The sequence below is a fragment of the Rossellomorea sp. SC111 genome (genome assembly GCF_024733565.1).
In the GTDB taxonomy this organism is placed as follows: domain Bacteria; phylum Bacillota; class Bacilli; order Bacillales; family Bacillaceae_B; genus Rossellomorea.
Genome location: NZ_JANIOC010000021.1, coordinates 1 through 56029, shown reverse-complemented (window position 1 = coordinate 56029; position 56029 = coordinate 1). Strand labels below are relative to the sequence as shown.

The 56029-nt window shown below is 42.9% G+C and carries 72 protein-coding genes and 2 other annotated features (1 of these 74 cut by a window edge); of the genes, 70 read left to right on the top strand and 2 right to left on the bottom strand.

All coding sequences use genetic code 11. From position 1 onward, the window contains the following. From clpC to NQ095_RS20400, 68 genes are all read left to right on the top strand, one after another. Window positions 1-72, top strand: partial view of an ATP-dependent protease ATP-binding subunit ClpC gene (clpC, locus tag NQ095_RS20735; RefSeq protein WP_258265273.1) — the final stretch only. Its footprint begins 2376 nt before the window's first position; the window shows 72 of its 2448 coding nt (coding positions 2377-2448); its start codon lies beyond the left edge, outside the window; the stop codon is at window positions 70-72. 572 nt (window positions 73-644) lie between these two features. Beyond that, window positions 645-2021 (top strand): DNA repair protein RadA, encoded by a 1377-nt coding sequence (gene radA / locus NQ095_RS20730; protein ID WP_258265272.1) that lies wholly within the window; start codon window positions 645-647, stop codon window positions 2019-2021. A gap of 3 nt (window positions 2022-2024) precedes the next feature. Then, entirely contained in the window at window positions 2025-3098 is a 1074-nt protein-coding gene (disA, locus tag NQ095_RS20725) for a DNA integrity scanning diadenylate cyclase DisA (RefSeq protein ID WP_258265271.1), read from the top strand. Window positions 3099-3311: 213 nt separating this feature from the next. Continuing rightward, entirely contained in the window at window positions 3312-4403 is a 1092-nt protein-coding gene (locus tag NQ095_RS20720) for a PIN/TRAM domain-containing protein (protein ID WP_258265270.1), read from the top strand. A gap of 80 nt (window positions 4404-4483) precedes the next feature. Further along, window positions 4484-5188: a 2-C-methyl-D-erythritol 4-phosphate cytidylyltransferase gene (gene ispD / locus NQ095_RS20715; RefSeq protein ID WP_258265269.1), complete on the top strand. Its 705-nt coding sequence runs from the start codon at window positions 4484-4486 to the stop codon at window positions 5186-5188. After that, a complete protein-coding gene (gene ispF / locus NQ095_RS20710; protein WP_258265268.1) occupies window positions 5181-5657 on the top strand; it encodes a 2-C-methyl-D-erythritol 2,4-cyclodiphosphate synthase in 477 nt (158 codons plus the stop codon). The genes ispD and ispF overlap by 8 nt, the downstream gene beginning before the upstream one ends. Window positions 5658-5739: 82 nt before the next feature. Then, a complete protein-coding gene (gene gltX, locus NQ095_RS20705) occupies window positions 5740-7197 on the top strand; it encodes a glutamate--tRNA ligase (protein WP_258265267.1) in 1458 nt (485 codons plus the stop codon). Window positions 7198-7240: 43 nt separating this feature from the next. Next, window positions 7241-7457: a binding site (T-box leader), on the top strand. A gap of 78 nt (window positions 7458-7535) precedes the next feature. Continuing rightward, window positions 7536-8186, top strand: coding sequence for a serine O-acetyltransferase (cysE, locus tag NQ095_RS20700; RefSeq protein WP_258265266.1), 651 nt, complete (start codon window positions 7536-7538; stop codon window positions 8184-8186). Beyond that, the gene (gene cysS / locus NQ095_RS20695; protein WP_258265265.1) at window positions 8183-9583 is read left to right on the top strand and encodes a cysteine--tRNA ligase; all 1401 of its coding nucleotides are present in this window, start codon (window positions 8183-8185) and stop codon (window positions 9581-9583) included. The genes cysE and cysS overlap by 4 nt, the downstream gene beginning before the upstream one ends. Continuing rightward, window positions 9583-10008, top strand: a complete 426-nt coding sequence (locus tag NQ095_RS20690; RefSeq protein ID WP_258265264.1) for a Mini-ribonuclease 3 — start codon at window positions 9583-9585, stop codon at window positions 10006-10008. The genes cysS and NQ095_RS20690 overlap by 1 nt, the downstream gene beginning before the upstream one ends. Then, on the top strand, window positions 10005-10748 hold the full coding sequence (rlmB, locus tag NQ095_RS20685; RefSeq protein WP_258265263.1) for a 23S rRNA (guanosine(2251)-2'-O)-methyltransferase RlmB: 744 nt from the start codon (window positions 10005-10007) through the stop codon (window positions 10746-10748). Before NQ095_RS20690 ends, rlmB begins: the two co-directional genes overlap by 4 nt. Window positions 10749-10752: 4 nt before the next feature. Beyond that, window positions 10753-11262: an NYN domain-containing protein gene (locus NQ095_RS20680; RefSeq protein ID WP_060674147.1), complete on the top strand. Its 510-nt coding sequence runs from the start codon at window positions 10753-10755 to the stop codon at window positions 11260-11262. Between the two features lie 116 nt (window positions 11263-11378). Then, complete coding sequence (sigH, locus tag NQ095_RS20675; protein ID WP_229597131.1) at window positions 11379-11984, top strand: RNA polymerase sporulation sigma factor SigH; 606 nt, start codon at window positions 11379-11381, stop codon at window positions 11982-11984. Window positions 11985-12056: 72 nt separating this feature from the next. Then, window positions 12057-12203, top strand: a complete 147-nt coding sequence (rpmG, locus tag NQ095_RS20670) for a 50S ribosomal protein L33 (protein WP_079534455.1) — start codon at window positions 12057-12059, stop codon at window positions 12201-12203. 44 nt (window positions 12204-12247) lie between these two features. Beyond that, entirely contained in the window at window positions 12248-12427 is a 180-nt protein-coding gene (gene secE, locus NQ095_RS20665; protein ID WP_044340513.1) for a preprotein translocase subunit SecE, read from the top strand. A gap of 170 nt (window positions 12428-12597) precedes the next feature. Next, on the top strand, window positions 12598-13131 hold the full coding sequence (gene nusG / locus NQ095_RS20660; protein WP_098353402.1) for a transcription termination/antitermination protein NusG: 534 nt from the start codon (window positions 12598-12600) through the stop codon (window positions 13129-13131). A 176-nt stretch (window positions 13132-13307) separates the two neighbouring features. After that, window positions 13308-13733, top strand: coding sequence for a 50S ribosomal protein L11 (gene rplK / locus NQ095_RS20655; protein ID WP_032085258.1), 426 nt, complete (start codon window positions 13308-13310; stop codon window positions 13731-13733). Between the two features lie 125 nt (window positions 13734-13858). Further along, window positions 13859-14560 (top strand): 50S ribosomal protein L1, encoded by a 702-nt coding sequence (gene rplA, locus NQ095_RS20650; RefSeq protein ID WP_060674142.1) that lies wholly within the window; start codon window positions 13859-13861, stop codon window positions 14558-14560. Window positions 14561-14611: 51 nt separating this feature from the next. Continuing rightward, window positions 14612-14756 (top strand) — a sequence feature (ribosomal protein L10 leader region). 42 nt (window positions 14757-14798) lie between these two features. Beyond that, window positions 14799-15299: a 50S ribosomal protein L10 gene (rplJ, locus tag NQ095_RS20645; RefSeq protein ID WP_201716436.1), complete on the top strand. Its 501-nt coding sequence runs from the start codon at window positions 14799-14801 to the stop codon at window positions 15297-15299. Window positions 15300-15357: 58 nt separating this feature from the next. After that, a complete protein-coding gene (gene rplL / locus NQ095_RS20640) occupies window positions 15358-15717 on the top strand; it encodes a 50S ribosomal protein L7/L12 (protein WP_258265262.1) in 360 nt (119 codons plus the stop codon). Window positions 15718-15831: 114 nt separating this feature from the next. Beyond that, complete coding sequence (locus NQ095_RS20635; RefSeq protein WP_258265278.1) at window positions 15832-16440, top strand: class I SAM-dependent methyltransferase; 609 nt, start codon at window positions 15832-15834, stop codon at window positions 16438-16440. A gap of 232 nt (window positions 16441-16672) precedes the next feature. After that, complete coding sequence (gene rpoB, locus NQ095_RS20630; protein ID WP_034766001.1) at window positions 16673-20230, top strand: DNA-directed RNA polymerase subunit beta; 3558 nt, start codon at window positions 16673-16675, stop codon at window positions 20228-20230. 51 nt (window positions 20231-20281) lie between these two features. Beyond that, entirely contained in the window at window positions 20282-23881 is a 3600-nt protein-coding gene (gene rpoC / locus NQ095_RS20625; protein ID WP_060674131.1) for a DNA-directed RNA polymerase subunit beta', read from the top strand. A 160-nt stretch (window positions 23882-24041) separates the two neighbouring features. Further along, entirely contained in the window at window positions 24042-24290 is a 249-nt protein-coding gene (locus tag NQ095_RS20620; protein WP_258265261.1) for a 50S ribosomal protein L7ae-like protein, read from the top strand. A 99-nt stretch (window positions 24291-24389) separates the two neighbouring features. Continuing rightward, a complete protein-coding gene (rpsL, locus tag NQ095_RS20615; protein WP_034765995.1) occupies window positions 24390-24812 on the top strand; it encodes a 30S ribosomal protein S12 in 423 nt (140 codons plus the stop codon). 44 nt (window positions 24813-24856) lie between these two features. Continuing rightward, window positions 24857-25327, top strand: coding sequence for a 30S ribosomal protein S7 (gene rpsG / locus NQ095_RS20610; RefSeq protein WP_034765993.1), 471 nt, complete (start codon window positions 24857-24859; stop codon window positions 25325-25327). A 50-nt stretch (window positions 25328-25377) separates the two neighbouring features. Continuing rightward, the gene (gene fusA / locus NQ095_RS20605) at window positions 25378-27456 is read left to right on the top strand and encodes an elongation factor G (protein WP_258265260.1); all 2079 of its coding nucleotides are present in this window, start codon (window positions 25378-25380) and stop codon (window positions 27454-27456) included. Window positions 27457-27583: 127 nt separating this feature from the next. Then, window positions 27584-28774: an elongation factor Tu gene (gene tuf / locus NQ095_RS20600; RefSeq protein ID WP_034765989.1), complete on the top strand. Its 1191-nt coding sequence runs from the start codon at window positions 27584-27586 to the stop codon at window positions 28772-28774. A 1172-nt stretch (window positions 28775-29946) separates the two neighbouring features. After that, complete coding sequence (gene rpsJ, locus NQ095_RS20595; RefSeq protein WP_034676072.1) at window positions 29947-30255, top strand: 30S ribosomal protein S10; 309 nt, start codon at window positions 29947-29949, stop codon at window positions 30253-30255. Window positions 30256-30290: 35 nt separating this feature from the next. Next, window positions 30291-30920 (top strand): 50S ribosomal protein L3, encoded by a 630-nt coding sequence (gene rplC / locus NQ095_RS20590; RefSeq protein WP_060674124.1) that lies wholly within the window; start codon window positions 30291-30293, stop codon window positions 30918-30920. Between the two features lie 30 nt (window positions 30921-30950). Beyond that, on the top strand, window positions 30951-31574 hold the full coding sequence (gene rplD, locus NQ095_RS20585) for a 50S ribosomal protein L4 (RefSeq protein WP_034765984.1): 624 nt from the start codon (window positions 30951-30953) through the stop codon (window positions 31572-31574). Beyond that, complete coding sequence (gene rplW, locus NQ095_RS20580; RefSeq protein ID WP_034765982.1) at window positions 31574-31858, top strand: 50S ribosomal protein L23; 285 nt, start codon at window positions 31574-31576, stop codon at window positions 31856-31858. Before rplD ends, rplW begins: the two co-directional genes overlap by 1 nt. A 31-nt stretch (window positions 31859-31889) precedes the next feature. Beyond that, window positions 31890-32720, top strand: coding sequence for a 50S ribosomal protein L2 (gene rplB / locus NQ095_RS20575; RefSeq protein WP_258265259.1), 831 nt, complete (start codon window positions 31890-31892; stop codon window positions 32718-32720). 60 nt (window positions 32721-32780) lie between these two features. Next, on the top strand, window positions 32781-33059 hold the full coding sequence (rpsS, locus tag NQ095_RS20570; protein WP_060674120.1) for a 30S ribosomal protein S19: 279 nt from the start codon (window positions 32781-32783) through the stop codon (window positions 33057-33059). 19 nt (window positions 33060-33078) lie between these two features. Continuing rightward, window positions 33079-33420: a 50S ribosomal protein L22 gene (gene rplV, locus NQ095_RS20565; RefSeq protein ID WP_034765976.1), complete on the top strand. Its 342-nt coding sequence runs from the start codon at window positions 33079-33081 to the stop codon at window positions 33418-33420. 3 nt (window positions 33421-33423) lie between these two features. After that, window positions 33424-34080 carry a 30S ribosomal protein S3 gene (gene rpsC / locus NQ095_RS20560; protein ID WP_060674118.1) on the top strand — a complete coding sequence of 219 codons (657 nt, stop codon included), beginning with the start codon at window positions 33424-33426 and terminating at the stop codon, window positions 34078-34080. A 2-nt stretch (window positions 34081-34082) separates the two neighbouring features. Next, entirely contained in the window at window positions 34083-34517 is a 435-nt protein-coding gene (gene rplP / locus NQ095_RS20555) for a 50S ribosomal protein L16 (protein ID WP_060674116.1), read from the top strand. Further along, entirely contained in the window at window positions 34507-34710 is a 204-nt protein-coding gene (rpmC, locus tag NQ095_RS20550) for a 50S ribosomal protein L29 (protein WP_060674114.1), read from the top strand. Before rplP ends, rpmC begins: the two co-directional genes overlap by 11 nt. A gap of 20 nt (window positions 34711-34730) precedes the next feature. Next, window positions 34731-34994 carry a 30S ribosomal protein S17 gene (gene rpsQ, locus NQ095_RS20545; protein ID WP_032085279.1) on the top strand — a complete coding sequence of 88 codons (264 nt, stop codon included), beginning with the start codon at window positions 34731-34733 and terminating at the stop codon, window positions 34992-34994. 44 nt (window positions 34995-35038) lie between these two features. After that, entirely contained in the window at window positions 35039-35407 is a 369-nt protein-coding gene (rplN, locus tag NQ095_RS20540) for a 50S ribosomal protein L14 (protein WP_060674112.1), read from the top strand. Window positions 35408-35446: 39 nt separating this feature from the next. Then, a complete protein-coding gene (gene rplX, locus NQ095_RS20535; protein ID WP_258265258.1) occupies window positions 35447-35758 on the top strand; it encodes a 50S ribosomal protein L24 in 312 nt (103 codons plus the stop codon). 26 nt (window positions 35759-35784) lie between these two features. Beyond that, window positions 35785-36324: a 50S ribosomal protein L5 gene (gene rplE / locus NQ095_RS20530; RefSeq protein WP_060674110.1), complete on the top strand. Its 540-nt coding sequence runs from the start codon at window positions 35785-35787 to the stop codon at window positions 36322-36324. Window positions 36325-36348: 24 nt separating this feature from the next. After that, the gene (locus NQ095_RS20525) at window positions 36349-36534 is read left to right on the top strand and encodes a type Z 30S ribosomal protein S14 (RefSeq protein ID WP_010191505.1); all 186 of its coding nucleotides are present in this window, start codon (window positions 36349-36351) and stop codon (window positions 36532-36534) included. 30 nt (window positions 36535-36564) lie between these two features. Then, complete coding sequence (rpsH, locus tag NQ095_RS20520) at window positions 36565-36963, top strand: 30S ribosomal protein S8 (protein ID WP_060674108.1); 399 nt, start codon at window positions 36565-36567, stop codon at window positions 36961-36963. 30 nt (window positions 36964-36993) lie between these two features. Then, entirely contained in the window at window positions 36994-37533 is a 540-nt protein-coding gene (rplF, locus tag NQ095_RS20515; RefSeq protein WP_258265257.1) for a 50S ribosomal protein L6, read from the top strand. A gap of 33 nt (window positions 37534-37566) precedes the next feature. Next, a complete protein-coding gene (rplR, locus tag NQ095_RS20510; protein WP_201716422.1) occupies window positions 37567-37929 on the top strand; it encodes a 50S ribosomal protein L18 in 363 nt (120 codons plus the stop codon). Window positions 37930-37952: 23 nt separating this feature from the next. After that, complete coding sequence (gene rpsE / locus NQ095_RS20505) at window positions 37953-38453, top strand: 30S ribosomal protein S5 (RefSeq protein ID WP_060674103.1); 501 nt, start codon at window positions 37953-37955, stop codon at window positions 38451-38453. Between the two features lie 13 nt (window positions 38454-38466). After that, entirely contained in the window at window positions 38467-38649 is a 183-nt protein-coding gene (gene rpmD, locus NQ095_RS20500; RefSeq protein WP_044340532.1) for a 50S ribosomal protein L30, read from the top strand. A 32-nt stretch (window positions 38650-38681) separates the two neighbouring features. Further along, complete coding sequence (rplO, locus tag NQ095_RS20495; protein ID WP_060674101.1) at window positions 38682-39122, top strand: 50S ribosomal protein L15; 441 nt, start codon at window positions 38682-38684, stop codon at window positions 39120-39122. Continuing rightward, window positions 39122-40414, top strand: coding sequence for a preprotein translocase subunit SecY (gene secY / locus NQ095_RS20490; RefSeq protein ID WP_258265256.1), 1293 nt, complete (start codon window positions 39122-39124; stop codon window positions 40412-40414). The genes rplO and secY overlap by 1 nt, the downstream gene beginning before the upstream one ends. 61 nt (window positions 40415-40475) lie before the next feature. After that, window positions 40476-41126 carry an adenylate kinase gene (locus tag NQ095_RS20485; protein WP_258265255.1) on the top strand — a complete coding sequence of 217 codons (651 nt, stop codon included), beginning with the start codon at window positions 40476-40478 and terminating at the stop codon, window positions 41124-41126. Next, entirely contained in the window at window positions 41126-41872 is a 747-nt protein-coding gene (map, locus tag NQ095_RS20480; protein WP_060674098.1) for a type I methionyl aminopeptidase, read from the top strand. The genes NQ095_RS20485 and map overlap by 1 nt, the downstream gene beginning before the upstream one ends. 15 nt (window positions 41873-41887) lie before the next feature. Then, complete coding sequence (locus tag NQ095_RS20475; protein ID WP_034765947.1) at window positions 41888-42211, top strand: KOW domain-containing RNA-binding protein; 324 nt, start codon at window positions 41888-41890, stop codon at window positions 42209-42211. Beyond that, on the top strand, window positions 42204-42422 hold the full coding sequence (infA, locus tag NQ095_RS20470) for a translation initiation factor IF-1 (protein ID WP_034765945.1): 219 nt from the start codon (window positions 42204-42206) through the stop codon (window positions 42420-42422). The genes NQ095_RS20475 and infA overlap by 8 nt, the downstream gene beginning before the upstream one ends. A gap of 38 nt (window positions 42423-42460) precedes the next feature. Beyond that, complete coding sequence (gene rpmJ / locus NQ095_RS20465; RefSeq protein ID WP_003156543.1) at window positions 42461-42574, top strand: 50S ribosomal protein L36; 114 nt, start codon at window positions 42461-42463, stop codon at window positions 42572-42574. A gap of 24 nt (window positions 42575-42598) precedes the next feature. Further along, entirely contained in the window at window positions 42599-42964 is a 366-nt protein-coding gene (gene rpsM, locus NQ095_RS20460; RefSeq protein WP_034765943.1) for a 30S ribosomal protein S13, read from the top strand. Window positions 42965-42989: 25 nt separating this feature from the next. Next, on the top strand, window positions 42990-43379 hold the full coding sequence (gene rpsK, locus NQ095_RS20455) for a 30S ribosomal protein S11 (protein WP_032085294.1): 390 nt from the start codon (window positions 42990-42992) through the stop codon (window positions 43377-43379). A gap of 170 nt (window positions 43380-43549) precedes the next feature. Next, entirely contained in the window at window positions 43550-44494 is a 945-nt protein-coding gene (locus NQ095_RS20450; RefSeq protein ID WP_034765941.1) for a DNA-directed RNA polymerase subunit alpha, read from the top strand. A gap of 46 nt (window positions 44495-44540) precedes the next feature. Then, the gene (gene rplQ / locus NQ095_RS20445) at window positions 44541-44903 is read left to right on the top strand and encodes a 50S ribosomal protein L17 (protein WP_034765940.1); all 363 of its coding nucleotides are present in this window, start codon (window positions 44541-44543) and stop codon (window positions 44901-44903) included. 279 nt (window positions 44904-45182) lie between these two features. After that, a complete protein-coding gene (locus NQ095_RS20440) occupies window positions 45183-46019 on the top strand; it encodes an energy-coupling factor ABC transporter ATP-binding protein (protein WP_258265254.1) in 837 nt (278 codons plus the stop codon). Continuing rightward, window positions 45995-46864 (top strand): energy-coupling factor ABC transporter ATP-binding protein, encoded by an 870-nt coding sequence (locus tag NQ095_RS20435; protein WP_258265253.1) that lies wholly within the window; start codon window positions 45995-45997, stop codon window positions 46862-46864. Before NQ095_RS20440 ends, NQ095_RS20435 begins: the two co-directional genes overlap by 25 nt. Further along, window positions 46861-47658, top strand: a complete 798-nt coding sequence (locus NQ095_RS20430) for an energy-coupling factor transporter transmembrane component T family protein (RefSeq protein WP_258265252.1) — start codon at window positions 46861-46863, stop codon at window positions 47656-47658. The genes NQ095_RS20435 and NQ095_RS20430 overlap by 4 nt, the downstream gene beginning before the upstream one ends. A gap of 14 nt (window positions 47659-47672) precedes the next feature. Then, on the top strand, window positions 47673-48425 hold the full coding sequence (truA, locus tag NQ095_RS20425; RefSeq protein WP_258265251.1) for a tRNA pseudouridine(38-40) synthase TruA: 753 nt from the start codon (window positions 47673-47675) through the stop codon (window positions 48423-48425). Between the two features lie 539 nt (window positions 48426-48964). Then, on the top strand, window positions 48965-49402 hold the full coding sequence (gene rplM / locus NQ095_RS20420) for a 50S ribosomal protein L13 (protein ID WP_034765935.1): 438 nt from the start codon (window positions 48965-48967) through the stop codon (window positions 49400-49402). A 22-nt stretch (window positions 49403-49424) separates the two neighbouring features. Then, window positions 49425-49817, top strand: a complete 393-nt coding sequence (gene rpsI / locus NQ095_RS20415; RefSeq protein WP_060674087.1) for a 30S ribosomal protein S9 — start codon at window positions 49425-49427, stop codon at window positions 49815-49817. Between the two features lie 234 nt (window positions 49818-50051). Further along, the gene (locus tag NQ095_RS20410) at window positions 50052-50498 is read left to right on the top strand and encodes a YbaK family protein (protein WP_258265250.1); all 447 of its coding nucleotides are present in this window, start codon (window positions 50052-50054) and stop codon (window positions 50496-50498) included. Between the two features lie 91 nt (window positions 50499-50589). Then, complete coding sequence (cwlD, locus tag NQ095_RS20405) at window positions 50590-51312, top strand: N-acetylmuramoyl-L-alanine amidase CwlD (protein ID WP_258265249.1); 723 nt, start codon at window positions 50590-50592, stop codon at window positions 51310-51312. 587 nt (window positions 51313-51899) lie between these two features. Continuing rightward, the gene (locus tag NQ095_RS20400; RefSeq protein WP_258265248.1) at window positions 51900-52949 is read left to right on the top strand and encodes an Mrp/NBP35 family ATP-binding protein; all 1050 of its coding nucleotides are present in this window, start codon (window positions 51900-51902) and stop codon (window positions 52947-52949) included. 76 nt (window positions 52950-53025) lie between these two features. Here NQ095_RS20400 and gerD read toward each other — a convergent pair whose 3' ends face one another. After that, window positions 53026-53670 carry a spore germination lipoprotein GerD gene (gene gerD / locus NQ095_RS20395; RefSeq protein WP_258265247.1) on the bottom strand — a complete coding sequence of 215 codons (645 nt, stop codon included), beginning with the start codon at window positions 53668-53670 and terminating at the stop codon, window positions 53026-53028. Between the two features lie 150 nt (window positions 53671-53820). Between gerD and NQ095_RS20390 the strand changes: the two genes are divergently transcribed. Continuing rightward, on the top strand, window positions 53821-54456 hold the full coding sequence (locus NQ095_RS20390; RefSeq protein WP_258265246.1) for a KinB-signaling pathway activation protein: 636 nt from the start codon (window positions 53821-53823) through the stop codon (window positions 54454-54456). Window positions 54457-54501: 45 nt separating this feature from the next. Here the strand turns inward: NQ095_RS20390 and pdaB are convergent, their stop codons facing one another. Then, entirely contained in the window at window positions 54502-55251 is a 750-nt protein-coding gene (pdaB, locus tag NQ095_RS20385; RefSeq protein ID WP_375162868.1) for a polysaccharide deacetylase family sporulation protein PdaB, read from the bottom strand. Between the two features lie 138 nt (window positions 55252-55389). Between pdaB and NQ095_RS20380 the strand changes: the two genes are divergently transcribed. After that, the gene (locus NQ095_RS20380) at window positions 55390-55617 is read left to right on the top strand and encodes a hypothetical protein (RefSeq protein WP_060674075.1); all 228 of its coding nucleotides are present in this window, start codon (window positions 55390-55392) and stop codon (window positions 55615-55617) included. The last annotated feature ends 412 nt before the right edge of the window (window positions 55618-56029 follow it).

The window sequence follows — 56029 nt, the reverse complement described above, 5'->3', positions numbered from 1 at the left end:
TTGATCGACGTAGAGGATAGTGAATTTGTTGTAAAAGTTAAAAAAGAGGAAGCAGCCAATACTCCGACATAATAGCAAGGATGATAAAGAGGTACACGTATATGTTTTTCGTGTACCTCTTTTATCATAATGGATGCTTGTCGTGCCTGGTCAAGCCGGCTCTGCTTTTCTTGTTGTCCAACTCCGGTGGCTAGAGGCTCGAGGTTATAAGCCAAGTGAACCAAAAAGGCAAAGGGCGCCTTTCCGGTTCACTCGTCTTATACTTGTCGCCTCTAAGCAAGCCACCTCCGCTTTTCTTGTTGTCCAGCTCCGCCGGCTAGTCCCTCGAGGTCATAAGACAATCTCGCCAAAAAGGCAAAGGGCGCCTTTTCAGCGAGCTCGTCTTATGCTTGTCGGGCCTTAACGAGCCGGCTCCGCTTTTCTGATTGTCTAGCTCCGGCGGCTAGAGGCTCGAGGTCATAAGCCAAGTGAACCAAAAAGGCAAAGGCCGCCTTTCCGGTTCACTTGTCTTATGCTTGTCGCCTCTACCCAAGCCGGCTCCGCTTTTCAATTGAATCTGATACATAAAACCGATACAATCATTCCAAATGGTATTATCCTGAATGGGTAGGAGTACAAATAGAGTAAAAGAGGGGAAGAATAGATTGGCAAAGAAAAAGACTAAGTTTGTGTGTTCATCTTGTGGATATGAGTCTGCTAAATGGATGGGAAAATGTCCGGGATGTAACGAGTGGAATACGATGGTGGAAGAGGTTGAAATGACAGGGAAGAAACCCCGTACGTCGTTTATGCACTCAGAAAATACCGGACCTTCTAAAGCAGAGAAGCTGATCTCCATTGAAACCAAGCAGGAGCCGAGGGTATTGACCGAATCGAAAGAGTTGAACCGGGTGCTCGGGGGAGGAGTAGTACCAGGGTCGCTTGTGTTGATTGGTGGAGACCCGGGGATCGGCAAGTCCACTTTGTTGCTTCAAGTGTCGGCTCAGCTTGCTGATCAGAAGCAGAAGGTTTTATACATCTCCGGAGAGGAATCCATCAAGCAAACCAAGCTCCGTGCAGATCGACTGCAAGTGAAATCAGATGATTTATATATATTTGCGGAAACGAATCTTGAGCTGATTCATCAAACGATTGAACAAATCTCACCGGATTTCGTCATCATCGACTCGATTCAAACGGTCTTTCATCCTGACGTGACTTCTGCCCCCGGCAGTGTATCCCAGGTAAGGGAGTGTACGGCAGAACTGATGAGAATCGGGAAAACAAAGGGCATTGCGATCTTTATTGTAGGGCATGTTACCAAGGAAGGCTCGATTGCAGGGCCTCGTTTGTTGGAACATATGGTCGATACCGTACTGTATTTTGAAGGGGAACGTCACCACTCCTATCGTATTTTAAGAGCGGTGAAGAACCGTTTCGGATCTACGAATGAGATGGGGATTTTTGAAATGAAGGAACTGGGCCTTGAGGAAGTGTCCAATCCCTCGGAGATATTCCTGGAAGAGCGTTCACAAGGTGCGGCAGGGTCAACGGTCGTTGCCTCGATGGAAGGAACGAGGCCGGTTCTTGTGGAGATTCAAGCTCTTGTGACCCCAACGAGTTTTAACAATCCGCGCAGGATGGCCACGGGGATCGATCATAGCCGCGTCTCCCTGATCATGGCTGTGTTGGAGAAGCGGGCAGGGATGCTTTTACAGCAGCAGGATGCCTATCTGAAAGTGGCAGGCGGGGTGAAATTGGATGAACCGGCGATTGATCTGGCCGTCGCCGCAAGTATTGCGTCAAGCTTTCGAGATAGGGCGTCCAGTGCCCACGACTGCATTATTGGTGAAGTTGGTTTGACAGGTGAGATCAGAAGGGTATCAAGAATTGAGCAGCGAGTGCAGGAAGCTGCCAAGTTAGGGTTTAAACGGGTGATCATTCCCCAAAATAATTTAAGTGGCTGGCAGCCTCCTTCTGACATAGAGGTCACAGGGGTATCGAATATCAATGAAGCACTGTCAATTATTTTAGGAGGATAAGAGATGGAAGATAAGAAGGCAAGAGATAAGTCCATGTCGGATATACTGCAATTCGTTGCTCCCGGTGCCCCGATCAGGGACGGCATTGATAATGTGCTGAGAGCCAATACGGGGGGGCTTATTGTAGTTGGCTACAATGATAAGGTGAAGTCCGTATTGGATGGGGGATTTCATATCAATTGTGCCTTTTCTCCAAGCTATCTGTATGAACTTGCCAAGATGGATGGTGCCATCATCCTGAACGAAGCAGGCACCAAGATCATTTTGGCAAATGCGCAGCTTGCTCCTGACGTGTATGTTCCTTCCACTGAAACGGGGATGAGACATCGTACGGCTGAGCGGGTTGCCAGACAAACCAATGCCCTTGTCATTGCCATCTCCCAGCGGAGAAACGTCATCACCCTATATCAAGGGAATTTCCGATATGCGCTAAAGGACATCTCTGTCATCTTGACGAAAGCCAATCAGGCGATCCAAACCTTGGAGAAATATAAGGTGGTTCTCGATCAAAGCATTTCTAATTTGTCCGTGCTTGAGTTTGAGGAGCTTGTCACCCAAAGCGACTTACTGCAGGTTCTTCACCGTTTCGAGATGGTTCTCAGGATCAAAAACGAATTATTGACTTATCTCAGCGAGCTCGGTGTCGAAGGCCGATTGATCCGACTTCAGATGAATGAACTGTTGGCGGATATTGAAGACGAGGCGATGCTCATCATCAGGGACTATTCCCAGGAAAGAAATATCAAACCGTTCGAACTGCTCTATAAGTTCCAGGAACTTGTTCACTCTGAAGTATTAGAGGATAATGTTTTATTAAAATTACTCGGATACCACGGATATGTCCATCACGATGATGCCATCTATCCACGAGGATACCGCGTGTTGAATAAGATCCCCCGCCTTCCGATCGTGATCATTGAAAATCTTATCACGAGATTTGAAACCCTCCCTCATGTAGTGAGGGCTTCAGTCGATGATTTGGATGAAGTCGAAGGGATCGGTGAAGTGAGGGCCAGGAAAATCAAAGAGGGTCTAAAACTGATCAAGGAACAGACGTTTGCAGATCGACAGCTGTAGGTATGCTGGCCTACACCTGCCAGAAATGGTATAATTGTATCATTTTCAAAAAATTGACAGTTTGGTTTAGACGTGTTAGCCTTCATTTAAGGAAGCAAGTAAGATGGGATAAGTGTATCAAAATCGTTTCCATTGTATTAAATTTCAAATTTTCAAGGTTGAGACGTTTCAAAAATAGTAAATTGTTTATAATGAGTAGGAGGAGGTGAGGGAATGTTAAAAAGAATCGTGCAAGCGTGCTTCCTCATTGTCGGGGGAACACTGGGAATATTTCTACTTCCCGAATTATTTACCGTCATAAACTTATCGGACATTCCTTTAATTAATAACCCTTATATGACTGCTATATTTGGTGCCATCATTTTTTATATTCTTACGTTTTGGGCAGTCGAGTATGTCGTCAATTTCGTCAAGTGGTTTGAAGATAGCTTGGTAAAGGCACCGGTAACAGATTTGTTATTTGGCAGTTTAGGCCTGATTATCGGTTTATTTGTTGCGTATTTGTTTGGGATCCCCTTCAATCAAATGGAGATTCCGATCGTCAATACAGTCGTTCCCATTCTATTAACATTGCTTCTTGGATATTTAGGATTCCAGGTTGGATTTAAGAAAAGGGATGAATTGGTCAATCTATTCGGCACGGCAAATCGAGGCAAGAAAAAAGGGACGGAAGAGGATTTGGATGAAGAGGGTGTGAAGACCCTTAAGATATTGGATACGAGCGTGATCATTGACGGACGTATCGCAGATATCTGCCAAACAGGATTTTTAGAAGGAATCGTGGTGATTCCTCAGTTCGTACTGGAAGAGCTCCAGCATATAGCCGATTCTTCCGATGTATTGAAGCGAAATCGCGGACGTCGTGGTCTGGATATTTTAAATCGCATCCAAAAAGAGCTTCCTGTTGAGGTTCAGATTTATGAAGGGGACTTCGAAGAAATTCAGGAAGTGGATTCGAAACTGGTGAAATTAGCGAAGCTTACAAATGGAATCGTTGTAACGAACGATTTCAACTTGAATAAAGTATGTGACCTTCAAGGTGTACAAGTATTGAACATCAATGATCTGGCCAACGCCGTCAAGCCGGTTGTATTACCTGGAGAAGAATTGAAGGTACAGGTGATCAAAGATGGTAAGGAACATAACCAGGGAATTGCTTACCTGGATGATGGTACGATGATCGTCGTGGAAGAAGGGCGTAATTACATCGGTAAGTATATCGATGTCCTTGTCACATCCGTTCTTCAAACATCGGCAGGCAGGATGATCTTTGCCAAACCGAAGCAACTGGAAAAAGCATTGTAAGAAAACGGTTTGCAGCCTGACTCCATTGATGCAGTAAGGTATAATGAATAGTATTACTTATGTGTTAAAGGAGTTATATTATGGAATATGAAGTGGTCATTCCGGCTGCAGGGCAGGGGAAAAGGATGAAAGCGGGCAAAAACAAACTGCTCCTTGAGTTGAATAGCTGTCCTGTCATCATTCATACATTGCGTGTTTTCGAGCATGACACCCGTTGTAAGGGAATTTATTTAGCCATCCATCCGTCAGAGCGCCATGTGTTTGAGGTCCTGTTGGAACGCTACGGCATCAAGAAGGTCATGAAGCTTGTCGATGGTGGAGAAGAAAGACAGCATAGTGTATACAATGCGCTGCTTGAGGTTGATCATGAGATTGTTCTGGTACATGACGGAGCAAGACCATTTATTAAAGAATCCACGATTCACCAATTAGTCGAAAAGACATATTCGACAGGGGCTGCCATTGCGGCGGTTCCTGTTAAAGATACGATCAAGAAAGTACTGGATGGCGAAGTCGAGGAAACGATTGAACGCTCAAGCTTGTGGATGGTCCAAACCCCACAAGCTTTTCGCGTTTCCGTTTTAACAAAGGCACATAAAGAAGCCGATCAAGATGGTTTCCTTGGTACAGATGATGCTTCGCTGGTGGAAAGATCAGATATTGGGGTCGCTGTCGTTGAAAGTGATTATGACAATATTAAACTGACAACACCTGAAGATCTATATTTTGCCGAGGCGATCTTGAAGAAGCGAGAGGATATGAGTGGAGGAGAGAAACATGTTTAGGATCGGACAAGGATTTGATGTTCATCAGTTAGTGGAAGAGAGACCACTTATCATGGGAGGCATTACGATTCCATATGAAAAGGGGTTATTGGGGCATTCAGATGCAGATGTCCTGTTGCATGCTGTAGCGGATGCGTGTTTAGGTGCCATTGCGGCAGGGGATATCGGGAAGCATTTTCCTGATACAGATCCCGAGTTCAAGGATGCTGATTCAGCAAAGCTTCTAGAGCATGTATGGGCCCTAGTGAAAAAGGAAGGCTATGTATTAGGGAATATCGATTGCACGATCATTGCCCAGAAACCTAAGATGGCTCCTTATATTGACGAAATGAGACAAAGCATCGCCACGTTACTTGAAGCGGATATGGCAGAAGTGAACGTTAAGGCCACAACTTCCGAGAAGCTTGGCTTTACCGGAAGAGGCGAAGGGATTGCAGCACAAACCACGATATTGATTAAAAAGAAGTAGGGGACAAATTCGCTTTATTCCCATACTTAACGGTGTTAAAATAGGTCAGAGACTTTAAAGAGTAATTTGAGGAGGAATATACATGACACAGGAAGTACGCGTCCGTTATGCCCCGAGTCCAACGGGCCATTTACATATTGGAAATGCAAGAACCGCTTTATTTAATTACCTATACGCCCGCAGCACAGGTGGAAAGTTCATTATCCGTATTGAAGACACGGACAAGAAACGTAATATCGAAGGTGGAGAAGAAAGTCAGCTTAAGTATCTTAAGTGGCTGGGAATTGACTGGGATGAAAGCACGGATAAGCCGGGTGAATACGGACCTTATCGCCAATCCGAGCGTAATCACATCTATGAGCAGTATCTAAATGAGCTGCTTGAATCAGGTCAAGCCTATAAATGCTACTGTACGGAAGAAGAACTGGAAGCGGAACGTGAAGCTCAATCTGCATCAGGACAAATGCCCCGCTACTCCGGCAAATGCCGAAACCTGACGAAAGAGGATCAGGAGAAATTGGCAGCAGAAGGCCGCAAGCCGAGCATTCGTTTCCGTGTACCCGCAGGTAAAGTCTATTCCTTCAACGATATCGTGAAAGAGGATGTTGCATTTGAATCAGACGGTATCGGTGACTTTGTCATCGCGAAGAAGGACGGTACACCAACGTATAACTTCGCCGTTGCAGTCGATGATTATCTAATGAAAATAACACATGTTCTTCGCGGAGAAGATCATATCTCCAATACACCGAAACAGTTGATGATCTTTGAAGCGCTTGGTTGGGAAGCACCTGTTTACGGGCATATGACATTGATCGTCAATGAAAGCCGTAAAAAGTTGAGTAAGCGGGATGAGAGCATCATTCAGTTCATCGAGCAGTACGAAGCATTAGGATACTTACCAGAAGCGTTGTTCAACTTCATTGCGCTACTCGGCTGGTCCCCAAAAGGAGAAGAAGAGCTGTTTTCTAAAGATGAGTTCATTGAAATCTTCGATCCTGAACGTTTATCCACTTCTTCTGCCCTGTTCGATAATCAGAAGCTTACATGGATGAACAATCAGTACATGAAGAACTTGGAATTGGCTCAAGTGGTGGAGCTGTCCCTTCCTCATTTAATCAGTGCGGGTAAATTGGACGGGAACATGTCCGATGAACAGCGTGAGTGGGCGAGTCGCGTCATTTCTTTATATCAGGAGCAAATGAGCTTCGGTGCTGAAATCGTTGAACTGTCTGAAATGTTCTTCAAGACAGATCTTGAATATGGTGAAGAGGCGAAAGCGGTGCTTGAAGAAGAGCAAGTACCTGAAGTGCTCCAGGCTTTCTTGAACGAGATCGAGGCACTTGAAAAGTACGAAGCGGCAGAAATCAAATCCTCTATCAAAGCTGTCCAAAAATCGACTGGCCATAAAGGGAAGAAGCTATTCATGCCGATCCGTGTTGCCGTTACTGGCCAGACACATGGCCCGGAATTGCCGAATGCCATCGAGCTATTAGGGAAAGATACAGTTAAACACCGTCTTCAAAGTCTTTTAGGTTAACATTTTGGAGAATATGTAATATAGTAAGAGTATCACGTTAAATGATATCGCGTTGATGAGGAGAAGTAAGAAAAGGATGCTTAGTAGAGAGAACCATCACCGGCTGAAAGTGGTTTAAGCCCCTCCGATTCTGAAATGCACCTCTGAGCCCGTTACTGAAATAGAGTAGGTAAAGGCGGTTTCCTACCGTTAACAGGATTCGAGTTGGAGAAGATTTCTTCTCAATCAGAGTGGAACCGCGCCTATAAAGCGTCTCTGTCAGTTTATTGACAGGGGCGTTTTTTTATTGTCATCACATCAGCTTATATTTTTTAAAAAAGGAAGGGGGATGGATCCGAATGTTTAAGTCGTTTAAGGAAGATATAGATGTGGTGTTTGATCAGGATCCGGCTGCAAGGAATTATGTGGAGGTCATCCTCACGTATTCGGGTCTTCATGCCATTTGGGCCCATCGTGTTGCCCATGCGTTTTTTAAACGTAAATTCTTCTTCATTGCCCGGGTCATTTCACAGGTCAGCCGCTTCTTCACCGGAGTGGAGATCCACCCCGGAGCTCAGATCGGCCGGCGTTTTTTCATCGATCACGGGATGGGTGTAGTGATTGGCGAGACGTGTGAAATCGGTGACAATGTCACGCTCTTCCAAGGAGTCACCCTCGGTGGAACCGGGAAGGAAAAAGGGAAACGTCACCCGACGATCCAGGATAATGCGTTGATTGCGACAGGTGCGAAAGTATTAGGATCGATCGTTGTTGGGGAAAATTCTAAGGTAGGTGCGGGATCCGTTGTCCTGAAAGATGTTCCGCCCAATTCAACCGTAGTCGGCATCCCGGGTAAGGTGGTCATCCAGGACGGAGTGAAGATACAGAAGGATCTGAATCACTGTGATCTGCCTGATCCAATGAACGACCGAATGAAACAACTTGAAAAAGAAGTGAATGAATTGAAATCATTATTAAGGGAATATGAGGGAAGGAGTCGATCATCATGACGATTCGTTTATATAACACATTGACAAGGCAGAAAGAGGAATTCAAACCCCTGGAAGAGGGTAAGGTCAAAATGTATGTGTGCGGTCCGACGGTCTATAACTATATTCATATAGGGAATGCCCGTCCTGCGATTGTGTTTGACACAGTGAGACGTTATCTGGAATACAGGGGCTACGATGTTCAGTTCGTCTCTAACTTCACGGATGTGGACGATAAATTAATTAGAGCGGCGAAGGAACTGGGAGAAGATGTCCCGACGATTGCAAAGCGCTTTATCGATGCTTACTTCGAAGATACGGGAGCCCTCGGTTGCCGGAAAGCCGATGTACATCCGACTGTAACAGAAAATATTGACACCATTGTTGACTTCATCTCAGCACTTGTAGATAAAGGGTATGCCTATGAATCCCAGGGAGACGTTTACTATCGTACCAGAAAGTTTGATGGCTACGGTAAGCTGTCCCATCAGCCAATCGATGAACTGAAAGCAGGAGCCCGCATCGATGTAGGGGACAAAAAAGAAGATGCCCTTGATTTCGTTCTTTGGAAAGCGGCGAAGGAAGGGGAGATTTCCTGGGAGAGCCCGTGGGGTGAAGGACGTCCCGGCTGGCATATCGAGTGCTCCGCTATGGCAAAGCGCTACTTGGGGGATACGATCGATATTCACGCCGGAGGACAGGATCTGACATTCCCCCACCATGAGAATGAAATCGCCCAATCAGAGGCACTTACAGGAAAGGCATTCGCCAATTACTGGATGCACAATGGGTATATTAATATTGATAACGAGAAGATGTCGAAATCACTCGGTAATTTCGTGTTGGTTCACGACATTATTAAAGAACAAGATCCGCAGGTACTTCGTTTCTTCATGCTATCCGTTCATTACCGTCATCCGATCAACTACAATCTTGAACTTCTACAGAATGCAGAGACTTCGTTGGATCGAATCAAGACAGCGTATGAAAACTTGAAGCATCGCAAGGAATCAAGTACAAACTTAGCTGATAACAACCAGGAATGGTTGGATAAAATTGCGGGGCTGAAAGATCAGTTCATTGCAGACATGGATGATGATTTTAATACAGCCAACGGGATTTCCGTTCTATTTGAACTATCCAGACAGGCGAATTATTATTTGATGGAAAAAAATACATCAACAGAAGTCATTGACGAGTTCTTACACCGGTTTGAAGATTTCTTCTCTGTCCTTGGGCTGACTCTTCAGGAAGCGGGAATGTTGGACGAAGAAGTGGAAGAAATGATCGAAAAGCGTATTCAAGCCCGTAAAGACCGTAACTTCCAACTGGCAGATGAGATCCGTGACACGCTGAAAGAGATGGATATCATCCTGGAAGATACTCCTCAAGGCACCCGCTGGAAAAGGGGATCTTGATGCTCTACGAGACAAACGAACAAATCGACGCGAAACAAATCAATGCACTTGCACTGGCTTATATGGGGGATGCTGTATATGAAACATATGTACGGCAGCTCCTCTTGACCAAGGGTAAGATCAAACCGAATCAACTGCACAGGGCTGCGACGAAGTATGTGTCTGCTAAAGCTCAAGCGGCCATTCTCAGAACGCTGTTCAATCAGGACCTCTTAACGGAAGAAGAGATTTCGATTGTCAAGCGCGGCCGCAATGCGAAATCGGGGACAACGCCAAAAAATACAGATGTACAAACGTATAAACACAGCACTGCTTTTGAGGCCCTTATTGGATATTTGTTTTTACTTAATCGGACCGAGCGATTAGAGGAACTGTTGAAGATCATTTTTGAACAAGCCCAGGCAGGAAAGGAGGAACAGAAATGAGTAAAGATTTTATCGGAGGAAGAAATCCCGTCATTGAAGCGTTAAAGTCAGGAAGGGATATCAATAAGATTTGGATAGCGGAAGGTTCACAGAAAGGTTCCATCCAGCAAATCGTCGGACTTGCCAAGGAATCCAATGTCATGGTCCAGTATGTCCCAAAGAAGAAAATCGAGCAGATGGTATCGGAGAATCACCAGGGAGTCGTGGCTTCCGTTGCGGCTTATCAGTATGCTGAACTGGATGATTTATTTCATAAGGCAGAACAAAAAGGGGAGGACCCTTTTATTTTGATCCTGGATGAATTGGAAGATCCCCATAACCTGGGATCCATCATGAGGACGGCTGATGCAGCTGGCGCCCACGGAATCATCATTCCGAAGCGAAGAGCGGTGGGACTTACTTCCACTGTAGCGAAGGCTTCCACCGGTGCGATTGAACATATACCCGTGGCACGTGTGACGAATCTGTCGAGAGCAGTGGATGAGCTGAAAGAACGCGGTGTATGGGTGGCAGGAACAGATGCTAAGGGTAAGCAGGATTTCCGCCAGTTGGACGGGACACTTCCAATCGGTTTAATTATCGGAAGTGAAGGAAAAGGAATGAGCCGCATCTTGAGGGATAAATGTGATTTCCTTGTTCAGTTGCCTATGATCGGTCATGTGACATCACTAAACGCTTCGGTGGCAGCTAGTATTTTAATGTATGAGGTTTATCGTAAACGCCACCCGCTGGGAGAATAGGGAGATGGATATCCTCCTTGTGGATGGCTATAACATAATTGGTGCCTGGCCGGAATTGAATGATTTGAAGCAGAAGGATTTAGCCGCAGCAAGAGACCGCCTGGTCGAACAAATGGCAGAATATCAAGGGTATACGGGCTATCGTGTCATTGTTGTGTTTGATGCATACTACGTCCAGGGAATCGCCCGGAAATATCAAAATTATAAAGTGGAAGTACTATTCACTAGAGAAAATGAGACGGCAGATGAACGAATTGAAAGATTGGCTATTGAATTAAGTAATATTAAAACACAGATTCATGTAGCCACTTCTGATTTTACAGAGCAATGGGCCATCTTTGGTCAGGGAGCCCTTCGCAAATCAGCGAGGGAGCTCTTGACCGAGGTGGAGGTCATCGAAAAAAAGATTGAAAGAAAAGTAAGGAATTCAAGTGAGAAACGGCCGGCTTCCAAGATCCAATTATCAGAAGAAGTTGCTGAAATTTTCGAAAAATGGCGTCGAGGGGAACAATGATAGGTTGACGATTGAATTTTCTGTAATGTATAATATTTCTATCTATTGTTTTGCTCGGGGGGATATGTGTGAGCAATATCATCAGGACAGAAGCACTTGATAATCGATTAGAAGGCATGGATGATGAAGAGATAATAGAAGCCGTCCATCAGGGTCACAGCGAAGCGCTCGATTTTTTGATCAGGAAATACCGTAATTTCGTTAGAGCGAAAGCCCGCTCATATTTTTTAATCGGGGCAGATAAGGAAGATATCGTCCAGGAGGGTATGATTGGATTATACAAGGCCATCCGTGATTATAAAGAGGACAAGCTGACTTCTTTTAAAGCGTTTGCAGAGCTTTGTATCACAAGACAAATCATTACAGCCATTAAGACAGCCACAAGACAGAAGCATATACCACTGAATTCATATGTTTCACTGGATAAACCCATTTATGATGATGAATCTGACCGAACGCTGTTAGATGTCATTTCAGGTGCGAAAGTAATGGATCCGGAAGCGCTCATTATCAATCGCGAAGAATTCGATAATATGGAAGACAAGATGGCCCAGCTGTTAAGCGATCTTGAGAGGAAAGTACTGGCCCTATATTTGGACGGGCAGTCTTATCAGGAGATATCGGAAGAGCTGAACCGCCATGTGAAATCCATCGACAATGCATTACAGCGGGTGAAACGGAAGCTTGAACGATACTTGGAAGTTCGCGAAATAACGATGTAAAGTCATATTGACACATTTTGGTGGTCGTGTTATTTTTGATAGGACTTACTATGTATAGTATAGGTGGAAAATATGACTACTAAATTAATACTGGCTTGTACGGTATGCGGTTCCAGGAATTATTCCGTGCCGGGAAACCGTAATCAGGCCGTTCGATTAGAATTAAAGAAATTCTGTAATACATGTAATGCTCACACCCTACACAAAGAGACTAAATAGTGTAGAAGTCTTGCGTATTGATATTAGTTGGAGGTTACTAACGGATGTTTAAATTCTTTCGCAATGTTGCATCGGAAATGAGAAAGGTCAGCTGGCCTAAACGTAAAGAGTTAACGCGCTATACGATCACGGTTATTACAACAGTGGTATTTGTTGCCCTTTTCTTTGCTGTTATCGACCTGGGCATCTCAGAACTTATGCGATTGATCATTGGTTCTAAGTAAGAGAAACATAGAATTAGTTGTATATATACCATGAAAGCATGGTATAATGAATGTTAATAGAGTACATGACCTTAGAGCCCGTTATCTTTTTACGGGTTTTTTCATTTGGAGAAAAAAGGCGAATGAGTATTCTTAAATAGCGAGGAGGGACGGACGTTTAGTCCTATGTAATGGAAAAGAATTGGTATGTAGTCCATACGTATTCAGGATATGAGAATAAGGTAAAAGCAAACCTTGAGAAACGTGTTGAAACGATGGGGATGCAAGATAAGATCTTCCGAGTGATCGTTCCTGAAGAAGAAGAAACGGACTTTAAGAACGGTAAGAAGAAAGTAGTTAAGAAGAAAGTATTTCCAGGTTATGTGATTGTTGAGATCGTCATGACGGATGATTCCTGGTATGTCGTTCGAAACACACCTGGAGTGACCGGTTTCGTCGGTTCATCAGGATCAGGTTCAAAGCCTACTCCGTTACTGCCGGAAGAAGTGACAAATCTTCTGAAACAAATGGGCATGACAGAGAAAAAGGTAGAGATCGACTTCGAATTAGGGGAAACTGTAAAAGTGAATGAAGGTCCATTTGCAAACTTTACAGGTTCGATTGAAGAGATCGATAATGCGAAAGCTAAAGTCAAAGTCCACGTTAATATGTTTGGTAGAGACACCCCGGTAGAACTGGATTTCTCCCAGATTGATAAATTATAATGGAAAAGAACTTGAAATCATTCTGAAAAAATGGTACTATTTCATAAGTCAGTGCGTCTCCACAAAGAGATACTGAAACTAATAGACGTTCTTTATGTTGATAAAGACATTTTTTACATTGAGTGGGAGGGTGAAAAACCCAATAACCACATCACGGACTTAAGGAGGTGTGTCTCGTGGCTAAAAAAGTTATCAAAATGGTTAAATTGCAGATTCCTGCCGGTAAAGCTAATCCAGCTCCACCAGTTGGTCCTGCACTAGGTCAAGCAGGTGTTAACATCATGGGATTCTGTAAGGAATTCAATGCTCGTACAGCAGATCAAGCTGGCTTAATCATTCCTGTTGAAATCACGGTATTTGAAGACCGTTCATTTACATTCATCACAAAAACTCCACCCGCTGCTGTTCTTCTTAAGAAAGCTGCAGGTATCGAGTCTGGTTCAGGCGAACCAAACAGCAAGAAAGTGGCAACACTTAAACGCGATAAAGTACGTGAAATTGCTGAAACAAAAATGCCTGACTTAAATGCAGCTAGTGTTGAATCAGCTATGCGCATGGTAGAAGGAACTGCGCGCAGCATGGGTATCGTCATCGAAGACTAATCCCTGCTTCGTTAAAGTAGAGGTTCCTGTTGAACGAGGTTGCGATGATGAAATGTACGTTTCACTCGCAACCTTATTTCGTGGGAGGTTATTCCGCTAAAACCACATATAGGAGGAAATTTATAATGGCTAAAAAAGGTAAAAAGTTTCTTGAAGCTCAAAAGCTTGTAGATCGTACTACAGCTTACTCAGTGGAAGAAGCAATCGAACTAGTTAAGAAAACAAACTTCGCTAAGTTTGACGCAACGATTGAAGTAGCGTTCCGCTTAGGTGTAGATACACGTAAAAACGACCAGCAAATCCGTGGAGCAGTAGTACTTCCTCATGGAACTGGTAAAACTCAAAAGGTTCTTGTATTCGCTAAAGGCGAAAAAGCTAAAGAAGCAGAAGCTGCCGGCGCTGATTTCGTAGGTGATGCAGAACTTATCAACAAGATCAACCAAGGTTGGTTCGAGTTCGACGTAATCGTTGCGACTCCAGACATGATGGGTGAAGTTGGTAAACTTGGTCGCGTATTAGGACCTAAAGGTTTAATGCCAAACCCTAAAACTGGAACAGTAACGTTCGACGTAACGAAAGCTGTAAATGAAATCAAAGCTGGTAAAGTTGAATACCGTGCTGACAAATCAGGTAACGTTCACGTTCCTGTTGGAAAGATTTCATTCGACAACGAAAAGCTTGTTGAAAACTTTGCTACAATGTATGAAACAATGCTTAAAGTTAAACCTGCTGCTGCAAAAGGAACTTACATGAAAAATGTTTCTGTAACTTCTACAATGGGACCTGGCGTTAAAGTCGATCCTTCAACTTTCGCAGTTAAGGCATAATTTGGTATTGACTTACTAAGAACTAGTGATTATAATTAGTTCTGTTGTTAAAAAACGAATACATTTGTACCGTAGACAGTAGGGGCTCATTACGAGCTTAATATCCTGCCGAGGTAATTGCGATAAAATAACCGCTTATAGCGTGTTTGCAATGCCCTTATGTCTACCTTGATATAAGGGCATTTTTTATTGGATGACGGTATAAATGTTCATCAGTCAATCTACAGGAGGTGTAATGATGAGCAGCATTCTAGATCAAAAGAAACACATCGTTGGAGAAATCTCTGACAAGCTAAAAAACAGTGTATCTACAATCGTTGTAGATTACCGTGGCCTAGACGTTTCCGAAGTAACTGAGCTTCGTAAACAACTTCGTGAAGCTGGCATCGAGTTCAAAGTGTACAAAAACACTATGGTACGTCGTGCGGCAGAAGAAGCTGGTCTTGAAGGGTTAAACGAATTCTTAACTGGTCCTAACGCAATTGCGTTCAGTACAGAAGAAGTAGTTGCACCTGCAAAGATCCTTAACAGCTTCGCTAAAGAACACGAAGCACTTGAAATCAAAACGGGTGTCATCGAAGGAACAATCACTTCTGTTGAGGATGTTAAAGCAATCGCTGAACTTCCAAACCGCGAAGGACTTCTTTCTATGCTACTCAGCGTGCTACAAGCACCAATGCGCAACTTTGCGTTGGCAACAAAAGCCGTTGCAGATCAAAAAGAAGAGCAAGGCGCGTAAGCTAAAGCAAGTCGTTTAAATAAAAAATTAAGCAAACATCACAAGGAGGAAATTTAAAATGAGTAAAGAGCAAATCATTGACGCGATTAAAGAAATGTCAGTTCTTGAACTAAATGATCTAGTTAAAGCAATCGAAGAAGAATTCGGAGTAACTGCTGCTGCACCTGTAGCTGCTGCTGCTGGTGGCGCTGACGCTGCTGCAGAACAAACTGAATTCGACGTAGTTCTTGAGAGCGCTGGTTCTCAAAAAATCAAGGTTATCAAAGTTGTTCGTGAAATCACAGGTCTTGGCCTTAAAGAAGCGAAAGAAATGGTTGATAACACTCCTAAAGCTCTTAAAGAAGGTATTTCTAAAGAGGAAGCTGAAGAACTTAAAGCTAAACTTGAAGAAGTTGGAGCTGGCGTAGAAGTTAAGTAATGATTGTATAGATGAAAAGCTCGCTATATTTGGCGGGCTTTTTTCTTGTCTGGCATCTATAAAGGCACTATTTTGGCTGCCGGGCGGGATCTATCAATGGATGGAGATGATATAATGACCAATCACTATTATTCCCGTAACCCTGAGGTGGAGAGTAAGCCGGAAATGATCACCTTTGAATTAAGGGGACACACATTCCGTTTTAAAACAGACCAGGGTGTCTTCTCGAAAAAGGAAGTTGACTTTGGATCAAGAGCGTTGATAGAAGCGTTTGAATTACCTGATGTTACGGGACCGATACTTGATGTCGGCTGCGGTTATGGCCCGGTCGGATTGTCCCTGGCGAAAGACTTTGGTGATCGGACGGTCCATATGATTGATGTAAACGAGAGGGCCCTATCCTTAGCGAAAGAAAATGCTGGGGAAAATAAAGTTCAAAACGTTAAAATCTATCAAAGTGACCGGTATACGGACGTCAATGAAAAGGAATTTGCCGCTATTTTAACAAATCCTCCGATACGAGCAGGGAAAGAAACGGTTCATTCAATTCTTGAGAAGAGTTACGACCATCTGACGGAACGCGGGGAATTGTGGGTCGTTATTCAGAAGAAGCAAGGTGCTCCCTCTGCCATGGATAAAATGGAAAAAATATTTTCAAATGTAGAAGTCGTCACCAGAAAAAAGGGATACTACATCTTGAAATCGGTAAAAGAAATCCGTTGACGTAGCTTATTTGCTATGATAACATTATAAAATGCAAAAATATTATTTTCCGGTATTATGTCCATATGTATACATGTTGGATAAATTGGAAAAGATTATAAAATAATAGTTCGTCATTTGAAAATGAGGTTTTATCATTAAAACCCTTTTTCTTTTTGTCTTGTGTAGAGTAGAAATCCTACTTTAAGGCATATAGACACAAACAAAACGCTTGATTTGAGGGGTGAATCAGTTGACAGGTCAACTAGTTCAGTATGGACGACACCGCCAACGCAGAAGTTTTGCGCGTATCAGTGAAGTTTTAGAATTACCGAATTTAATCGAAATTCAAACTTCCTCGTATCAATGGTTTCTTGATGAGGGGTTAAGAGAAATGTTCCGTGACATTTCTCCGATTGAGGACTTCACTGGTAATCTCTCTTTGGAATTTATTGACTATAGTCTGGGAGAGCCAAAGTACTCGGTGGAAGAATCAAAGGAAAGAGATGTTACTTACTCTGCACCGCTTAGAGTAAAAGTCCGTCTTGTGAACAAGGAAACAGGAGAAGTAAAAGATCAAGACGTATTTATGGGTGATTTCCCATTAATGACAGACACAGGTACGTTTGTCATCAATGGTGCTGAGCGCGTTATCGTATCTCAGCTAGTACGGTCACCTAGTGTTTACTTTAGTGGAAAAGTAGATAAGAACGGAAAGAAAGGGTTTACTGCTACCGTTATACCAAACCGCGGAGCTTGGCTTGAGTATGAAACAGATGCAAAAGATGTTGTATATGTGCGAATTGATCGAACTCGCAAACTACCGGTAACGGTTCTTTTACGTGCCCTTGGGTTTGGCTCTGATCAAGAAATCATCGATTTGATCGGTGATAATGAGTACATTCGTAACACGCTCGAGAAAGACAACACGGAAGGTATCGACAAGGCATTGCTCGAGATTTACGAGCGTCTGCGTCCGGGAGAGCCTCCTACAGTAGAAAATGCTAAAAGTTTACTCGTTTCTCGTTTCTTTGATCCTAAGCGTTATGACTTAGCAAACGTTGGACGTTACAAAATGAACAAAAAGCTTCACATTAAGAACCGTTTATTCGGTCAAACTCTAGCAGAAACTCTAGCAGATCCGGAAACGGGAGAGATTCTGGCAGAGAAAGGCACGGTTCTTGACCGTCGCGCCCTGGATAAGGTCATCCCTTATTTAGAAAACGGCATTGGTTTCAAAAACTACCAACAGTCCGGCGGCGTTTTAGAAGAAGACGTAGTTCTTCAATCTATCAAAATCTATTCTCCTAACGAAGAGGGAGATTTTGAAATCAACGTAATCAGCAATGCGTATGTTGAAGAAGAGGTTAAGTACATTACACCTGCAGATATCATCTCTTCCATTTCTTACTTCTTTAACTTATTACATGGAGTAGGACTTACAGATGATATTGACCATTTAGGTAACCGTCGTTTACGTTCGGTTGGTGAATTGCTTCAGAACCAATTCCGTATCGGTTTATCTCGTATGGAGCGTGTGGTCCGTGAAAGAATGTCCATTCAGGACACGAACACGATCACGCCTCAACAACTGATCAACATCCGTCCTGTTATTGCATCAATTAAAGAGTTCTTCGGAAGCTCTCAATTGTCTCAATTCATGGATCAAACGAATCCTCTTGCAGAATTAACGCACAAACGCCGTCTTTCTGCTTTAGGGCCCGGTGGATTAACACGTGAACGTGCTGGATTCGAAGTACGTGACGTCCATTATTCCCACTATGGTCGTATGTGTCCGATTGAAACACCTGAGGGTCCGAATATCGGACTGATCAACTCACTTTCCTCCTTTGCGAAGGTGAATAAATTCGGCTTTATCGAAACGCCGTATCGTCGTGTCGACCCCGATACCGGGAAAGTAACCGATCGTATCGATTACTTGACAGCAGACGAAGAAGATAACTATGTAGTGGCACAAGCGAACGCGCGTCTTGGAGATGACGGTGCATTCCTTGATGAAGAAGTCATCTCCCGTTTCCGCGGTGAGAATACGGTCATCAAGCGTGAACGCCTTGACTACATGGATGTATCTCCTAAACAAGTAGTATCAGCTGCGACAGCATGTATTCCATTCTTAGAGAACGATGACTCCAACCGTGCTCTTATGGGAGCGAACATGCAGCGTCAAGCAGTACCTTTGATGAACCCGGAATCACCGATCGTCGGAACAGGTATGGAACACGTATCTGCGAAAGACTCCGGTGCAGCCGTGATCTGTAAATACGAAGGTATTGTGGAAAAGGTTGAAGCGAAACAAGTTTGGGTACGTCGTGTGAAAGAAATCGATGGTCAGGAAGTAAAGGGTGACCTCGATAAGTATCGTATGCAGAAATTCATCCGTTCTAACCAGGGTACATGTTACAACCAGCGTCCGATCGTAAGTGAAGGCGACCGTGTAGTAAAAGGAGAAATCCTTGCTGATGGTCCTTCCATGGAGAAAGGTGAACTCGCCTTGGGACGTAACGTCATGGTTGGATTCATGACTTGGGATGGTTACAACTATGAAGATGCGATCATCATGAGTGAGCGTCTTGTAAAAGATGATGTTTATACTTCTATTCATATTGAAGAGTATGAATCTGAGTCCCGTGATACGAAATTGGGACCTGAAGAAATCACTCGTGATATTCCTAACGTTGGTGAAGATGCACTTCGCAATCTTGATGAGCGTGGAATCATCCGCATCGGTGCTGAAGTCAAAGATGGCGATCTCCTTGTCGGTAAAGTAACGCCTAAAGGTGTAACGGAACTGACTGCTGAAGAGCGTCTGCTTCACGCAATCTTCGGTGAGAAGGCCCGTGAAGTCCGGGATACATCCCTTCGCGTACCACATGGTGGCGGCGGAATCATCCTTGATGTGAAAGTCTTCAACCGCGAAGATGGCGATGAATTACCACCAGGTGTAAACCAGCTTGTACGTGTATACATCGTTCAGAAACGTAAGATCTCTGAAGGGGACAAAATGGCTGGTCGTCACGGTAACAAAGGTGTTATCTCAAGAATCCTTCCTGAAGAAGACATGCCGTTCTTACCAGACGGCACACCGATTGATATCATGCTTAACCCGCTTGGGGTACCATCACGTATGAATATCGGTCAGGTGCTGGAGCTTCATTTGGGAATGGCAGCAAGATACCTCGGTATTCATGTCGCTTCACCAGTATTTGATGGAGCACGTGAGGAAGATGTATGGGCAACAATTGAAGAAGCAGGTATGGCACGCGATGCCAAAACCGTTCTTTACGATGGTAGAACGGGTGAACCGTTTGATAACCGTGTATCAGTTGGAATCATGTATATGATCAAACTTGCTCACATGGTTGATGACAAACTTCACGCACGTTCAACCGGACCTTATTCACTTGTTACGCAACAGCCACTTGGTGGTAAAGCCCAATTCGGTGGACAGCGTTTCGGTGAGATGGAGGTATGGGCACTTGAAGCTTACGGTGCTGCTTACACTCTACAAGAAATTCTTACAGTTAAGTCCGATGACGTTGTGGGTCGTGTGAAAACATACGAAGCCATCGTCAAGGGTGAAAACGTTCCTGAACCTGGTGTTCCGGAATCATTCAAAGTTCTGATCAAAGAGCTTCAAAGTTTAGGTATGGATGTTAAGATCCTCTCTAGTAACGAAGAAGAAATCGAAATGCGCGACTTAGAGGACGAAGAAGAAGTACAACAAGCAGACACGCTAAATATCTCTGAATCTAATGCACAGGAATCCGAGACAGTAGGGTCTAAAGAATAAATTTAGAGCAATTAGGGTTAGAGCCTGTAGATTAAAAGGGAGGTAGGCCCCTTGCTAGATGTAAATAATTTTGAGTATATGAAAATTGGTTTAGCTTCCCCCGATAAGATCCGTTCATGGTCTTTCGGGGAAGTTAAAAAGCCCGAAACGATTAACTATCGTACATTAAAACCAGAAAAAGATGGTTTGTTCTGTGAACGTATTTTCGGTCCTACGAAGGACTGGGAATGTCACTGTGGTAAATACAAGCGTGTCCGTTATAAAGGCGTCGTTTGTGACCGCTGTGGTGTTGAAGTAACAAAGGCTAAAGTTCGTCGTGAACGTATGGGTCACATTGAACTTGCTGCCCCTGTATCTCACATCTGGTACTTCAAAGGAATCCCAAGCCGTATGGGTCTTGTATTAGACATGTCTCCACGTGCTTTGGAAGAAGTCATCTACTTCGCTTCTTATGTTGTAACAGAACCAGGTGATACGGCTCTTGAAAGAAAGCAACTTCTTTCTGAAAAAGAGTACCGTGCATACCGTGAGAAGTACGGAGTGAAATTCCAAGCTGCAATGGGAGCGGAAGCCATTAAAAAGCTTCTGCAGGACATCGACTTGGATAAAGAAGCTGATTTCTTGAAGGAAGAACTGAAAACAGCTCAAGGTCAGCGCCGTACCCGTGCAATCAAACGGTTGGAAGTAGTGGAATCTTTCAGAAACTCAGGGAATGATCCGGACTGGATGATCCTTGATGTCCTTCCTGTCATCCCTCCAGAGCTTCGCCCGATGGTTCAACTTGACGGTGGACGCTTTGCGACTTCTGACTTAAATGATTTATATCGTCGTGTTATTAACCGTAATAACCGTCTTAAGCGTTTATTGGACCTTGGTGCCCCGAGCATCATCGTTCAAAATGAGAAGCGTATGCTACAAGAAGCGGTGGATGCTTTAATTGATAATGGTCGTCGCGGCCGTCCAGTTACTGGACCAGGTAACCGTCCATTAAAATCCCTTTCACATATGCTTAAAGGGAAGCAAGGTCGTTTCCGTCAGAACCTTCTCGGTAAACGTGTTGACTATTCCGGCCGTTCAGTAATCGTTGTTGGACCTAACCTTAAGATGTACCAATGTGGTCTTCCTAAAGAAATGGCTCTTGAGTTATTCAAACCTTTCGTTATGAAAGAACTTGTTGAAAAAGGCCTGGCTCACAACATTAAGAGTGCGAAGCGCAAGATCGAACGCGTACAGCCGGAAGTATGGGATGTATTAGAAGGCGTCATCAAAGAACATCCGGTATTGTTAAACCGTGCACCTACCCTTCACAGACTTGGTATTCAAGCATTTGAACCAACTCTTGTCGAAGGTAGAGCGATCCGTCTTCACCCACTTGTATGTACTGCATACAATGCGGATTTCGATGGTGACCAAATGGCGGTTCACGTACCGCTATCTTCTGAAGCTCAAGCTGAAGCGCGCATGCTGATGCTTGCAGCTCAAAACATCCTAAATCCGAAAGACGGTAAACCGGTTGTTACTCCGTCCCAGGATATGGTATTAGGTAACTATTACCTGACACTTGAACGTGAAAATGCTGTTGGTGAAGGTATGATCTTCAATGATGCAAGTGAAGTCATCCTTGCATATCAAAATGGTTATGTACACTTGCATACACGTATTGCGATCCATGCAAGCACCATCAACAACAAAACGTTCACCGAGAAGCAAAACAAACAATTATTATTAACAACGGTAGGTAAAGTAATCTTCAACGAGATCTTACCTGATACATTCCCGTTCATCAACGAGCCAACAAGAACGAACTTGGAAGTTGCGACTCCTGAGAACTACTTTGTTGATCCGTCTACGGACGTGAAGGAAGTATTCCAAAGCCGTGAGTTAATCAACCCGTTCAAAAAAGGTTTCTTAGGGAATATCATCGCAGAAGTGTTCAAGAAGTTTGCCATCACAGAAACGTCTCGTATGCTTGATAAGATGAAGGACCTTGGATTCAAATATTCTACAAAAGCCGGTATTACGGTTGGTATCGCAGATATCGTCGTACTAGCGGAAAAAGAAGAGATCTTGATCGAAGCGCAAAGTAAAGTAGACAACGTATTGAAACAATTCAAACGTGGTCTCATTACAGAAGATGAAAGATACGATCGTGTTATCTCCATCTGGAGTGCTGCGAAAGATACGATTCAAGGTAAGTTAATGGCGACACTGGATAAACGCAATCCGATCTTCATGATGAGTGACTCAGGTGCCCGTGGTAACGCATCTAACTTCACTCAGCTTGCCGGTATGCGTGGACTGATGGCCAACCCGGCTGGTCGTATCATCGAGTTACCGATCAAATCAAGTTTCCGTGAAGGTCTGACGGTTCTTGAGTACTTCATCTCTACCCATGGTGCCCGTAAAGGTCTTGCCGATACTGCACTGAAAACAGCTGACTCAGGTTACCTGACACGTCGACTAGTTGACGTTGCCCAGGACGTCATCGTTCGTGAAGAAGACTGTGGAACGGACAGAGGCTTACTCGTAGGCTCCATTAAAGAAGGTACGGAAATCATCGAACCTCTTGAAGAACGTTTACTTGGTCGTTACTCACGCAAGACATTGCGTCACCCTGAGACAGACGAAATCATCATTACAGAAAATCAGCTGATCACAGAAGACTTGGCTAAGACGATCATTGATGCTGGCGTAGAACATGTTTCGATCCGTTCTGCCTTCACATGTAACACAAGACACGGTGTGTGTGAAAAATGTTACGGAACGAACCTTGCAACAGGTCAAAAAGTCGAAGTCGGGGAAGCTGTCGGTATCATCGCTGCTCAATCCATCGGGGAACCGGGTACTCAGTTAACGATGCGTACGTTCCATACAGGTGGGGTTGCAGGAGACGATATCACTCAAGGTTTACCGCGTATCCAAGAGATCTTCGAAGCGCGTAACCCTAAAGGTCAAGCTGTCATTTCTGAAATCGATGGTGTGATCACATCCATCAGTGAAGGGAAGGATCGTCAGTACGAAATTACCGTACAAGGTGATGTGGAAACGAGAAGTTACACAGCTCCTTACACAGCGCGCTTGAAGTTCGCTGTAAACGATAAGGTCGCACGCGGTCAGGAAATCACTGAAGGTTCGATCGATCCGAAAGAACTTCTTAAAGTCCGTGATGTGTCTGCCGTTCAAGAATACTTGCTTCGCGAAGTACAAAAGGTATATCGTATGCAAGGGGTTGAAATCGGCGACAAACACGTTGAAGTCATGGTCCGTCAAATGTTACGTAAAGTCCGCGTCATCGATGCTGGTGAATCTGAAGTACTTCCGGGTACTCTTATGGATATCCACCAATTCAGGGATGCGAACGAGAAAGCATTGTTCGGCGGTAAGCTTCCGGCAACAGGACGTCCTGTATTGCTCGGAATCACCAAAGCTTCACTTGAAACAGATTCCTTCTTATCCGCAGCATCATTCCAGGAAACAACTCGTGTGTTAACGGACGCTGCGATTAAAGGAAAACGTGATGAGTTACTAGGATTGAAAGAAAATGTTATCATTGGTAAGCTGGTTCCAGCAGGAACAGGTATGCAACGCTACCGTAAAGCAGAACCGGTGTTAGCAGAAGATACTAGTGAAGAAACAGTAACAGTAGAGTAATCTATTTAGGCTAACTCTTAGGCGGGTTTGATTACTCAAACAACAGGCTTAAGAGTTAGCTTTTATAAATCTTTTAAATCTTTGTTGACAGAGAGATTTTAAGATGATAATATATTCAAGGTTGCTCCTATTAATAACCTGTTACTTTGGAGGATATGAAATGTCTTATGAAAAAGTAGCGCAGGCTAATGAAATTATTGTAGGAACAAAGCAAGCAGTGAAAGCTCTAAAAACTGGTCATGTGCTCGAAGTTGTAATTGCGGAGGATGCTGATCCCAAGGTTACAGCAAAAGTAGTTAAGGCCGCGATTGATCTTAATGTACCGGTTAGCAAAGTGGATTCGATGAAGAAACTTGGTAAATCGTGCGGAATAGATGTTGGAGCAGCAGCTGTTGCGATTATACAGTAAAATAGTTTTTGTAGAAACGATCTACAAAAACTTTACTTTTACCCAAAAAAGAACCACCTGGATGTGTGGGCTTACCAAATAAGAAGGGAGGAAAACAAAATGCCAACTATTAACCAATTAGTTCGCAAGCCTCGTCAGTCAAAATCAACTAAATCAAAGTCACCAGCTCTTAACAAAGGTTATAACAGCTTTAAGAAGGTGCACACGAACTTGTCTTCTCCACAAAAACGTGGTGTATGTACTCGTGTTGGTACAATGACTCCAAAGAAACCGAACTCGGCGCTACGTAAATATGCACGTGTTCGTTTAACAAATGGAATCGAGGTTACTGCTTACATCCCTGGTATCGGACATAACCTTCAAGAGCACAGTGTTGTTCTTATCCGTGGAGGACGTGTAAAGGATTTACCGGGAGTACGTTATCACATCGTACGTGGTGCGCTTGATACAGCTGGAGTTGACGGCCGTATGCAAGGACGTTCTAAATACGGAACTAAGCGCCCTAAAGCAGCTAAAAAATAATAAAACTACTATAAATTCATTTCTCGTTGAAAGGAGGAAATCACATGCCACGTAAAGGTCCTGTAGCAAAAAGAGACGTTTTACCTGATCCAATGTACAATTCTAAATTAGTTACTCGTTTAATCAACAAAATCATGATTGACGGTAAAAGAGGTAAAGCTCAAAAGAAATTATACGCAGCGTTTGATATCATTAGCGAGCGTTCAGGTAAAGATGCAATGGAAGTATTCGATGCAGCTTTAAAAAATATCATGCCGGTATTAGAAGTAAAAGCTCGTCGTGTAGGTGGTTCAAACTATCAAGTACCTGTAGAGGTGCGTCCAGAGCGTCGTACTACATTAGGTCTTCGTTGGTTAGTAAACTACTCTCGTCTTCGCGGTGAGAAGACAATGGAAGAGCGTTTAGCTAACGAAATCCTTGATGCAGCTAATAACACTGGAGCTTCTGTCAAGAAGCGTGAAGATACACACAAGATGGCTGAAGCGAACAAAGCGTTTGCTCACTATCGTTGGTAATCTGACCTTAATCAAACAAACATTCTTATATAAGGAAGGAGAAAGACCGCATGCCTAGAGAGTTCTCCTTAGAAAACACTCGTAATATCGGTATCATGGCTCACATCGATGCCGGTAAAACAACTGCAACTGAGCGTATCCTATTTTATACAGGTCGTATCCATAAAATTGGAGAAACTCACGAAGGTGCTTCTCAAATGGACTGGATGGAGCAAGAGCAAGAACGTGGTATCACAATCACTTCTGCTGCTACAACAGCCCAATGGAAAGGCCATCGTATCAACATCATCGATACACCTGGACACGTAGACTTCACTGTTGAAGTTGAACGTTCCCTGCGTGTACTTGATGGTGCAGTAGCAGTACTTGATGCTCAATCTGGTGTTGAGCCTCAAACTGAAACTGTATGGCGCCAAGCAACAACTTACGGGGTTCCCCGTGTTGTGTTCGTTAACAAAATGGACAAAATCGGTGCTGACTTCCTTTACTCTGTAGGTACACTACATGAGCGTCTACAAGCTAATGCACATCCAATTCAGCTTCCAATCGGTGCTGAGGATGACTTCGAAGGAATCATCGACTTAGTAGAAATGAAAGCATATTTCTATGAAGATGACCTCGGAACTCGCGCAGAAGCTCGTGACATTCCTGAAGAGTACAAAGATCAAGCTGAAGAATACCGCGGAAAACTAATTGAAGCTGTATCTGAGCTTGATGAAGAGCTTATGATGAAGTACTTAGAAGGTGAAGAACTTTCTAACGATGAAATCAAAGCTGCTATCCGTGCGGCTACACTAACTGTCGAGTTCTACCCGGTAGTATGTGGATCTGCATTCAAAAACAAAGGGGTTCAATTACTAATTGACTCAGTTATCGACTATCTTCCAGCACCAACAGATGTTGAAGATATCAAAGGTTTTGTACCTGATTCAGAAGAAGAAGTAACTCGTCCATCTACTGACGATGCTCCATTCTCTGCATTGGCGTTCAAAGTTGCAACTGACCCTTATGTTGGTAAATTAACTTTCTTCCGTGTGTACTCTGGAACATTAGATTCTGGTTCATACGTAAGAAACTCTTCTAAAGGTAAACGTGAACGTGTAGGACGTATCCTGCAAATGCACGCTAACTCCCGTGAAGAGATCTCTACTGTTTACGCTGGAGACATTGCAGCAGCGGTAGGTCTGAAAGATACAAGTACTGGAGATACACTATGTGATGAAAAGAGCCTTGTTATCTTAGAATCCATGGTATTCCCAGAGCCGGTTATCTCTCTATCTGTTGAGCCTAAATCAAAGGCTGACCAAGATAAAATGACGACTGCTCTACAAAAACTTCAAGAGGAAGATCCAACATTCCGTGCGCACACTGACCAGGAAACTGGACAGGTCATCATTGCCGGTATGGGTGAGCTTCACTTAGATATCATCGTTGATCGTATGAGACGTGAATTCAAAGTAGAAGCAAACGTAGGTGCTCCTCAAGTATCTTACCGTGAGACTTTCCGTGATACGGCTAAAGTTGAAGGTAAGTTCGCCCGTCAATCTGGTGGACGTGGACAATTCGGACACGTTTGGATCGAATTCTCACCTAACGAAGAAGGTAAAGGATTCGAATTCGAGAACGGTATCGTTGGTGGTGTAGTTCCTCGTGAATACATCCCTGCAGTACAAGCCGGTCTATCTGACGCTCTAGAAAATGGTGTCTTAGCTGGTTTCCCACTTGTTGATGTTAAAGCAAGATTATTCGATGGTTCATACCATGACGTCGACTCCTCTGAGATGGCGTTCAAAATCGCTGCATCAATGGCACTTAAGAATGCTGCTTCTAAATGTAAGCCGGTCATCCTTGAGCCAATGATGAAAGTAGAGGTTGTTATCCCTGAGGAATACCTTGGAGATATCATGGGTGACGTTACTTCCCGTCGTGGACGCGTAGAAGGTATGGAAGCTCGCGGTAACGCTCAAGTCGTTAAAGCGTTCGTACCTCTATCAGAAATGTTTGGATATGCAACTTCCCTTCGTTCTAACACACAAGGGCGCGGAACATACTCCATGCACTTCGATCACTACGAAGAAGTACCTAAATCGATTTCTGAAGAAATCATCAAAAAAAATAAAGGTGAATAATTGATTTATTCGCTTTTATAAAGTATAAATACTAATGTAAGCAATTGTTGTGTCAGAGAGGGTGTTTAACCGTCTCTGAGACACCCAAAATATACTTATTTTCTTAAAATCAAAGGAGGATTTTCAAATGGGTAAGGAAAAATTTGATCGTTCCAAGCAACATGCGAATATCGGTACAATCGGTCACGTTGACCATGGTAAAACAACTCTAACAGCTGCAATCACAACTACACTTCACAAGAAGTATGGTCGTGGAACTGCAATGGCATATGACCAAATCGACGGTGCTCCAGAAGAAAGAGAACGTGGAATCACAATCTCTACTGCGCACGTTGAGTATGAAACTGATACTCGTCACTATGCACACGTTGACTGCCCAGGACATGCTGACTATGTTAAGAACATGATCACTGGTGCTGCACAAATGGATGGTGGGATCCTAGTAGTATCTGCTGCTGATGGCCCAATGCCACAAACTCGTGAGCACATCCTTCTTTCTCGTCAAGTAGGTGTTCCATACCTAGTTGTATTCATGAACAAATGTGATATGGTAGACGACGAAGAACTACTTGAATTAGTAGAAATGGAAGTTCGTGACCTTCTTTCTGAGTACGATTTCCCTGGCGATGATGTACCAGTAATCAAAGGTTCTGCTCTTAAAGCTCTTGAAGGAGATGCTGAGTGGGAAGCGAAAATCTTCGAACTTATGGAAGCTGTAGATAGCTACATCCCAACTCCAGAGCGTGACACTGACAAGCCATTCATGATGCCTGTTGAGGATGTATTCTCAATCACAGGTCGTGGTACAGTTGCTACTGGTCGTGTTGAGCGTGGACAAGTTAAAGTTGGAGACACTATCGACATCATCGGTCTTTCTGAAGAGCCTAAATCTACTACTGTAACAGGTGTAGAAATGTTCCGTAAGCTTCTTGACTATGCTGAAGCTGGAGACAACATCGGTGCACTACTTCGTGGTGTAGCTCGTGAAGATATCCAACGTGGACAAGTACTTGCTAAGCCAGGTACAATCACTCCACACACTAAGTTCAAAGCAGAAGTTTATGTTCTTTCTAAAGAAGAAGGTGGACGTCACACTCCATTCTTCACTAACTACCGCCCACAGTTCTACTTCCGTACAACTGACGTAACTGGTATCTGTAACCTTCCTGAAGGTGTAGAAATGGTTATGCCTGGCGATAACATCGAAATGACTGTTGAGCTTATCGCTCCAATCGCTATCGAAGAAGGTACTAAGTTCTCTATCCGTGAGGGTGGACGTACTGTAGGTGCTGGAGTAGTAGCTACAATCACTGAGTAATCAATGATATCAAAAACAGATGGACTTCATGTCCATCTGTTTTTTTGTGCGCATTTTTAATAAGAGGGGAGTAAATTACATGGACAAAACAAATTTGATCTAATCTAAAGGACAAAATGAATCGTTTTACTGACCCGCTGTTGATCTCCGTGCAAGACTTCGCTTTCCTCGGGCGGAAGGCGAGCCTCCTCGTCGCTATCGCTCCTGCGGGGTCTCACCTATTCCGCTTTTCCCGCAGGAGTCTTCGTCTTGCACTCCGATCAACAGCTGGCGACTGCAAGAATTCCATTATGTGCCTTGAATATATTTCACAAACCTTTGTCGAGTTCAATATTGAGAATAGAGACATGAATAAAAGATCGTACTTTACTCAGGCTGAAATTCTCTTACTTCACTCTTATCATGTGTGATGAATGAAGATACTTACACCTAAGAAAAGTGTAAATGTTTTTGACTTTCTTCTATATATAAAGGGGTTCATTATATTTTAAGTGAATGTCAATGAAGGTAGTCACTACATTCATACTTTTCGCACTCATATACAATTTAAACAACTGCTCTATATATACCAGTGAATTTAATAACCCATTGTTGATTGAAACGGAAGGCAGCTCGACTCCTGCGGGAAACGTGGAACAGAACGAAAAGCGGAGGCGGCTTGGTCAGGCCCGACAAGCATAAGGCGAATCAACCGGAAAGGCGATCTTTGCCTTTTTGGTTGATTTGATTTATGACCTCGAGAGACTAGCCGCCGCAGCTGGATCATGAGACCCCGCAGGGCGAAGCCCCGAGGAGGCTCACCGCCCACCCCGCGGAAAACGAGCTGACTGGTGTGGAAATCAACATGTACTTACATAAAGGAATATATCGTCTCTGACTAAAAAGCCATATTAATAATAATATTATCCGCTATATTAAATATTGTGAAAATAACACATAACCTTGAAAATTAAACGGTTCGTTTGTATAATAGAGAAAGTGTGCAAAACATAAAGAAATTGCAAGAAACCCTTGCTTCTTCTGGGTGTTTTAGTTATAATAGACAATGTTGGTCTTTGACTGCGATGAAACAGAAGGTTGCTGACACACACGGCCGCTTTGCCATGGCGAGTGTGTGGGAAATTTCTGTGGAGAATGTCTATTCAAAAATAGGCGATAAAGGAGGGAAAATAATGGCAAAACAAAAGATTCGTATCCGTTTAAAGGCTTATGATCACAGGATTCTTGATCAATCAGCTGAGAAAATTGTTGAAACAGCAAAACGTTCTGGTGCGGCGGTTTCAGGACCGATCCCACTACCGACTGAAAAGTCTATTTATACAATTTTACGTGCTGTGCACAAATACAAAGATTCTCGTGAGCAATTCGAAATGCGTACTCACAAACGCTTAATCGACATTGTAAACCCAACACCTCAAACAGTTGATGCGCTTATGCGTTTAGACTTACCATCAGGTGTAGATATCGAAATCAAACTTTAATTCATAAAAACCATAATAATTAGGAGGTGTGACTTATGACCAAAGGAATCTTAGGAAGAAAGATTGGTATGACTCAAGTTTTCGCTGAAAACGGTGATCTTATCCCTGTAACTGTTATCGAAGCTGCTCAAAACGTGGTACTTCAAAAGAAATCTACAGACGTTGATGGCTACGAAGCTATCCAAGTAGGTTTTGAAGACAAACGTGAAAAGCTTTCTAACAAACCAGAGAGAGGCCACGTTGCTAAAGCTGAAACTGCTCCTAAGCGCTTCATCCGTGAAATCCGCGGTGTAAACGTAGAAGAGTACGAAGTTGGTCAAGAAGTCAAAGTTGATATTTTCGCTGCAGGCGAAATCGTAGATGTAACAGGAGTTTCAAAAGGTAAAGGTTTCCAAGGTGCTATCAAGCGTCACAACCAATCACGCGGACCTATGTCCCATGGTTCTCGTTACCACCGTCGTCCCGGTTCAATGGGTCCTGTAGATCCAAACCGTGTATTCAAAGGTAAATTACTACCTGGACGTATGGGCGGAGAGCAAATTACAATTCAAAACCTTGAAATTGTAAAAGTTGATGCTGAACGTAACCTTATCTTAGTCAAAGGTAATGTGCCTGGACCTAAGAAACAACTGATCAAAGTAAAGTCTGCTATTAAAGCAAACTAATAGAACTTTTCAAGAAAGGAGGAAACAAGAATGCCGAAAGTAGCATTATTTAACCAAAGCGGTTCTAAAGTTGGTGATATTGAACTTAATGACACTGTTTTTGGTATTGAACCAAACACACATGTGATGACTGAAGCAGTATTGATGCAAAGAGCGTCTTTACGTCAAGGTAATCACAAAGTAAAAAATCGTTCTGAAGTACGTGGCGGTGGGCGTAAGCCTTGGCGTCAAAAAGGAACAGGTCGTGCTCGTCAAGGGTCAATCCGTTCTCCACAATGGCGCGGTGGTGGTACTGTATTTGGACCGGTTCCACGCAGCTACAGCTACAAACTTCCTAAGAAAGTTCGTCGCTTAGCGATTAAATCTGCACTATCTTCTAAAGTAGTAGAAGAAAACATCTTAGTATTAGAAGCATTATCATTCGATGCTCCTAAAACAAAAGAATTTGCTAGCGTCCTAAAAGGTCTTTCTGTTGATTCTAAAACATTAGTAATCACTGACGGTCTTGACGAAAACGTAGCACTTTCAGCTCGTAACATCCCTGGTGTAACGGTTGTCACTGCAGAAGGAATTAGCGTTCTGGATGTATTGGGACATGACAAACTAGTGATGACTAAATCAGCTGTTGAAAAAGTAGAGGAGGTGCTCGCATAATGGATGTACGTGAAATCATTAAGCGCCCCGTAATTACAGAGGCTTCAACTGATCTTATGTCTGAGAAAAAGTATACTTTCGAAGTTGATACTAGAGCCAACAAAACTCAAGTAAAAGACGCCGTTCAAGCAATCTTTGACGTGAAAGTAGATAAAGTAAACATCATGAACTACAAAGGTAAGTTCAAACGCATGGGTAAACACGCTGGTTACACTAACAAGCGTCGTAAAGCTATCGTTAAGCTTACTGCTGACAGTAAAGAAATCGAATTCTTTGAAGTATAAAATTCTTTAATTAAGAAGAGGAGGGAAAAACATGGCGATTAAAAAGTATAAACCTACCTCTAATGGTCGTCGCGGCATGACTAGTTCTGATTTCGCTGAAATCACTACTGATTCTCCGGAAAAGTCACTTTTAGCACCCCTACACAAAAAGGGTGGCCGTAACAACCAAGGTAAGTTAACAGTTCGTCATCAAGGTGGCGGTCATAAACGCCAATACCGTATCATCGATTTCAAACGTGAAAAAGATGGTATACCTGGACGCGTTGCTACGATCGAATACGATCCAAACCGCTCAGCTAATATTGCACTAATCAACTACGCTGATGGAGAAAAACGTTACATCCTTGCACCTAAAACACTTGTTGTAGGTATGGAAGTAATGTCTGGACCAGATGCAGATATCAAAGTAGGTAATGCATTACCACTTATCAACATCCCAGTTGGTACAATCGTACACAATATTGAACTTAAACCAGGTAAGGGTGGTCAGTTAGTTCGTTCTGCTGGTACATCTGCTCAAGTACTTGGTAAAGAAGGTAAATATGTACTTGTACGTTTGAACTCTGGTGAAACTCGTATGATTCTTTCTGCTTGTCGTGCTACTATAGGTCAAGTTGGAAATGAACAACACGAACTTATCAACATTGGTAAAGCCGGTCGTTCTCGTTGGTTAGGTAAACGCCCAACAGTTCGTGGTTCTGTCATGAACCCTAACGATCACCCACACGGTGGTGGTGAAGGTCGCGCTCCAATCGGACGTAAATCACCAATGTCTCCTTGGGGTAAACCTACTCTTGGATACAAGACACGTAAGAAAAACAACAAATCTGATAAATTTATTGTGCGTCGTCGCAAAAAATAACGGGATTGTACTACGGTTCCTGAAAAGAGCCGTAGATCAGTCACGAAGGGAGGTTCAAACATGGGTCGCAGCTTAAAAAAAGGACCTTTTGTTGATGATCATTTAATGAATAAGGTTGAGAAATTGAACGAAACTGAAGGCAAACAAGTTGTTAAAACTTGGTCTCGTCGCTCAACGATCTTCCCAGCATTCATCGGTCACACTATCGCAGTTTACGATGGTCGTAAACATGTACCTGTATACGTCACTGAAGACATGGTAGGACACAAGCTTGGTGAATTCGCGCCATCTCGTACTTACAAAGGTCATGCAAGTGATGATAAGAAAACAAGACGCTAATTGAGAGGAGGGTATCCTAATGCAAGCAAAAGCTGTTGCAAGAACAGTACGTATTGCTCCTCGTAAAGTACGTTTAGTCGTTGATCTAATCCGAGGTAAGCAAGTTGGAGAAGCGGTTGCTATTTTAAAGCATACACCTAAAGCTGCTTCACCAGTAATCGAAAAAGTACTTAAGTCTGCTATTGCGAACGCAGAGCACAACTTTGACATGGATATTAATAGCCTAGTGGTAACTGAGGCTTATGTAAATGAAGGACCAACACTTAAACGTTTCCGTCCTCGTGCGATGGGGCGTGCAAGTCAAATTAACAAACGTACAAGTCACATTACACTTGTCGTATCAGAAAAGAAGGAGGGATAAGCTGTGGGTCAAAAAGTACATCCGGTCGGACTTCGTGTCGGTATAATCCGTGATTGGGAATCTAAATGGTACGCAGATAAAGATTACGCTAATCTATTACACGAAGACATTAAAGTACGTGAATATATTGCAAAACGCTTAGTTGACGCTTCTGTTTCTAAAGTAGAAATCGAACGCGCAGCAAATCGTATTAACATTACTGTTCATACAGCTAAACCTGGTATGGTTATCGGTAAAGGTGGTACAGAAGTTGAAGCACTTCGTAAAGCATTAAACGAACTTACTTCAAAACGTGTACACATCAACATCGTTGAAATCAAAAGAGCTGACGTTGATGCTAAACTAGTAGCTGAAAACATCGCTCGCCAATTAGAAAATCGTGTTTCTTTCCGTCGTGCTCAGAAACAATCGCTTCAACGTGCGATGCGTGCTGGTGCAAAAGGAATCAAAACACAAGTATCTGGTCGTTTAGGCGGAGCAGATATCGCTCGTTCAGAACATTACAGTGAAGGTACTGTTCCACTTCATACTCTACGCGCTGACATTGACTATGCTCATGCAGAAGCTGATACAACTTATGGTAAGCTTGGCGTTAAAGTATGGATCTATCGTGGAGAAGTTCTTCCTACAAGAAAGAAATCTGAGGAAGGAGGCAAATAATTATGTTATTACCTAAACGCGTTAAACATCGTCGCGAACACCGCGGAAAAATGCGTGGACGTGCTAAAGGCGGTCAAGAAGTAGCGTTCGGTGAATACGGTTTACAAGCAGTTGAAGCTTCTTGGATCACAAACCGTCAAATCGAAGCATCTCGTATCGCTATGACTCGTTACATGAAACGTGGCGGTAAAGTATGGATTAAAATCTTCCCTCATAAACCTTACACAGCAAAACCTTTAGAAGTTCGTATGGGTTCAGGTAAAGGTGCTCCAGAAGGTTGGGTAGCAGTAGTTAAGCCTGGAAAAATCATGTTTGAAATCGCTGGTGTTTCTGAAGAGGTAGCTCGTGAAGCGCTTCGTCTAGCATCACATAAACTTCCAATCAAAACGAAGTTTGTAAAACGTGAGGAAATTGGTGGTGAATCAAATGAAAAGTAATGAAATTCGTGACCTAACCACTGCTGAAATTGAACAAAAAGTAAAGACTCTGAAAGAAGAGTTATTTAACCTTCGCTTCCAACTTGCGACTGGACAATTAGAAAATACAGCCCGCATCCGTGAAGTCCGCAAAGGGATCGCTCGTATGAAAACTGTAATCCGTGAAAGAGAGATCGGGGTTAACAATCGATAAATGAGAGGAGGTTTGCTTAAATGAGTGACCGCAACCAACGTAAGGTATACACTGGCCGTGTTGTTTCCGACAAAATGGATAAAACAGTAACGGTTATGGTAGAAACTTATAAAAAGCATTCTCTATACGGCAAGCGCGTTAAGTACTCTAAGAAGTTTAAAACTCATGATGAGAACAACGAAGCAAAAGTAGGCGATATCGTACGTATCATGGAGACTCGTCCACTATCTGCTACAAAACGTTTCCGTTTAGTAGAAGTTGTTGAAAAAGCAGTTATTATCTAATATATTTGTTCGGATATTTTATATTCCGAAGGGAGGTTACCTACATGATTCAACAAGAATCACGTTTAAAAGTTGCTGACAACTCTGGTGCTCGTGAAGTATTAACTATTAAAGTGCTTGGTGGTTCTGGACGCAAGACGGCTAACATCGGTGATGTTATCGTGTGTACAGTAAAACAAGCAACACCAGGTGGCGTTGTTAAAAAAGGTGACGTAGTCAGAGCAGTTGTTGTACGTACTAAATCTGGTGTACGTCGTCAAGACGGTACTTACATTAAGTTCGACGAGAACGCTTGTGTCATTATCCGTGACGATAAGGGACCACGTGGAACTCGTATCTTCGGACCTGTTGCCCGTGAACTGCGTGACAGCAACTTTATGAAAATTGTATCTTTAGCTCCAGAAGTTCTTTAATAGATATTAGCATTGGGCCATTCAAGGAGGTGCGATGAAATGCATGTAAAAAAAGGCGATAAAGTAATGGTCATTACTGGGAAAGACAAAGGTAAGACAGGTGTTGTTCTTGCTTCATTCCCAAAGAAAGACCGATTGCTAGTTGAAGGAATCAACGTTGTAAAAAAACACGCTAAACCTTCACAGATGAATCCGCAAGGCGGAATCATCAGTCAGGAAGCATCTATCCATGTATCAAATGTTATGCTTCTAGATCCGAAATCTAACGAGCCAACTCGTGTAGGTTATAAGACAGAAGATGGCAAAAAAGTACGTGTAGCAAAAAAATCAGGTGAAGTTCTAGATAAATAGTACGATTAAGAAGGGAGGTATTCTGAATGAACCGCCTAAAAGAAAAATTCCAACAAGAAATCAGTCCAGCTCTAGTTAGCAAATTCAATTACAAATCAGTAATGGAAGTACCTAAAGTTGAAAAGATCGTTGTCAACATGGGTGTCGGCGATGCTGTTTCAAACTCAAAAGCTCTTGATGTAGCTGTTGATGAATTAACTCAAATCACTGGTCAAAAGCCAGTTGTAACAAAAGCTAAAAAATCTATCGCAGGCTTCCGTCTTCGTGAAGGTATGCCAATCGGTGCAAAAGTTACTCTTCGCGGAGAGCGTATGTACCAATTCTTAGATAAATTAATTTCTGTTTCACTTCCACGTGTACGTGACTTCCGCGGTGTTTCTAAAAAAGCATTCGACGGTCGCGGTAACTATACATTAGGAGTAAAAGAGCAATTGATTTTCCCTGAGATTGATTATGATAAAGTGTCTAAAGCACGCGGTATGGATATCGTAATCGTAACAACTGCGAACACAGACGAAGAAGCTCGTGAATTGTTGACACAAATCGGAATGCCATTCCAAAAGTAATCGCTATATAAGGGAGGCGAAAATGTGGCTAAAAAATCTATGATTGCGAAACAAAAACGCACGCCAAAGCATAATGTTCAAGCGTATACTCGTTGCGAACGTTGCGGACGTCCTCATTCAGTTATCCGTAAATTCAAGCTTTGCCGTATTTGTTTCCGTGAACTTGCATACAAGGGTCAGATTCCTGGCGTTAAGAAAGCTAGTTGGTAATACCCCATATTGGGAAGGAGGTAAATTATTATGACAATGACAGATCCAATTGCAGATTTGCTTACTCGCATCCGTAATGCGAACATGGTTCGTCACGAAAGATTAGAAGTTCCTGCTTCTAACATCAAGAAAGAAATTGCAGAAATCCTCAAACGTGAAGGTTTCGTACGTGACGTAGAATATGTAGAAGATAACAAGCAAGGTGTTATCCGCATTTTCTTGAAATATGGAGCAAACAACGAACGTGTAATCACTGGATTAAAGCGTATCTCTAAACCTGGTTTACGTGTATATGCTAAATCTACAGAGGTACCTAGAGTACTAAACGGTTTAGGTATCGCACTAGTTTCTACTTCTACAGGTGTGTTAACTGATAAAGAAGCTCGTGCTCAACAAGTAGGCGGAGAAGTACTAGCTTACGTTTGGTAATATTTTTTATATGAATGGAGGTGCAACAGGATGTCACGTGTAGGAAAACTACCAGTAGAAATTCCATCTGACGTTACTTTAACAGTTGCTGAAGATAACACAGTAACTGTAAAAGGACCTAAAGGGGAACTTTCTCGTACATTCAATTCTGATATTAAAGTTGAATTAGAAGACAACGTAGCAACAGTTACTCGTCCTTCTGATGCAAAAGAACACCGCGCGTTACACGGTACAACTCGTGCCCTAATCGCCAACATGGTTGAAGGTGTATCTAAAGGATTCCAAAGAAATCTTGAGCTAGTCGGTGTAGGTTACCGTGCTCAAAAACAAGGTACTAAGCTTGTCCTTAACGTTGGTTATTCTCACCCAGTTGAGATCGAACCAGAACAAGGTATCGAGATCGAAGTACCGGCTAATACAAAGATATCTATCAAAGGTATCGACAAAGAACGTGTTGGAGCATTAGCTGCTAACATTCGTGCTGTACGCTCTCCTGAGCCTTACAAAGGAAAAGGTATTCGCTACGAAGGTGAATATGTTCGTCGTAAAGAAGGTAAAACAGGTAAATAATGCCGCGTAGGCAAAAGAAAGGAGTGACCGTAGGTGATTACTAAGCCAGATAAGAACAAAACACGTAAGAAAAGACATGCTCGTGTCCGTTCAAAAATTACTGGAACTGAAACTCGTCCTCGTTTGAACGTTTTCCGTTCTAACAAAAATATCTACGCTCAACTTATCGATGATATGAACGGTGTTACTCTAGTTAGTGCATCTTCTCAAGATAAAGATTTCAATCTAGACTCATCTGCTACTGCTGATGCAGCAGCTAAAGTTGGAGAGCTAGTTGCGAAACGTGCAGTAGAAAAAGGATTAAAATCCGTAGTATTTGACCGTGGTGGATATTTATATCATGGCCGTATCAAAGCTTTAGCTGAAGCAGCTCGTGAAAACGGCTTAGAATTTTAATAAAAAAAGGAGGGACAATCCAGATGCGTCGTATTGATCCAAGCAAACTAGAATTTGAAGAACGCGTAGTTACAATCAATCGTGTTGCGAAAGTTGTTAAAGGTGGACGTCGTTTCCGTTTCGCTGCTCTTGTAGTAGTGGGCGACAAAAACGGTCACGTTGGTTTCGGAACGGGTAAAGCTCAAGAGGTACCTGAAGCAATCCGTAAAGCGATTGAAGATGCGAAGAAAAATCTAATTGAAGTTCCTATGGTTGAAGGTACAACACCTCACCTAGTAACTGGACGATTTGGTGCTGGTCAAATTCTGATCAAACCTGCTTCTGCGGGTACAGGAATTATTGCTGGTGGACCTGTTCGTGCCGTACTTGAATTAGCTGGTGTTCAAGATATCCTATCTAAGTCTTTAGGATCTAACACTCCAATCAACATGGTTCGCGCTACAATCGAAGGTTTAAAACAATTAAAGACCGCTGAAGACGTTGCAAAATTACGTGGTAAATCAGTAGAAGAGATTTTAGGATAAGGGAGGGATAACGATGGCTAACAAACTAGAAATTACCCTCACTCGCAGTACAATTGGTCGTCCTCAAGATCAACGCAAAACGGTTGAAGCTTTAGGACTTCGCAAAATGCACCAAACAGTTGAGCAACAAGATAATGCTGCTATCCGCGGTATGATCAACAAAGTGGCTCACCTTGTTACAGTAACTGAAAAGTAATTTTTAACGCTTAAAAAAAAGGAGGTGCCGACATGAAATTACATGAGTTAAAGCCTACAGAAGGTTCACGTAAAGTCCGCAATCGTGTAGGACGTGGTATTGGTTCAGGTAATGGAAAGACTTCTGGTAAAGGTCATAAAGGACAAAACGCCCGTTCAGGTGGCGGAACTCGTCCTGGCTTTGAGGGTGGTCAAACACCATTGTTCCAACGTCTACCTAAACGTGGATTCACGAACATCAATCGTAAAGAATATGCAATCGTCAATCTTGACGTATTGAATCGCTTCGAAGATGGTACAGAAGTTACTCCAGCTCTACTTGTAGAATCTGGTGTAGTGAGTAACGAAAAAGCAGGAATTAAGATTCTTGGTAAAGGTTCAATCGAGAAAAAGCTTACAGTAAAAGCACACAAATTCTCAACCACTGCTAAAGAAGCTATCGAAGCTGCTGGCGGTACATCCGAGGTGATCTAATGTTTCAAACTGTCTCCAATTTTATGCGCGTGGGTGATATAAGAAACAAAATTATCTTCACCCTTCTAATGTTAATAGTCTTTCGTCTTGGTACCTTTATTCCTGTACCAAGCGTAGACGCTAATGTATTGAAAATGCAAGACCAGGCAGGGATCCTTGGATTCCTGAATACATTTGGTGGCGGTGCGTTAAAGAACTTCTCCATCTTCGCGATGGGAATCATGCCTTATATCACGGCTTCGATCATTGTGCAGCTCCTGCAAATGGATGTTGTACCGAAGTTTACTGAGTGGTCTAAGCAGGGTGAAGTCGGGCGCCGTAAATTAGCTCAGTTCACACGTTATTTCACTATCATTCTTGGATTCATCCAGGCTTTGGGAATGTCCTACGGCTTTAACAGAATTTACGGTGGAATGCTTATCCAAAACCCCGGAGTCAGTACGTACCTACTAATAGCTTTAGTTCTAACAGCTGGTACGGCTTTTCTTATGTGGCTTGGTGAACAAATCACGGCTAAAGGCGTTGGGAATGGTATTTCGATCCTGATCTTTGCAGGTATCGTCGCTGCGATCCCTAACACTGTAAACCAAATCTATGCTCAACAAATCGAGGGAGCAGGCGAACAGCTCTTCCTTCGTATTGTGGTTCTTGCACTTCTTGTTTTAGCAGTTATTGCAATCGTGGTTGGTGTCGTGTTTATCCAACAAGCACTTCGTAAGATTCCGATTCAATATGCAAAACGTTTAGTGGGGCGTAGTCCGGTTGGTGGACAATCAACACATCTACCATTAAAGGTGAATGCTGCGGGTGTTATTCCAGTTATCTTTGCGATTTCTTTTATTATCACGCCACAGACCATTTCATCCTTTTTTGGAGATAATGATGTGACCAGTACTATCCAGTACATCTTTGATTACACCAAACCAGTTGGTATGATCATCTATGTAGCTCTGATCGTTGCCTTTACGTATTTCTATGCTTTCATTCAAGTAAATCCGGAACAAATGGCTGAAAACTTGAAGAAGCAAGGTGGATATATCCCTGGTATTCGTCCAGGTAAAACCACACAAGAGTATCTCACTCGCGTTCTGTATCGTCTAACATTTGTTGGGGCCATTTTCTTAGCTGTTATTTCAGTCCTTCCAGTTTTCTTCATTAACTTTGCAGGATTACCTCCTGCAGCTCAAATCGGTGGAACAAGCTTACTGATCGTAGTAGGGGTTGCACTTGAGACAATGAAGCAACTAGAGGCACAGTTAGTGAAACGTCACTACAAAGGATTTATTAAATAAGAGGGTTTTCGGGAACGTCTTGTTCCTGAAACCATTTTATAGACAATTAGGGGGAGTACGAGTGAATATAGTTCTTATGGGCTTACCAGGCGCAGGAAAAGGCACTCAAGCTGAAAAAATCGTAGACAAATATGGTATCCCCCATATCTCTACAGGCGATATGTTCCGTGCAGCTATTAAAGAAGGTACTGAACTAGGCTTGAAGGCCAAATCATTCATGGATAATGGCGATCTTGTTCCTGATGAAGTGACAATCGGTATCGTTCGTGAACGGTTAAGCAAAGAGGACTGTCAAAAAGGCTTCTTACTGGATGGGTTTCCAAGAACGGTTGCTCAGGCAGAAGCACTTGAAAACATCCTAGCTGATCTTGGTAAGAAAATGAATTATGTCATTAATATTAATGTAGATAAGGACATCCTGATGGAGCGCTTGACAGGTCGCAGGATCTGTAAAGAGTGCGGCGCTACTTATCATCTTGTCTTTAATCCGCCAACAGAAGAGGGCGTTTGTGATCGCTGCGGCGGCGAGTTATATCAACGCGCAGACGATAACGAAGAAACGGTTCAAAACCGTTTGGACGTAAACATCAAACAAACCCAACCACTATTGGCTTACTACGAAGATAAAGGCTATCTGAAAAACATTGACGGTCAACAAGACATCCATAGAGTGTTTGATGACATTGATGAACTACTTGGAGGCCTTTCATAATGATCATTTCTAAAACTCCGAGAGAGATTGAGATCATGCGGCATGCTGGTAAGATTGTTGCTTTGACTCATGCGGAATTGCAAAAGTATATTTCTCCGGGAATATCGACGAAGGAATTGGATGCAATTGCTGAAGAATTCATTCGTAAACATGATGCAATTCCATCTTTTAAAGGGTATAATGGGTTTCGTGGCAGCATCTGTGCTTCAGTCAACAATGAGTTGGTACATGGAATTCCAGGCGATCGGGTATTGAAAGATGGCGATATTATCAGTATCGATATCGGTGCTAAATATAATGGTTATCACGGTGACTCGGCTTGGACATATCCAGTTGGAACAATAGATGATGAAACCCGGAAGCTTCTTGATGTAACGGAAGAATCATTATTTCTGGGCCTTAAAGAAGCGAAACCAGGCGAGCGTCTGTCGAATATCTCTCATAGTATACAAACTTTTGTTGAGGCTAATGGCTTTTCGATCGTTCGGGAGTATGTGGGACACGGAGTTGGTCAAGACTTACATGAGGACCCGCAAATCCCTCATTATGGACCACCGAACAAAGGTCCGCGTTTAAAGCCTGGCATGGTACTGGCTATTGAACCAATGGTTAATGCAGGAAGTCGATATGTTAGAACGTTATCAGATAACTGGACAGTCGTCACAGTAGATGATAAAATGTGTGCGCACTTTGAACACACCATAGCAATTACTGAAGACGGCTATGAGATATTGACGAAAGCCTAAGTGAAGGTGATTGGATTGATCGAGTCAGAATCAACGGTTCCGAGGATAGGCCAGATTGTTCAAACCCTTAAAGGGAGAGAGACTGGAAGCTACTCGGTCGTTATTCAGCAGTTGGATGAACGTTTTGTACTGATAGCAGATGGGGATAGACGAAAGTTCGATCGCGCCAAGCGAAAGAACATCGCTCATCTTCACTTGTGTGACTATGTTTCTCCAGAAGTTCAAAACAGTATTATAGAATCAGGCAGAGTAACGAACGGTAAACTGCGTTATGCTGTTTCAAAGTTTGTTAACGAAGTATTAAATGATGAGAAGAAGGGAGACATGTTCGATGGCTAAGGATGATGTAATTGAAGTTGAAGGTAAGGTCGCCGAGACTTTGCCCAATGCGATGTTTAAGGTAGAATTAGAAAATGGTCATACAGTACTGGCACATGTTTCAGGAAAGATCCGTATGCATTTCATTCGTATCCTACCTGGTGACAAGGTAACAGTGGAATTATCACCGTATGACTTAACTCGTGGTAGAATCACTTATCGTTATAAATAATCTATTGCACTCCGTACTATTAAGGAGGTTAGAATAAGATGAAAGTTAGACCATCTGTTAAACCAATCTGCGAAAAATGTAAAGTTATTCGTAGAAAAGGTAAAGTCATGGTTATCTGTGAAAACCCTAAACACAAACAAAAACAAGGCTAATCTTAAAGGAGGTGCGCTATCACTATGGCACGTATTGCTGGTGTAGACATTCCACGTGACAAACGTGTTGTCATTTCATTAACATACATCTACGGTATTGGTAAAAATACTGCAGCGAAAATCTTATCTGAAGCTGGTGTATCCGAGGATACTCGCGTTCGCGATCTTACTGACGACGAACTAGGAAAGATTCGTGATATCGTTGATAAATTAAAAGTAGAAGGTGATCTTCGTCGTGAAGTATCACTAAACATCAAACGTCTTATGGAAATCGGTTCATACCGCGGTCTTCGTCACCGTCGTGGACTACCTGTTCGTGGACAACATACGAAGAACAATGCTCGTACACGTAAAGGTCCTCGTAAGACTGTAGCTAACAAGAAAAAATAATAGGTAAAGGAGGTTACTTCTTAGTATGGCACGTAAAACTAATACTCGTAAACGTCGTGTGAAAAAGAATATCGAAGCTGGTATTGCACACATTCGTTCTACATTTAATAACACAATCGTAACTATTACTGATGTTCACGGAAATGCTGTTGCATGGTCAAGTGCAGGTTCACTAGGATTCAGAGGTTCTCGTAAATCCACTCCATTCGCAGCACAAATGGCAGCTGAAACAGCAGCTAAAGCTTCTCAGGAACACGGTCTAAAAACTCTTGAAGTAACAGTTAAAGGTCCTGGTGCTGGTCGTGAAGCAGCTATCCGTGCTCTTCAAGCAGCAGGTCTAGAAGTTACTGCAATCAGAGACGTTACTCCAGTTCCTCATAATGGATGCCGTCCACCAAAACGTCGCCGCGTTTAATTTTCTGTATAAATTTTGTATCGTTGTCTATAATGGGATATGATACAAGATACGTTCATTCAGAAAAGTAACCAGTTGTTGGTGCACAATAGGGAACGTAAACATGGGGAATTTCGGACTTTATCTTATTTAGCCCGGAGTTTCGACGTTTTGAAGGAGGGTAAATATTAATGATCGAAATTGAAAAGCCAAAAATTGAAACGGTTGAGATCAGCGATGATGCCACATATGGAAAGTTCGTCGTAGAACCACTTGAGCGTGGATATGGTACAACTTTGGGTAACTCCTTACGTCGTATCCTATTATCGTCACTCCCAGGTGCTGCTGTCACATCTATTCAAATAGATGGAGTACTGCATGAGTTTTCAACAATTGAAGGCGTCGTAGAGGATGTCACATCCATCATTTTGAATATCAAGAAGCTAGCGTTGAAGATCTACTCTGATGAAGAAAAAACGCTGGAAATTGATGTACAGGGTGAAGGAGTCGTAACGGCTGCGGATATTACTCATGATAGTGATGTTGAAGTGTTAAATCCTGATTTACACATTGCAACATTATCAAAGAGTGGTCACTTCCGTGTGCGTTTAAGTGCATCCCGTGGTCGTGGGTACAGACCAGCAGACCAAAACAAACGTGAGGATCTTCCTATTGGCGTGATCCCAATCGATTCTATTTACACTCCAGTTTCACGCGTTAACTATCAAATAGAAAATACTCGTGTTGGTCAAATGACGAACTACGATAAACTTTCTCTTGATGTATGGACTGATGGAAGTATTGGACCGAAAGAAGCCATTTCTTTAGGTGCTAAGATTCTGACAGAACACTTAAATATTTTCGTTGGCCTTACAGATGAAGCGCAGAATGCTGAAATCATGGTAGAAAAAGAAGAAGACCAAAAAGAAAAAGTTCTAGAGATGACCATCGAAGAATTGGATCTTTCTGTTCGTTCTTATAACTGCCTGAAGCGTGCTGGAATCAATACTGTGCAAGAGCTTGCTAACAAGACTGAAGAAGATATGATGAAAGTGCGTAACCTAGGACGTAAATCCCTTGAAGAGGTTAAAGTTAAACTTGAAGACCTTGGACTTGGATTACGTAAAGACGACTGATAACATCTTCTTTCATATATAGATTCAACAAAGGAGGGAACCCTTAATGGCTTACAGAAAGTTAGGACGTACCAGTGCTCAACGTAAAGCAATGCTACGTGATTTAGCTACAGACCTAATCATTAACGAGCGCATCGAAACAACTGAAACTCGTGCGAAAGAGCTTCGTTCAGTTGTGGAAAAAATGATCACACTAGGTAAACGTGGTGACATTCACGCGCGTCGTCAAGCTGGTGCATTCATTCGTAAAGAAGTTGCAAACGCTGAAAACAACCAAGATGCTTTACAAAAGTTATTCTCTGACATCGCTCCTCGTTACACAGAGCGTCAAGGCGGATATACTCGCATTATGAAGGTTGGTCCTCGCCGTGGTGACGGTGCTCCAATGGCAATCATCGAATTAGTTTAATAATTCGTGACTTCTAACATTAAGGGCGGGACAGTTAATCCTTAACTGCTTCTTTGCCCTTTTTGTATAAGTGCATGTGATGAAAAGCAGAGCGTTACGATGAGCAGCGCTGTCTGACTCGTCTAGCTCGTGCACCCCTTCCAACTTCTATGTTCATAGAAGCTGTTCAGTGGATGAACAAGAAAAGATGTTCTTTTCTTTGGTCGGGGTGCAGGCTTTTTTTTATATGCAAAGGTTTTAGCAGAGCTGAGTTAGGATAGCGTAGAGGAGGTTACAGAATTGAAGGAAATCATTAAAGTTGACGATGTGTATTTCAGATATCCGGATCAGGAGACCTACGCCCTTAAAGGGATTAGCCTGACGGTCAATCAAGGTGAGTGGCTGGCGATTGTCGGTCATAATGGTTCAGGTAAATCCACCTTAGCCAAGATGTTGAATGGTCTTCACTTCCCGGAGAAGGGACTTGTGACGGTGGATGGAATCACTCTTGCTGAGAACTCTATTTGGGACATCCGTTCAAAGCTGGGTATGGTTTTTCAGAATCCCGATAATCAATTTGTTGGTGCTACAGTAGAGGATGATGTGGCTTTTGGGTTAGAAAACCATGGGGTACCTTATGATTCGATGGTACAGAGAGTCAATGATGCTTTAAAAAGTGTCCATATGGAAGATTTTCTTGATCAAGAGCCACACCATTTATCAGGGGGGCAGAAGCAGCGTGTAGCGATTGCAGGTGTTGTAGCCCTGCAGCCATCCATCATCATCTTGGATGAGGCCACATCGATGCTTGACCCAAAGGGAAGACAGGAAGTTCTTGAAACAGTCCGGAAGCTGAAAGAAGAAGAGAACCTGACGGTGATTTCCATCACCCATGACCTGGAGGAAGCTACGAAGGCAGATCGTATGATTGTTTTGAATCAAGGGAGTGTCTTTAAGGAAGGAATACCGGAAGAGATTTTCCTATTGGAGGACGAGCTCATCAAGCTTGGTTTGGATTCCCCTTTCACCATCAAGCTTGCCGGGGCACTGAAGGAAGCAGGGTTTCCCCTGTCTAAAACATATTTTACAGAAGAAGAGTTGGTGGATGAATTATGCAGATCTCATTTCAACAGGTAGAATACCGATATTCATTCAACACTCCATTTGAAAAACTTGCCCTTCAAGATATCAACCTTTCGATTCCAACGGGTCAGTTTCTCGCAGTGATTGGTCACACCGGTTCAGGCAAGTCCACACTATTGCAGCATCTTAATGGATTATTAAAACCTACAGAGGGACTTGTTCAAGTAGGCAAGCACGAGATCAAGGCAAAGGAAAAGGCAAAGAATTTAAAGCCTGTCAGACAGAAGGTAGGGATTGTCTTTCAATTTCCTGAACATCAACTGTTTGAAGAAACCGTCCTTAAAGATATTTGTTACGGTCCAATGAACTTTGGTGTGTCTGAGGAAGAAGCGATAAAAAGAGCGAAAGAATTGATTGTAAAGGTTGGTTTGTCACTGGATGTACTGCAGAAATCCCCCTTTGATCTTTCAGGTGGACAAATGAGACGAGTCGCCATAGCAGGTGTACTGGCAATGAATCCCGAGGTCATTGTATTGGACGAGCCGACAGCAGGACTCGATCCAAGAGGGCAAAGGGAGATCATGGACATGTTCTATGATCTTCATAAGGAAAAGGGACTGACGACCATCCTCGTCACCCACAGCATGGAAGACGCCGCTCACTATGCAGAAGAGATCGTCATCATGCAAAAAGGTCGTTTAAAACGAAAAGGAACCCCTGCAGAAATCTTCTCCGAGACGGACGAACTGTTTGAGATGGGATTGGATGTACCCGATGTTGTTCGGTTCCAATATCAGTTTGAAAAAAAGACCGGAAAGAAACTTCCTAAGACGTGTCTGACAATAAACGAATTGGCTTCAGCCATCCGTGCGATCCGTGACGGAGGTGAGGGACTATGATGGAAAAAATGATCTTCGGCCGTTATGTACCGGCTAAATCCATTCTTCACCAAATGGATCCCAGGGCAAAGCTATTATTTATCTTTGGGTTTATATGCGTCGTATTCCTGGCGAATAATGCTGTTACGTATGCACTGCTCGGTCTTTTTACGTTTAGCGCACTCATTCTATCCAATCTATCCATCCGATTTATTATCGGAGGATTGAAGCCCATTCTTTGGCTGATTCTGTTTACGTTTTTCTTACATGTGTTTTTTACAAAGGAAGGTCCCGTCATTCTGGACCTAGGTATCTTGTCTGTTCATGAAGAGGGTTTAAGGCAGGGGATCTTTATTTCATTACGATTCTTTTATCTAATCCTTGTTACTTCATTATTAACGCTTACGACCTCACCCATCACGATAACAGACGGGCTAGAAACGCTTCTGAATCCATTGAAGAAAGTGAAATTCCCTGTACATGAACTCGCACTCATGATGTCGATTTCCCTGCGGTTCATACCAACGCTGATGGAGGAAACGGATAAAATCATGAAGGCACAGATTGCCAGGGGGGCAGAGTTTTCATCAGGTCCCATCAAAGATCGGATCAAAGCGATCATCCCTCTATTGATTCCTCTCTTCGTCAGTGCATTTAAACGCGCCGAAGACTTGGCAACGGCCATGGAAGCAAGAGGGTATCAAGGAGGGGAGGGCAGGACGAAATACCGCCTGTTATCCTGGCATAAGAAGGATACAGGAGCGTTAATCGTTCTTGCCCTCCTTACAACGGTATTAATCATTTTCAGAGGATAACGGGAGTGTCACGTATGCAGAGAGTGAAGTGTACCATCGCTTATGATGGGACGTATTTTCATGGTTACCAAGTACAACCGAATCAACGTACCGTCCAGGGCCTTATAGAGAGCATCTTGTCCACTATCCATAAAGGCGGTCCTGTCCGGATCAGCGGGTCTGGCCGTACCGACGCAGGTGTCCATGCAAACGGTCAAGTCTTTCATTTTGACACACCTTTATCCATTCTAGAAGAGAAATGGCCGATCGTTCTGAATACTAGGTTACCGGATGAAGTGACCGTGAAAGAAGCCGAGTTTGTTTCAACAGACTTTCATTCGCGGTTTTCCGTGGAGCAGAAAGAATACCGTTACCGGGTTTATACAGGGGAATCAAGAAGTCCGTTCAACCGGCATTTTGCCCTTCACTATCCCCATACGCTTTCCGTTCCTGATATAAAGCGCGCTGCCCGGCACCTGATCGGGGAGCACGACTTCACAAGCTTTTGTTCAGCGAAGACGGAAGTGGAAGACAAAGTAAGAACCATTCATCGTATTGAAATTCAGGAACACGAAGAAGAAATCATTTTTTCATTTGTGGGCAATGGATTTTTATATAATATGGTGAGGATCCTGGTCGGTACTTTATTGGAGGTAGGTTCTGGGAATATACCTGTGGAAGAGATATCCGGAATACTGGAAGCACGTGATCGCAACCGTGCAGGAAAGACTGCCCCGCCACATGGATTATATCTGTGGAAAGTGGATTATGGATCTGATGAGATTTAGAGGGCGTTTAGCATTTTGAAAGAGGGTATTGTAAAGCACCCTTTTGTTGATTGGAGCGGAAGGTGCTCGACTCCTGCGGGAAACGCTGGACAGTACGAAAAGCGGAGGCGGCTCGTCCAGCCCCGACAAGCATAAGATGAATGGGCCGAGAAGGCGGTTTTTGCCTTCTTGGACCATTTAGCTTATGACCTCGAGGGGCTTGCCGCCGTAGCTGGACAGGTGAGACCCCACAGGGCTTTAGCCCGAGGAGGCTCACCGCCAGCCCCGCGGAAAGCGAGCACCTGGAGCGGAAATCAACGACCACTATCTATGGTGAGAATAACAGTTTATTAAGCGCAAAACTGGAACATGTATTATAAATGATAATCATGATTCAAAAAAATACTAAAACAACTAATCCTGGTGTAACATTCTCTTGACAATAGACTGGGAACAAGATAATATAGCATATGGTATGTTATTAACCCCACGATAAGCCCCGGAAACTTATTGTGATTAGAAAATAAATACTACGGATTCATTAAATAGGAGGTTAAATCATGCGTACAACGTATATGGCAAAAGCCAATCAAATCGATCGTAAATGGTTCGTTGTAGATGCTGAAGGTAAAACTCTTGGACGTCTATCCAGTGAAGTTGCTTCAATTCTACGCGGAAAACACAAACCAACATTCACACCACATGTTGACACTGGTGATCATGTAATCATTCTTAATGCTTCAAAAATCGAACTTACTGGGAAGAAGTTAACGGACAAGATCTACTACCGTCACACTAATCACCCTGGTGGTTTAAAACAACGTACAGCATTAGAAATGCGTACAAACTACTCAGAGAAAATGCTTGAGCTTACTATCAAAGGTATGCTTCCAAAAGGTTCTCTAGGTCGTCAAATGTTCAAGAAATTACATGTATATGCTGGAGCAGAGCATCCACATCAAGCACAACAACCTGAAGTTTACGAACTTCGTGGATAATTAATAAGAGGAGGTTATTATCTTGGCTCAAGTTCAATATTACGGAACTGGTCGTCGTAAGAGCTCAGTAGCTCGTGTACGTTTAGTACCAGGTAACGGAAACATTGTTATCAATGATCGTGAAGTAGAAGTTTATATCCCATTCGCAGCACTAAGAGAAGTAATTAAGCAACCACTAGTTGCAACTGAAACTCTTGGTAACTATGACGTTTTAGTAAACGTTAATGGTGGAGGCTATGCTGGTCAAGCTGGTGCGATCCGTCACGGAATCGCTCGTGCTTTACTACAAGCAGACCCTGAATACCGTGGATCTCTAAAACGCGCTGGATTATTAACTCGTGACTCTCGTATGAAAGAGCGTAAAAAATACGGTCTTAAAGGTGCACGTCGCGCGCCACAATTCTCTAAGCGTTAATTATTATTTCACACCAAAGCTCAGCCGATTCTGTCGGCTGGGCTTTTTTTATTGAGTTTCGAGGGACGGACCTCCAATTTCATTTCGATTTTCAAGCTGAATCCCTTCATACTAAGGATTTTTTCTTTTTTTTGAGCGGATTTGGAGGTCCGTCCCTCCAAGAAAATTGGTAACAGTTACTCGAATGAAGTGGTGGGTTAAGTAGGAAAATACGTTCAAAGGGGTGAATGTTTTTTGAACGTTATTACAACTTTCAATACAAAGAGAAGAGAGAAGCAGATCAAGACGGAAAGAACGTTACTGAAAGAAATTTCAATTAAGATGCTGCAGGAGAGTGTCCGGCGGCATTTTGGATATATAAAGATTCAAGGCGGCGTATTTATGCAACAGGGATTTGATGAAGCATGTTTTGATGTAGCTATAGAAGCTTATCTACTTGGAGGGAAGGTCAGTAAATTCGGGTACTCAGGTGAAGATACCGAATTAGTGAAGATGCGTTGTGAGGAAGAATTGAAGCATTTTATTGATACTCTTTATAATTTCTGGCTGTACTGGTCTGAGATGGGTGTATCGAATGAAGTAGACGAGTCCTTTTATTTCTGCTGTGAGCATTTTGTGGAAACATGGTGGTCAGAAGGATTTGAAAAAGGCATCAAGCGTCACAAATTACGGTTGCATTAATTTCAGTTCTAAAACCCATTCTTGTCCCATATTTTTTAGTAAAGGCAGCGGGGCTTCTTCCGTCGCCAAGACTTGAAATAGGAGGACTGGAATGGTTCAGAAACTGAAGGTAATCGGGATAATTTCTGCACTGGCTATTTTATTATTCATCATTCAATATAAAATATTAGACAAAGATACATGGGATTCGTGGAATCTCCCCTTATCAGGAAAAATCATCTATATAGATCCGGGGCATGGCGGCCCGGACGGCGGGGCGGGAGATGAGAAGGCACTCGAGAAGGACATCGCATTAAATGTATCACTGATGATAAGGGACTATCTTCAGGAACAAGGTGCCCTCGTGATCCTGACGCGTGAGAAGGATGAAGATCTTGCTGAGGAAGGTACGAGAGGATACAGCAGAAGAAAAGTGGAGGATCTTAAGAAAAGGCTCAACCTGATCAATGAATCCCAAGCAGATATGTTTCTCAGCATCCACTTGAATTCAATTCCATCTGCGAAATGGAGCGGGGCCCAGACTTTCTACAATCCAAAGTATGAAGAAAATAAAGTACTCGCCAAAGCGATCCAAGCAGAACTGACACGAAATCTGGAAAACACGACCCGGGAAGCTAAGGGTCTGCAAAATGTCTACATCCTGAAACATGCTAAAAAGTCCGGAGCCCTCGTGGAAATCGGATTCCTCTCCAACCCGGGAGAACGTGCCAACCTCCTAAAAGAGGATTACCAGCAAAAGATTGCTGCTTCCGTCTACCAGGGGGTACTGAACTATCTGACCATGGATGACAAAGAAAAAGCTGACGAGGAATAACCTCCCAGCTTTTTTTCGATTTTAAAAACAGCAGTTTAAGTCACTAGGGAGTTTTGTGAGGATTTGGCGAAACAGATTTATAAAGTCGATCTGTTCTTTTTAAATGACAATATAATAAGATAAAATTATTGTTTCATGAGTTGTAGTAAGAGAGGGGGGGTTAATGAACTTATTCATAAATAGTTGTTTGGAGTGGAAGGTGCTCGACTCCTGCGGGAAAAGCTGGACAGTATGAAAAGCGGAGGCGGCTCGCCCAGCCCCGACAAGCATAAGATGAATGGTCCGAGAAGGCGTTTTTTGCCTTCTTGGACCATTTAGCTTATGACCTCGAGGGGCTTGCCGCCGTAGCTGGACAGGTGAGACCCCGGAGGGCGAAGCCTGAGGAGGCTCACCGCCAGCCCCGCGGAAAGCGAGCACCTGGAGCGGAAAACAACCACTGCTCGCCTAGTAAAGAAACCTATAGGTAGAAAATCCATTTTATTATTCGACAAAAGCATTCAAAACCTTTTGAGCATTCATTCAACTGAGAATATGTTATACTGAGACCAGATGATTGAAAACGAATACATAGAAAAGGGTGGTTATTCATGTTATCTGAACAACAAACACGCGAACTTTTATTTGGATTAAAAGATCCTTTTTTAAATAAAACCTTACAAGAAACAAATGGAGTTGTAGACATCTCCATTAAAGAAGAAAAGAACCATGTCAGTGTGAAAATTGCCATCGCCAAAACGGGTACCGGGGAACAAATGCAATTCCAGCAACAAATTGTACAAGTATTAAAGGAGAATGGAGCGGAATCTGTCGGGATCCGTTTTACAGAGCTTCCTGAAGAGGAGCTTGAAAAGCATAGAGGCGCAGGTGGAGAAGGAACGGACCTGTTATCCCCTGCAAGTAAGACGACCTTCATTGCGATTGCCAGCGGAAAAGGCGGCGTAGGAAAATCAACGGTTTCGGTTAACCTTGCCGTGTCACTTGCCAGACAAGGCAAAAAGGTGGGGCTTGTGGATGCCGACATTTATGGATTTAGCGTTCCCGATATGATGGGGATCGTGAAGAGACCGGTCGTACGTGGTGAAAGGATTATTCCGGTAGAACGATTCGGCGTGAAGGTCATCTCCATGGGATTCTTTGTAGAGGACAATGCACCGGTTATTTGGAGAGGGCCGATGCTTGGTAAGATGCTGAACAACTTCTTCTCTGAAGTCGAGTGGGGCGACTTGGACTATTTACTGCTGGACCTGCCACCGGGAACAGGGGACGTTGCTCTTGATCTTCATACAATGCTTCCACATTGTAAGGAAATCATCGTGACGACACCTCATCCGACAGCAGCATTCGTAGCGGCTCGTGCAGGAGCCATGGCCCTTCAAACTGACCATGACATCCTGGGTGTGGTAGAGAACATGTCTTACTTTGAAAGTAAACTGACGGGAGAAAAGGAATTCGTATTCGGTCAAGGCGGAGGAGAGAAGCTTACTGAAGAGCTCCGTACCGATTTACTTGGCAAGCTTCCACTACAGCAGCCGGACTGGAATGAAGAGGACTTTGCCCCTTCCATATATGCAGAAGACCACCGACTGGGTCAGATATATGGGGAAATTGCCCATAAAGTCATTGAAAAACTTTCTTAAAGAAGCAAAAAAGGGACCAATGCCAGTGTGCATCGGTCCCTTTATGTGAGTTGTCACTTCCGGTCAGAGAAGAAATTTATTGCCCTCCGCCGCCACTTCCTGTGCCACCTGAGTCGCCTGAACTATTTTGATCACTACCAGACGATTGACTGTCGCTTCCTTCGTTTTTGCCCCCGTCTTTGATTTCACCGGCAGCCTTTAATAATACATCCTGAAGTTTTGCTTTAAATAACGGACTTTGGAAGGTCTCCGTAATCACCTTTTGCAAATGTTCTTTATATTCCTGGCTCTTTAAAACTTCTGTGAGCTCTTTCTTAAATTCCGGATCCTTTAAAAGGTCCATCATCATTCCTTGGTATTCAGGATCCTTCATGAGGTCCTTCAGCAATTTTTCATTGCCATCCTTCATGCTTTTTGCCATGGCTTCAGCAAACTTCGGATCTTCAAAGGATTTCTTCCAGAATTCGGTTCCCTTTTCGGATGTGAGGGTTTTGGATATCGTATCAGTTACAACACCTTGATCCATAATAAGCTCTGATTTCATTTTTTCATCTGACATGACTTGTTGGATGGCTTTTTTACCATCATCAGTCTTTAATATATCAACAACCATTTTTTTGGTTTCTTCATAATCCATTTTGCCACTGCCCGTATCTCCACCACCGCCACATGCGGATAGAAGAAGAAGAGGCAATAGAAAAAGAAAGGAATATTTTTTCATGGGTAGGCTCCTTCCATACAAATTCTCTTACCCTTAATATGAGAAATATCGAAAAAAAATATGCACAGGTAAATTTGGAACCTGGATTTTTTAAACATGCGTTGGTACAATCAAGTGAGTGTATATTTTTTTATTTGGAGGAAAATAGAAGTGACCATCCGCAATTGGATTCGTTTATTTATTCATACGTTAGTAATCGGTGGAGCCGTAACAGGTGTCGCCGCCCTAATCATAAGATGGGATCAGTTCGGACCATACTTTCAGGACGGAAACGTGATTGGTATCTTATCGAGTTTACTTTGGTTCATATTTGTAGGGTTTACTTTTAGTGTCATCAGTCAAATGGGTTATTTCGCTTACTTAACCATCCATCAATTCGGGATGGGGATGTTCAAGAGCCTATGGAACCCCGTTCAACTGGTGCTGATCGCCCTTGTCCTGTTTGATTTGATTTACTTCCGGTTCAGAGCTTTCGCTGTAGAAGGAGAGTCGTATACGCCTTATATATTACTCGGGATCGGGATCTTTGTGGTGGGTCTTGTCGTTGCTTATATCAAGAATCAACAATCAGAAGCAAAAACCAACACATTTGTATCAGCCCTATTCTTTATGATCGTCGTAACAACACTGGAATGGCTTCCGGTATTATTGGTGAATTCCGTGAAATGGCTGTATCTTATGCTGCTAGCCCTGCTTGCCTGTAACGCATTCCAACTATTGCGCCTTCCTAAGTACATAGAGAAGTCCCAGACGGAAAGAGAACGCAGGCAATCGGCTAAGAGCTGAATGAAAAAATCCCGCAGGTGAACGACGTTCACTTACGGGATTTTTTTACTGTATAAGGGATGACTTGGCATCACCGTTTGAAATCATGTCGGACACTGTAATGAAGTTTCCTTTTCCTTTTAGCTCTTTCACTATGGACGGCAAGGCATCCTTCGTCTGTTTAGCTGAATCTGATGCATGAAGCAGGACAATGTCGCCCTTTTTTGCTTTGCTGACATTATTAAGGATTTCTGCCGCACCGGGATTGGTCCAATCCTTTGAGTCCACGCTCCAGTGGACGACCGTTAAGCCCAGGGAATCGGCAACCTTCAACGTTGCTTTATCGAAATGTCCCGTTGGAACGCGTAACAATTTCACATCTTTCACATTCAATTTCTTAAAGACCTCATCTGCTTTCAATATGTCCTGCTTAATCTTGTTCGGTTCCATCTCCGTATAGTCGGAATAGGCATAGCCGAGGTTTCCGATTTCATAACCCTGCTTCACGATTTGTTCGACTAAATCGGGATGTCGTTCAGCCCAGGCTCCGGAAAGAAAGAAGGTAGCGGATGCCACCTTCATTTTCTTTAATTCTTCAAGGATCGGCTTGGCCATTTCATCTCCCCATCCAATGTTGAAGGTGATCGCCACGCCCTTTTCCCCTTTGTAAATCGCCTTCGGACCCTCCTTCGTACTGAAAACCGAAAGTGTCGAGAGGTTACTGCTATATACAAACAAAGCAGTAAAGAAAGAAATCACGATGATCAAACTGATTTGCTTCAATTTCTTAGCGTTTACTGTGTGAAACGTATTCAATGTCATCCCTCCGTTCAACCGTCTGTCTTTACTAAAGATATGCATGTCCCCCAAAAAAATATCTATCTGACAAAAAAATGATTATAAATATCTTTTAATGGAAAAAACTACAAATACCAACATTAAGGGGTGACATACTTGCTGGGGTTAATGATTAATGATAGAGAGAAACAGGAAATAGAGTATCTGTTGAAAAGAGAAATGGATGAAATACTGTTTGATCTTAAGGATTCTCGAATTGATCATATCGTTAAGAGAGCAATGGATGAACGGTATAAAATCTTATTTTCCCTTTTTAAGCGATTTGCAAGTCATAAGGAATGTTTGAAATATATGAAGACAGCAGCCAAGAAAGAGACAAATTAGTCTCCGTGAGCTTCCCCCTTTTATTTGCAGGGGGGGCTCTCATTGATATGTGCGAAGGGCCATGGATGAAATAGAGGTAATAGGAATGAAATAATTTAATAAAAAAGTTCACAAAATGTATTGACCCGTATTTGAAATCTTGATATAGTAGTAAACGTCGCTGAAACACAATGAATTATTTAGAAGAAACACCAATAAATAATTTCAAAAAACAGTTGACATCACATGATGAATTGTGATAAATTAATAAAGTCGCCCCGAACGGGAATGACGAAATATTGAACCTTGAAAACTGAACAAAACAAGACAATACGTCAACGTTAATTCTAGATTTATTTTAAAGAGCTATTCAAACTTTTATCGGAGAGTTTGATCCTGGCTCAGGACGAACGCTGGCGGCGTGCCTAATACA

Bases quoted from the DNA above. Each gene is read 5' to 3' on its own strand.
- rplV (WP_034765976.1), top strand. From the start codon at position 33,079: ATGCAAGCAAAAGCTGTTGCAAGAACAGTACGTATTGCTCCTCGTAAA.
- truA (WP_258265251.1), top strand. From the start codon at position 47,673: ATGCAGAGAGTGAAGTGTACCATCGCTTATGATGGGACGTATTTTCAT.
- infA (WP_034765945.1), top strand. From the start codon at position 42,204: ATGGCTAAGGATGATGTAATTGAAGTTGAAGGTAAGGTCGCCGAGACT.
- disA (WP_258265271.1), top strand. From the start codon at position 2,025: ATGGAAGATAAGAAGGCAAGAGATAAGTCCATGTCGGATATACTGCAA.
- rpsH (WP_060674108.1), top strand. From the start codon at position 36,565: ATGACAATGACAGATCCAATTGCAGATTTGCTTACTCGCATCCGTAAT.
- secY (WP_258265256.1), top strand. From the start codon at position 39,122: ATGTTTCAAACTGTCTCCAATTTTATGCGCGTGGGTGATATAAGAAAC.
- rplB (WP_258265259.1), top strand. From the start codon at position 31,890: ATGGCGATTAAAAAGTATAAACCTACCTCTAATGGTCGTCGCGGCATG.
- rpsJ (WP_034676072.1), top strand. From the start codon at position 29,947: ATGGCAAAACAAAAGATTCGTATCCGTTTAAAGGCTTATGATCACAGG.
- rlmB (WP_258265263.1), top strand. From the start codon at position 10,005: ATGAGTAAAGATTTTATCGGAGGAAGAAATCCCGTCATTGAAGCGTTA.
- gerD (WP_258265247.1), bottom strand. From the start codon at position 53,670: ATGAAAAAATATTCCTTTCTTTTTCTATTGCCTCTTCTTCTTCTATCC.
- rpsL (WP_034765995.1), top strand. From the start codon at position 24,390: ATGCCAACTATTAACCAATTAGTTCGCAAGCCTCGTCAGTCAAAATCA.
- rplF (WP_258265257.1), top strand. From the start codon at position 36,994: ATGTCACGTGTAGGAAAACTACCAGTAGAAATTCCATCTGACGTTACT.
- rpsK (WP_032085294.1), top strand. From the start codon at position 42,990: ATGGCACGTAAAACTAATACTCGTAAACGTCGTGTGAAAAAGAATATC.
- secE (WP_044340513.1), top strand. From the start codon at position 12,248: ATGTTTAAATTCTTTCGCAATGTTGCATCGGAAATGAGAAAGGTCAGC.
- ispD (WP_258265269.1), top strand. From the start codon at position 4,484: ATGGAATATGAAGTGGTCATTCCGGCTGCAGGGCAGGGGAAAAGGATG.
- rplC (WP_060674124.1), top strand. From the start codon at position 30,291: ATGACCAAAGGAATCTTAGGAAGAAAGATTGGTATGACTCAAGTTTTC.
- rplL (WP_258265262.1), top strand. From the start codon at position 15,358: ATGAGTAAAGAGCAAATCATTGACGCGATTAAAGAAATGTCAGTTCTT.
- rpsM (WP_034765943.1), top strand. From the start codon at position 42,599: ATGGCACGTATTGCTGGTGTAGACATTCCACGTGACAAACGTGTTGTC.
- rpsG (WP_034765993.1), top strand. From the start codon at position 24,857: ATGCCACGTAAAGGTCCTGTAGCAAAAAGAGACGTTTTACCTGATCCA.
- rpsQ (WP_032085279.1), top strand. From the start codon at position 34,731: ATGAGTGACCGCAACCAACGTAAGGTATACACTGGCCGTGTTGTTTCC.
- cwlD (WP_258265249.1), top strand. From the start codon at position 50,590: ATGGTTCAGAAACTGAAGGTAATCGGGATAATTTCTGCACTGGCTATT.
- gltX (WP_258265267.1), top strand. From the start codon at position 5,740: ATGACACAGGAAGTACGCGTCCGTTATGCCCCGAGTCCAACGGGCCAT.
- NQ095_RS20430 (WP_258265252.1), top strand. From the start codon at position 46,861: ATGATGGAAAAAATGATCTTCGGCCGTTATGTACCGGCTAAATCCATT.
- cysS (WP_258265265.1), top strand. From the start codon at position 8,183: ATGACGATTCGTTTATATAACACATTGACAAGGCAGAAAGAGGAATTC.
- NQ095_RS20680 (WP_060674147.1), top strand. From the start codon at position 10,753: ATGGATATCCTCCTTGTGGATGGCTATAACATAATTGGTGCCTGGCCG.
- rpmD (WP_044340532.1), top strand. From the start codon at position 38,467: ATGGCTAACAAACTAGAAATTACCCTCACTCGCAGTACAATTGGTCGT.
- rpmG (WP_079534455.1), top strand. From the start codon at position 12,057: ATGACTACTAAATTAATACTGGCTTGTACGGTATGCGGTTCCAGGAAT.
- rplA (WP_060674142.1), top strand. From the start codon at position 13,859: ATGGCTAAAAAAGGTAAAAAGTTTCTTGAAGCTCAAAAGCTTGTAGAT.
- NQ095_RS20635 (WP_258265278.1), top strand. From the start codon at position 15,832: ATGACCAATCACTATTATTCCCGTAACCCTGAGGTGGAGAGTAAGCCG.
- tuf (WP_034765989.1), top strand. From the start codon at position 27,584: ATGGGTAAGGAAAAATTTGATCGTTCCAAGCAACATGCGAATATCGGT.
- NQ095_RS20690 (WP_258265264.1), top strand. From the start codon at position 9,583: ATGCTCTACGAGACAAACGAACAAATCGACGCGAAACAAATCAATGCA.
- map (WP_060674098.1), top strand. From the start codon at position 41,126: ATGATCATTTCTAAAACTCCGAGAGAGATTGAGATCATGCGGCATGCT.
- sigH (WP_229597131.1), top strand. From the start codon at position 11,379: ATGGATGATGAAGAGATAATAGAAGCCGTCCATCAGGGTCACAGCGAA.
- rpsE (WP_060674103.1), top strand. From the start codon at position 37,953: ATGCGTCGTATTGATCCAAGCAAACTAGAATTTGAAGAACGCGTAGTT.
- rplN (WP_060674112.1), top strand. From the start codon at position 35,039: ATGATTCAACAAGAATCACGTTTAAAAGTTGCTGACAACTCTGGTGCT.
- nusG (WP_098353402.1), top strand. From the start codon at position 12,598: ATGGAAAAGAATTGGTATGTAGTCCATACGTATTCAGGATATGAGAAT.
- NQ095_RS20435 (WP_258265253.1), top strand. From the start codon at position 45,995: ATGCAGATCTCATTTCAACAGGTAGAATACCGATATTCATTCAACACT.
- rpmJ (WP_003156543.1), top strand. From the start codon at position 42,461: ATGAAAGTTAGACCATCTGTTAAACCAATCTGCGAAAAATGTAAAGTT.
- cysE (WP_258265266.1), top strand. From the start codon at position 7,536: ATGTTTAAGTCGTTTAAGGAAGATATAGATGTGGTGTTTGATCAGGAT.
- NQ095_RS20450 (WP_034765941.1), top strand. From the start codon at position 43,550: ATGATCGAAATTGAAAAGCCAAAAATTGAAACGGTTGAGATCAGCGAT.
- NQ095_RS20720 (WP_258265270.1), top strand. From the start codon at position 3,312: ATGTTAAAAAGAATCGTGCAAGCGTGCTTCCTCATTGTCGGGGGAACA.
- rpmC (WP_060674114.1), top strand. From the start codon at position 34,507: ATGAAAAGTAATGAAATTCGTGACCTAACCACTGCTGAAATTGAACAA.
- rplO (WP_060674101.1), top strand. From the start codon at position 38,682: ATGAAATTACATGAGTTAAAGCCTACAGAAGGTTCACGTAAAGTCCGC.
- rplJ (WP_201716436.1), top strand. From the start codon at position 14,799: ATGAGCAGCATTCTAGATCAAAAGAAACACATCGTTGGAGAAATCTCT.
- rplP (WP_060674116.1), top strand. From the start codon at position 34,083: ATGTTATTACCTAAACGCGTTAAACATCGTCGCGAACACCGCGGAAAA.
- fusA (WP_258265260.1), top strand. From the start codon at position 25,378: ATGCCTAGAGAGTTCTCCTTAGAAAACACTCGTAATATCGGTATCATG.
- rplM (WP_034765935.1), top strand. From the start codon at position 48,965: ATGCGTACAACGTATATGGCAAAAGCCAATCAAATCGATCGTAAATGG.
- rplW (WP_034765982.1), top strand. From the start codon at position 31,574: ATGGATGTACGTGAAATCATTAAGCGCCCCGTAATTACAGAGGCTTCA.
- rplE (WP_060674110.1), top strand. From the start codon at position 35,785: ATGAACCGCCTAAAAGAAAAATTCCAACAAGAAATCAGTCCAGCTCTA.
- NQ095_RS20620 (WP_258265261.1), top strand. From the start codon at position 24,042: ATGTCTTATGAAAAAGTAGCGCAGGCTAATGAAATTATTGTAGGAACA.
- rplD (WP_034765984.1), top strand. From the start codon at position 30,951: ATGCCGAAAGTAGCATTATTTAACCAAAGCGGTTCTAAAGTTGGTGAT.
- rplQ (WP_034765940.1), top strand. From the start codon at position 44,541: ATGGCTTACAGAAAGTTAGGACGTACCAGTGCTCAACGTAAAGCAATG.
- rpsS (WP_060674120.1), top strand. From the start codon at position 32,781: ATGGGTCGCAGCTTAAAAAAAGGACCTTTTGTTGATGATCATTTAATG.
- rplX (WP_258265258.1), top strand. From the start codon at position 35,447: ATGCATGTAAAAAAAGGCGATAAAGTAATGGTCATTACTGGGAAAGAC.
- NQ095_RS20400 (WP_258265248.1), top strand. From the start codon at position 51,900: ATGTTATCTGAACAACAAACACGCGAACTTTTATTTGGATTAAAAGAT.
- ispF (WP_258265268.1), top strand. From the start codon at position 5,181: ATGTTTAGGATCGGACAAGGATTTGATGTTCATCAGTTAGTGGAAGAG.